53 protein-coding genes (1 of these 53 running past the window's edge) are annotated in these 57,671 nt (G+C 58.1%); 14 read left to right on the top strand and 39 right to left on the bottom strand.

Translation table 11 applies throughout. The features are described 5' to 3' along the window. Positions 1-321 precede the first annotated feature (321 nt). Both ACFPLB_RS12600 and ACFPLB_RS12605 read right to left on the bottom strand, forming a co-directional pair. Entirely contained in the window at positions 322-2,253 is a 1,932-nt protein-coding gene (locus ACFPLB_RS12600) for a DUF2207 domain-containing protein (protein WP_378230134.1), read from the bottom strand. Positions 2,254-2,273: 20 nt separating this feature from the next. After that, positions 2,274-2,822, bottom strand: a complete 549-nt coding sequence (locus ACFPLB_RS12605) for a LemA family protein (protein WP_378230268.1) — start codon at positions 2,820-2,822, stop codon at positions 2,274-2,276. Positions 2,823-3,143: 321 nt separating this feature from the next. Here ACFPLB_RS12605 and ppk2 point away from each other — a divergent pair, with 321 nt between their 5' ends. Then, positions 3,144-3,920, top strand: coding sequence for a polyphosphate kinase 2 (gene ppk2, locus ACFPLB_RS12610; RefSeq protein ID WP_378230136.1), 777 nt, complete (start codon positions 3,144-3,146; stop codon positions 3,918-3,920). A 151-nt stretch (positions 3,921-4,071) separates the two neighbouring features. Here the strand turns inward: ppk2 and ACFPLB_RS12615 are convergent, their stop codons facing one another. Continuing rightward, on the bottom strand, positions 4,072-6,102 hold the full coding sequence (locus tag ACFPLB_RS12615; RefSeq protein WP_378230138.1) for a TRAP transporter permease: 2,031 nt from the start codon (positions 6,100-6,102) through the stop codon (positions 4,072-4,074). Between the two features lie 96 nt (positions 6,103-6,198). Further along, entirely contained in the window at positions 6,199-7,218 is a 1,020-nt protein-coding gene (locus ACFPLB_RS12620) for a TAXI family TRAP transporter solute-binding subunit (RefSeq protein WP_378230140.1), read from the bottom strand. Positions 7,219-8,012: 794 nt separating this feature from the next. Here ACFPLB_RS12620 and ACFPLB_RS12625 point away from each other — a divergent pair. Further along, a complete protein-coding gene (locus tag ACFPLB_RS12625; RefSeq protein ID WP_378230142.1) occupies positions 8,013-9,389 on the top strand; it encodes an integrase arm-type DNA-binding domain-containing protein in 1,377 nt (458 codons plus the stop codon). Between the two features lie 193 nt (positions 9,390-9,582). Continuing rightward, positions 9,583-10,182 (top strand): hypothetical protein, encoded by a 600-nt coding sequence (locus tag ACFPLB_RS12630; protein WP_378230144.1) that lies wholly within the window; start codon positions 9,583-9,585, stop codon positions 10,180-10,182. 81 nt (positions 10,183-10,263) lie between these two features. Here ACFPLB_RS12630 and ACFPLB_RS12635 read toward each other — a convergent pair whose 3' ends face one another. From ACFPLB_RS12635 to ACFPLB_RS12655, 5 genes are all read right to left on the bottom strand, one after another. Further along, the gene (locus tag ACFPLB_RS12635; protein ID WP_378230270.1) at positions 10,264-11,190 is read right to left on the bottom strand and encodes a transporter substrate-binding domain-containing protein; all 927 of its coding nucleotides are present in this window, start codon (positions 11,188-11,190) and stop codon (positions 10,264-10,266) included. Between the two features lie 248 nt (positions 11,191-11,438). Further along, complete coding sequence (locus ACFPLB_RS12640) at positions 11,439-13,328, bottom strand: M60 family metallopeptidase (protein WP_378230146.1); 1,890 nt, start codon at positions 13,326-13,328, stop codon at positions 11,439-11,441. A gap of 185 nt (positions 13,329-13,513) precedes the next feature. Beyond that, positions 13,514-15,433 (bottom strand): bactofilin family protein, encoded by a 1,920-nt coding sequence (locus ACFPLB_RS12645; protein ID WP_378230148.1) that lies wholly within the window; start codon positions 15,431-15,433, stop codon positions 13,514-13,516. Positions 15,434-15,621: 188 nt separating this feature from the next. After that, a complete protein-coding gene (locus ACFPLB_RS12650) occupies positions 15,622-16,734 on the bottom strand; it encodes a hypothetical protein (RefSeq protein WP_378230150.1) in 1,113 nt (370 codons plus the stop codon). Between the two features lie 89 nt (positions 16,735-16,823). Next, entirely contained in the window at positions 16,824-17,195 is a 372-nt protein-coding gene (locus tag ACFPLB_RS12655; protein WP_244523276.1) for a hypothetical protein, read from the bottom strand. Positions 17,196-17,584: 389 nt separating this feature from the next. Between ACFPLB_RS12655 and ACFPLB_RS12660 the strand changes: the two genes are divergently transcribed. From ACFPLB_RS12660 to ACFPLB_RS12700, 9 genes are all read left to right on the top strand, one after another. Beyond that, on the top strand, positions 17,585-18,019 hold the full coding sequence (locus ACFPLB_RS12660; protein WP_378230152.1) for a hypothetical protein: 435 nt from the start codon (positions 17,585-17,587) through the stop codon (positions 18,017-18,019). 36 nt (positions 18,020-18,055) lie between these two features. Then, positions 18,056-18,667 carry a DUF3011 domain-containing protein gene (locus tag ACFPLB_RS12665; protein WP_378230155.1) on the top strand — a complete coding sequence of 204 codons (612 nt, stop codon included), beginning with the start codon at positions 18,056-18,058 and terminating at the stop codon, positions 18,665-18,667. A gap of 45 nt (positions 18,668-18,712) precedes the next feature. Further along, complete coding sequence (locus ACFPLB_RS12670) at positions 18,713-19,240, top strand: hypothetical protein (RefSeq protein WP_378230157.1); 528 nt, start codon at positions 18,713-18,715, stop codon at positions 19,238-19,240. A gap of 170 nt (positions 19,241-19,410) precedes the next feature. After that, on the top strand, positions 19,411-21,036 hold the full coding sequence (locus tag ACFPLB_RS12675) for a hypothetical protein (RefSeq protein ID WP_378230159.1): 1,626 nt from the start codon (positions 19,411-19,413) through the stop codon (positions 21,034-21,036). Positions 21,037-21,066: 30 nt separating this feature from the next. Next, the gene (locus tag ACFPLB_RS12680; protein ID WP_378230161.1) at positions 21,067-21,960 is read left to right on the top strand and encodes an IS481 family transposase; all 894 of its coding nucleotides are present in this window, start codon (positions 21,067-21,069) and stop codon (positions 21,958-21,960) included. A gap of 42 nt (positions 21,961-22,002) precedes the next feature. Next, entirely contained in the window at positions 22,003-22,383 is a 381-nt protein-coding gene (locus ACFPLB_RS12685; RefSeq protein ID WP_378230163.1) for an autotransporter outer membrane beta-barrel domain-containing protein, read from the top strand. A gap of 390 nt (positions 22,384-22,773) precedes the next feature. After that, positions 22,774-23,499, top strand: a complete 726-nt coding sequence (locus ACFPLB_RS12690; RefSeq protein WP_378230165.1) for a helix-turn-helix domain-containing protein — start codon at positions 22,774-22,776, stop codon at positions 23,497-23,499. A 242-nt stretch (positions 23,500-23,741) separates the two neighbouring features. Beyond that, positions 23,742-24,113 carry a DUF4087 domain-containing protein gene (locus ACFPLB_RS12695; RefSeq protein ID WP_378230167.1) on the top strand — a complete coding sequence of 124 codons (372 nt, stop codon included), beginning with the start codon at positions 23,742-23,744 and terminating at the stop codon, positions 24,111-24,113. Between the two features lie 71 nt (positions 24,114-24,184). Beyond that, positions 24,185-25,153 (top strand): LysR family transcriptional regulator, encoded by a 969-nt coding sequence (locus tag ACFPLB_RS12700; RefSeq protein WP_378230169.1) that lies wholly within the window; start codon positions 24,185-24,187, stop codon positions 25,151-25,153. On the opposite strand, the gene ACFPLB_RS12705 is transcribed toward ACFPLB_RS12700, so the two are convergent. The 29 genes from ACFPLB_RS12705 to ACFPLB_RS12845 form a co-directional block, all read right to left on the bottom strand. Next, a complete protein-coding gene (locus ACFPLB_RS12705) occupies positions 25,147-25,434 on the bottom strand; it encodes a DUF2274 domain-containing protein (RefSeq protein WP_378230171.1) in 288 nt (95 codons plus the stop codon). The genes ACFPLB_RS12700 and ACFPLB_RS12705 overlap by 7 nt on opposite strands. Then, entirely contained in the window at positions 25,434-26,576 is a 1,143-nt protein-coding gene (locus ACFPLB_RS12710; protein ID WP_378230272.1) for a TraB/TrbI/VirB10 family type IV secretion system protein, read from the bottom strand. Before ACFPLB_RS12710 ends, ACFPLB_RS12705 begins: the two co-directional genes overlap by 1 nt. 29 nt (positions 26,577-26,605) lie before the next feature. Beyond that, positions 26,606-27,631, bottom strand: coding sequence for a P-type conjugative transfer protein TrbG (trbG, locus tag ACFPLB_RS12715; protein WP_378230173.1), 1,026 nt, complete (start codon positions 27,629-27,631; stop codon positions 26,606-26,608). Then, positions 27,628-28,317, bottom strand: a complete 690-nt coding sequence (gene trbF / locus ACFPLB_RS12720) for a conjugal transfer protein TrbF (protein WP_378230175.1) — start codon at positions 28,315-28,317, stop codon at positions 27,628-27,630. The genes trbG and trbF overlap by 4 nt, the downstream gene beginning before the upstream one ends. After that, positions 28,314-29,672: a P-type conjugative transfer protein TrbL gene (gene trbL, locus ACFPLB_RS12725; protein WP_378230177.1), complete on the bottom strand. Its 1,359-nt coding sequence runs from the start codon at positions 29,670-29,672 to the stop codon at positions 28,314-28,316. The genes trbF and trbL overlap by 4 nt, the downstream gene beginning before the upstream one ends. A gap of 3 nt (positions 29,673-29,675) precedes the next feature. Further along, positions 29,676-29,963 carry a putative entry exclusion protein TrbK-alt gene (gene trbK-alt / locus ACFPLB_RS12730; protein ID WP_378230274.1) on the bottom strand — a complete coding sequence of 96 codons (288 nt, stop codon included), beginning with the start codon at positions 29,961-29,963 and terminating at the stop codon, positions 29,676-29,678. Between the two features lie 20 nt (positions 29,964-29,983). Continuing rightward, positions 29,984-30,760 (bottom strand): P-type conjugative transfer protein TrbJ, encoded by a 777-nt coding sequence (gene trbJ, locus ACFPLB_RS12735; RefSeq protein ID WP_378230180.1) that lies wholly within the window; start codon positions 30,758-30,760, stop codon positions 29,984-29,986. Next, positions 30,757-33,261 carry a conjugal transfer protein TrbE gene (gene trbE / locus ACFPLB_RS12740; protein ID WP_378230182.1) on the bottom strand — a complete coding sequence of 835 codons (2,505 nt, stop codon included), beginning with the start codon at positions 33,259-33,261 and terminating at the stop codon, positions 30,757-30,759. Before trbE ends, trbJ begins: the two co-directional genes overlap by 4 nt. A 10-nt stretch (positions 33,262-33,271) precedes the next feature. Next, positions 33,272-33,553 (bottom strand): VirB3 family type IV secretion system protein, encoded by a 282-nt coding sequence (locus ACFPLB_RS12745; RefSeq protein WP_378230184.1) that lies wholly within the window; start codon positions 33,551-33,553, stop codon positions 33,272-33,274. Further along, positions 33,553-33,882, bottom strand: coding sequence for a TrbC/VirB2 family type IV secretion system protein (locus tag ACFPLB_RS12750; protein WP_378230186.1), 330 nt, complete (start codon positions 33,880-33,882; stop codon positions 33,553-33,555). Before ACFPLB_RS12750 ends, ACFPLB_RS12745 begins: the two co-directional genes overlap by 1 nt. Next, complete coding sequence (gene trbB / locus ACFPLB_RS12755) at positions 33,879-34,877, bottom strand: P-type conjugative transfer ATPase TrbB (RefSeq protein ID WP_378230188.1); 999 nt, start codon at positions 34,875-34,877, stop codon at positions 33,879-33,881. Before trbB ends, ACFPLB_RS12750 begins: the two co-directional genes overlap by 4 nt. Positions 34,878-35,451: 574 nt before the next feature. Next, positions 35,452-37,347 (bottom strand): AAA family ATPase, encoded by a 1,896-nt coding sequence (locus ACFPLB_RS12760; RefSeq protein ID WP_378230190.1) that lies wholly within the window; start codon positions 37,345-37,347, stop codon positions 35,452-35,454. Continuing rightward, complete coding sequence (locus ACFPLB_RS12765) at positions 37,344-37,859, bottom strand: ABC-three component system middle component 5 (RefSeq protein WP_378230192.1); 516 nt, start codon at positions 37,857-37,859, stop codon at positions 37,344-37,346. Before ACFPLB_RS12765 ends, ACFPLB_RS12760 begins: the two co-directional genes overlap by 4 nt. Continuing rightward, positions 37,852-39,141: an ABC-three component system protein gene (locus ACFPLB_RS12770; protein ID WP_378230194.1), complete on the bottom strand. Its 1,290-nt coding sequence runs from the start codon at positions 39,139-39,141 to the stop codon at positions 37,852-37,854. Before ACFPLB_RS12770 ends, ACFPLB_RS12765 begins: the two co-directional genes overlap by 8 nt. Positions 39,142-39,770: 629 nt before the next feature. Next, positions 39,771-40,196, bottom strand: coding sequence for a ribbon-helix-helix protein, CopG family (locus ACFPLB_RS12775; RefSeq protein WP_378230196.1), 426 nt, complete (start codon positions 40,194-40,196; stop codon positions 39,771-39,773). A gap of 9 nt (positions 40,197-40,205) precedes the next feature. Then, positions 40,206-42,206: a conjugal transfer protein TraG gene (locus ACFPLB_RS12780; RefSeq protein WP_378230199.1), complete on the bottom strand. Its 2,001-nt coding sequence runs from the start codon at positions 42,204-42,206 to the stop codon at positions 40,206-40,208. Positions 42,207-42,221: 15 nt separating this feature from the next. Further along, positions 42,222-44,009, bottom strand: coding sequence for a relaxase/mobilization nuclease domain-containing protein (locus ACFPLB_RS12785; protein WP_378230202.1), 1,788 nt, complete (start codon positions 44,007-44,009; stop codon positions 42,222-42,224). Between the two features lie 247 nt (positions 44,010-44,256). After that, positions 44,257-45,024 carry a lytic transglycosylase domain-containing protein gene (locus ACFPLB_RS12790; protein ID WP_378230204.1) on the bottom strand — a complete coding sequence of 256 codons (768 nt, stop codon included), beginning with the start codon at positions 45,022-45,024 and terminating at the stop codon, positions 44,257-44,259. Beyond that, positions 45,021-45,365: a DUF736 domain-containing protein gene (locus tag ACFPLB_RS12795; protein ID WP_378230206.1), complete on the bottom strand. Its 345-nt coding sequence runs from the start codon at positions 45,363-45,365 to the stop codon at positions 45,021-45,023. The genes ACFPLB_RS12790 and ACFPLB_RS12795 overlap by 4 nt, the downstream gene beginning before the upstream one ends. A 34-nt stretch (positions 45,366-45,399) precedes the next feature. After that, positions 45,400-45,960, bottom strand: coding sequence for a S26 family signal peptidase (locus tag ACFPLB_RS12800; RefSeq protein ID WP_378230207.1), 561 nt, complete (start codon positions 45,958-45,960; stop codon positions 45,400-45,402). Beyond that, positions 45,957-46,475, bottom strand: a complete 519-nt coding sequence (locus ACFPLB_RS12805) for a DUF2840 domain-containing protein (RefSeq protein WP_378230209.1) — start codon at positions 46,473-46,475, stop codon at positions 45,957-45,959. Before ACFPLB_RS12805 ends, ACFPLB_RS12800 begins: the two co-directional genes overlap by 4 nt. Beyond that, complete coding sequence (locus tag ACFPLB_RS12810; protein WP_378230211.1) at positions 46,472-47,662, bottom strand: replication initiator protein A; 1,191 nt, start codon at positions 47,660-47,662, stop codon at positions 46,472-46,474. Before ACFPLB_RS12810 ends, ACFPLB_RS12805 begins: the two co-directional genes overlap by 4 nt. Positions 47,663-47,675: 13 nt before the next feature. Further along, the gene (locus tag ACFPLB_RS12815; protein WP_378230276.1) at positions 47,676-47,957 is read right to left on the bottom strand and encodes a helix-turn-helix transcriptional regulator; all 282 of its coding nucleotides are present in this window, start codon (positions 47,955-47,957) and stop codon (positions 47,676-47,678) included. Between the two features lie 134 nt (positions 47,958-48,091). Then, the gene (locus tag ACFPLB_RS12820) at positions 48,092-48,592 is read right to left on the bottom strand and encodes a DUF2285 domain-containing protein (RefSeq protein WP_378230213.1); all 501 of its coding nucleotides are present in this window, start codon (positions 48,590-48,592) and stop codon (positions 48,092-48,094) included. A gap of 46 nt (positions 48,593-48,638) precedes the next feature. Continuing rightward, on the bottom strand, positions 48,639-48,863 hold the full coding sequence (locus ACFPLB_RS12825) for a transcriptional regulator domain-containing protein (RefSeq protein WP_378230215.1): 225 nt from the start codon (positions 48,861-48,863) through the stop codon (positions 48,639-48,641). Positions 48,864-48,982: 119 nt separating this feature from the next. Next, positions 48,983-49,246: a DUF2285 domain-containing protein gene (locus ACFPLB_RS12830; protein WP_378230217.1), complete on the bottom strand. Its 264-nt coding sequence runs from the start codon at positions 49,244-49,246 to the stop codon at positions 48,983-48,985. 128 nt (positions 49,247-49,374) lie between these two features. Continuing rightward, entirely contained in the window at positions 49,375-49,623 is a 249-nt protein-coding gene (locus ACFPLB_RS12835; RefSeq protein ID WP_378230219.1) for a helix-turn-helix domain-containing protein, read from the bottom strand. 292 nt (positions 49,624-49,915) lie between these two features. Then, positions 49,916-50,317, bottom strand: a complete 402-nt coding sequence (locus ACFPLB_RS12840; RefSeq protein ID WP_378230221.1) for a single-stranded DNA-binding protein — start codon at positions 50,315-50,317, stop codon at positions 49,916-49,918. Positions 50,318-50,973: 656 nt separating this feature from the next. Continuing rightward, positions 50,974-51,834, bottom strand: coding sequence for a DMT family transporter (locus ACFPLB_RS12845; protein ID WP_378230223.1), 861 nt, complete (start codon positions 51,832-51,834; stop codon positions 50,974-50,976). A 160-nt stretch (positions 51,835-51,994) separates the two neighbouring features. Here ACFPLB_RS12845 and ACFPLB_RS12850 point away from each other — a divergent pair, with 160 nt between their 5' ends. Beyond that, complete coding sequence (locus ACFPLB_RS12850; protein WP_378230278.1) at positions 51,995-53,377, top strand: aminotransferase-like domain-containing protein; 1,383 nt, start codon at positions 51,995-51,997, stop codon at positions 53,375-53,377. 259 nt (positions 53,378-53,636) lie between these two features. Here the strand turns inward: ACFPLB_RS12850 and ACFPLB_RS12855 are convergent, their stop codons facing one another. Continuing rightward, positions 53,637-53,792 carry a hypothetical protein gene (locus ACFPLB_RS12855; protein WP_378230225.1) on the bottom strand — a complete coding sequence of 52 codons (156 nt, stop codon included), beginning with the start codon at positions 53,790-53,792 and terminating at the stop codon, positions 53,637-53,639. A gap of 309 nt (positions 53,793-54,101) precedes the next feature. On the opposite strand from ACFPLB_RS12855, the gene ACFPLB_RS12860 reads away from it, so the two are divergent. Then, on the top strand, positions 54,102-57,671 hold the 5' portion of the coding sequence (locus tag ACFPLB_RS12860) for a hypothetical protein (RefSeq protein WP_378230227.1). Its footprint extends 795 nt past the window's final position; the window shows 3,570 of its 4,365 coding nt (coding positions 1-3,570); it begins with the start codon at positions 54,102-54,104; its stop codon lies beyond the right edge, outside the window.

The raw sequence follows: 57,671 nt of genomic DNA on the forward strand, positions 1-57,671 counted from the left end.
TCAAACATGGGTCAAATCTCAGTGGAAAAATCCCCCAATCCCGGGTCAGATCTCAGCGGAAATCAACAGTCCACTCCTTACCGCCTGGCATGTCGTGCGATTAACAGTATGAAGAAACGATTCTGCGACTGTCAGTGTGGCTATTTCGTGAAACATCACCAATTTTGCTGAAGCCATAGTTCGTCTCCTTTGGTGCAGTAAATGCTATCAAAGGAGCGGCATCAAACCGCGACAGGTCCCCATTCTGGAAGCATGCTGTGTTTCAAGCCTCTTGATGCTCTGTTCTGCTGCGCTGCGTGTGCTTTTTGTCTGTCCTGAAGGTCACCAGCCGCCGCCGCCGCCGCCGCCGCCACCGCCGCCTGAAAAACCACCACCGCTGCCGCCGGAGAAGCCGGACGATGAGCTTTTCGGGGTCGGCAACGAGGCAGTGAAGCTGGTTGACAGGGAACTCGCCATATTGCCGAGGTTGGAGCCGACTTTGCCGGGGCTGAAATCGGCGCCATGATACCAGCTCGGTCCGGCATAGGCGGCCGCGCCCGCCGCAAGCGCGGTCGCCAGCCATGCGTCAAACGTGCGTGACCACGGCTTTTCAACCCCCAGGGCAACCGCATAGGGCAGCAGCGTCTCGAAATGCTGCGGCGACATCTCAGGCGCACCTTGCATGTTCATCCGGTCCTTCTCGGCAAGCGTCAGATATTGCTTGAGACCGGCGATCTCAGCCGAACGCTTCTGGCCGATCGGGGTTGGTGCGCCCATGATGAAGAAGAAGACGATATTGGCTATCGCCAGCGCCACGACAACCGCAAGCACGCGCGGATCGAATTCGATTTGCATCAGCATGGCGAGAAAACCACCCACACTGCTCAGGCAAATGAAACCAGCAAAGGCCGTGACGATGACTGCCCATATCCGTGCGCCGAGCGACCGGGCCCTGCGAAACCGGCGTCCCACATTGACTGCAAGGAGGGCAATGACCGTCGAGGGAATTGCAGCACCGATGATCGCTGCGATTGTCTCCGGGGTGAAATTTCCTATTGCAATGACGAACAAAAGCACGGCCACCGACATCAAGATGCCGCCTGCAAGGTAGATCCGGTTGGCATGGTAGAACTTGTTGCGGTGTTCCTTTTCCATCGCCTGCCGGAATGTGTGGCCAACCGCCTGCACCGTCACACCATTTGCCTTGTTGACGGTAAGCGTATCTCCCTCGCTGGGCAGGGCGCTGAGAATGGCGCGTTCTCCTGCGCCCAGGTCAGCGGGCATGCCCTGATTGCCCTTGCGACGGATCGTCATGGTTTTCTTCGGCTGGTCCAGTTCCAGATGTCCCTTGACCGCAAGATTGATCATTGCAGCAGAAAAGGCGTCCCAGCCCACGCCACGGAAACCGCGTTTCTCGATGTAATTTGCAAGGGCTGGCGAAATGCCTTCCGGCGGGGTCCAGCGTGGCACCATGAGCTCCGCAGGCGGATCACGTCCGACGCGACGCCAGGCCCAGAGGTAGAAGGCAAGCACGATCGCCAGTCCACCACTGCCAATGATCCAGCCAAGATTGTCGTGCCACCAGTCGGCCCTGCGTTCGGCTGCAGAAAGGGGGGCGACCATATTTTTTGGAAATGCGACAACCGCCGTCAGCCCTTCGCGCGGGCCAAGCACCCGTGTTGCCTCGATGAATATGCGATTGCCACCATCCCGTCGCTCGGCCCGTGCTGCCTGCTCGGTCGATCCGTAACGGCCCGTATAGTAGGTGATGTCTGTCGCACGACCGCTTGCCGGCAGCCTGATCTCGGCGCTCGATTTCAGAATCGGAAAGTCCCAGCCATTGCCGGTGACATTCCAGTAGAGTTCGTCATGATCGTCGAAATAGCGGATCTGCCGCGTTGTCTCATAGGTGATCTCGTAGCTGTGCAGCCCGTGTGGCAGGAGCGTCGCTGCATGGCCGATCCGGATGCGCAGGACACCGGAATCGCGCTCGAGCGTATAGTTTTCATGTTTACCATCACGCATAACCGACTGGACATCCAGCTTTACTTCGCGTGTACGACCGGTCTCATCTTCATAACGCAGCGGAATGTCACGAAAGATGCCGCGCGAAATCTGCCGGCCTTCGACATTGACGGCAATGGTTTCTGTCACCGTCAATGTCGCATCAGGGGCAACCTCGACGAGCGCGTGAAAATTGCGGATTTCCTCAGCCGCCAGCGCGTATCCAGACAGGCCGAAAACCAGCAGGACGGCAATGACAAATCGTGCCATGGACCTCATCTGAAGGGCCTTCAGTTGAACGACACCTTCGGCACGGCGCGGTCCTGTGCATTCTCGATCTCGAAATATTCGGCCTGGCTAAAGCTGAACATATTGGCGATCAGGTTGGAAGGAAAACTTTCGACCTTGACGTTCAGATCGCGCGCTGCTCCGTTATAGTAGCGCCGCGCCATCTGGATTTCGCTTTCGAGTGTCTCAAGCGAACCCTGCAACTGCATGAAGTTCTCATTGGCCTTGAGGTCGGGATAGGCTTCCGCAACCGCAAAAAGCCTGCCCAGCGCTTGCCCAAGCATGCCTTCCACCTGCGCACGTCCGGCGACATCATCTCTGGGCAAGCTTTGCGCACGCGTGCGCAGCACGGTCACTTCCTCCAGTGCGGCACGTTCGTGCTGGGCGTATCCCTTGACAGTCTCGATCAGGTTGGGGATCAGGTCAGCACGCCGCTTCAACTGCACATCAATGCCCGACCAGGCTTCGCGCATCATTTGGCGAGCCTTCACGAGGCCGTTATAGGCAACAACCACATATCCAGCGATCACCAAAAGAATGATAAGCAGGATCGTCCCGAAACCGAAATCCACGATCAAGTTCCCCCTCTCCTGAAAAACCTGAAGTGTCGCGTATCTGTCAGGCGCCAAAGTGTAAGCTGCAGGTGTTTTTAGGACATTTCTTTGTGCGACTATAGCTTTTTGTGATGCATCTCGTAAAGCGCCTTGCCGTTGAAAGGCTCCGTGCGGCTTGGAAAAATTGTAGAATTTCTCCCAGGCAACGGAGATTTTATCGAAAAGAGTAAGATAATCTTCTCTTTTTCTCAAAACAGGTTGCACTTGATTGTAAAGCACGATGCGATTGCAACTGAACAAAACGAGCGGAGCGCAATCATGGATAAAATGAAAAAGAAGGAATACGAGAAACTGCTCGAGCCCTTGCAACTGGAGTTAAACAATGTCGCGCGGTGGTTGAGCAAGACCGGCAAGCGAATGATGGTGCTGCTTGAGGGGCGCGACACAGCCGGAAAGGGCGGTGTCATCAATACAATCAGCGAGCGGTTGAACCCTCGCCAGGTGCATACGGTAGCATTGCCCAAGCCGACCGAGCGCGAAGCAACGCAGTGGTATTTTCAGCGCTATGTGGCTCACTTGCCAGCGGCAGGAGAACTCGTGCTGTTTGACCGCAGCTGGTACAATCGCGCTGGCGTCGAGAAGGTCATGGGGTACTGTTCTGACGCTGAATATCATGAGTTCCTCGCACAGGCGCCGCTGTTTGAGAAGTTGCTTGTGGATGATGGTATCCTGCTCTTCAAATATTGGCTGGCGGTCGATCAGAAATATCAGGAGGAGCGCTTTGCCGAACGGGCTCAGGATCCTCTGAAGCGCTGGAAGCTTTCACCGGTGGATCTGGAATCGCGTAATCTTTATGAGGACTATGGTCGCGCCCGCGATGCGATGTTCCATGCCACCCACACGCCTCATGCTCCCTGGTATATGGTCGAATTCAATGACCAGCGCCGCGGCAGGCTCAACCTGATCCGACACCTGCTTGATCTGGTGCCAGACTATAAATTGCCGGATGAGGCGCTGGAATTGCCCTCTCTGACAGGCAAGCCATCGAAGGAACGCTATGATGGACCCGTCAAGCCGGTTACGGACCATTATTAATAGGTCCTGACTCTAACGACTATCCCTTCCTAGAGCATTTTGTGTGACGTCAGATGGGCTCCATCTGTACTCACAAAATGCTCTAGCCAGCAGGTGGCAGGGCTGCTGGCGGCCACGGGCAAAACACGGCCTTTCCGAAACAGGTCGTGTTTTACGCCGGTTCGGCCAGAGCCTCGCGCTTCTTCAGCAAAGGCCGCAATGCGATCGGCAGGAAAATCAGCGTGCCGACAATCGTGCTGGTCAGTTCTGGTGCGACAAGCAGGAATGCGGCAAAGGCCAGCAAAATCCTTTCCCACCACCACAACCGATCTGCGAGATAATCGGAAAACGCCGCCGACAAGGCGGTGATCCCTAAAACGCAGCCATAGGTCGATAGCAGGAACTCATAGAGCGAGAAGTTCTCGACCATGATGAGCATGGAGGGCGAGAATACGAATACGAACGGCACCAGCGCCTTGCCCATGGAAAGGCGGAAGGCGGTGTTGCCGGTCGTGAATGGATTGGAATTGGCAATGCCTGCGGTGGCATAGGCGCAAAGGGCGACCGGCGGCGTGATGTCGGCCAGAATGCCATAATAGAAGACGAAGAAGTGAGCGACGATCGGCTCGACGCCGAGCAGCGCCAGAATTGGCGCGGCCACCGTCACCATGATGAGATAGTTGGCCGTGGTCGGCACGCCGGTTCCCATGACGATGCAGACCACGCCGGTCAGGATCAGCGTCATCATCAAGGTCAGTGCAGCCGTTCCCATCAGCCCGAAGGGAATGAAGGGTGCGATGCTGGCGGCCCAGCCGGAAGCGGTCGAGGTGACCATGAAGGCGACCTTGAAGGAAACCCCGGTCAGGGTGACGACGCCGATGATGATGCCGACGGTGGCGGCCGCCGCGCCGACGGCCAGCGCATATTTCGCACCCATGACGAAGCCTTCAAACACGTCTGAGATGGTCAGCCGGTTGCGCGGATTGAGCAGGCCGACGACGATGCACAGCGTGATGCCCCAGAAGGCCGCCAGATAGGGCGTATAGCCGTTCATCAGTACGCCAAGCAGCACGAAGAGCGGAAACAGCGTTGGCCAGTCGCGCTTCAGCACTTTCCAGATTTGCGGCATCTCGTCCCTGGTCAGGCCGCGCAGGCCGCGGCGCTTGGCCTCGAAATGCACCTGCATCAACACGCCGAAGAAATGCATGAAAGCCGGCACAAAGGCGGCAATCATGATGTGGGTATAGGGAATGCCGAGAAACTCGATCATCAGGAAGGCGGCAGCGCCCATGATCGGCGGGGTGATCTGGCCACCGGTGGAGGCGGCGGCCTCGACGGCGGCGGCGAAATGGCGCTTGTAGCCGATGCGGATCATCGCCGGGATTGTCAGTGCGCCGGTTGTCACCGCATTGGCGATGGACGAGCCGGTGATGGTGCCCAGAAGCGCCGAGGAGACGACCGCCACCTTGGCCGGCCCGCCAGCATAGCGCCCGGCAAGCGAGGTGGCCATGTCGATGAAGAGCTGGCCGAGCCCCATGCGGGTGGCGAGCACGCCAAACAGCACGAAATGGAAAACATAGGTTGCGATCACGCCGACCGGCAGACCGTATATGCCCTGACTGGTGAGGTAGAGATGGTTGACGACGGAGGACCAGGACGCACCCGGATGAACCAGCACGCCCGGCGCATAACGGCCAAGCAGCGCATAAAGCATAACGATGACGGCAATTACCGGCAGTGGCCAGCCCATTGAGCGGCGCGTTGCCTCCAGCAGCACGACGATCAGCAGCGTGCCCATGATGAGGTCGATCGAAAGCGGATTGCCGACGCGAAAGGCGAGGTCGTGGAAAATCCACGGCACATAAAGCGTGGTGACCGCCGCCGCCGCCATCAGCAGCCAGTCATAGACGGGTATTCCGGCCGGCCGCCACCATGACGAGGCATAAAGCTTCGTGTCACCGCGCCTTGCCGAAAAGACCAGGAAGATCAGCCCCAGCACGAAGGCCATATGGATGCCGCGATGGGTGACCTCGCGCAGCAATCCAAAACCGGCGGTGTAATAGTGAAAGGCCGATAGCGAAAACAGCAAACTCGCAGACAGCCAGCCAGCCAGCGGCCCCAGCGGACGGAACCGGATTTCGGGGTCGAACTTTTCTTCAAGTTCGCGCGCCTGTTGCTCGTCGAGCGTCGTCGCCTCGGTCATCGCCGTATCCGCCCTGTGCTATGGTGTGTATTCATAGGCAAGCAAAAGGCAGGACCGGCGCATGGTCGCCGGTCCTGCCGCTAAAGCACTGGCGGACTATTCGCCGACAGGAACGTCAAGGCCGGCTTCACGATAGAAGCGCTCGGCCCCCGGATGCAGCGGCACGCCGACACCGTCGAGCGCCGTCTCCAGACGGATTTCCTTGCCCTTGGAATGCCCGGCGTCGAGCAATGCGCGGCTGCTGTCGTTCCACAGCGCCTTGGTGATCTGGTAAACCAGTTCTTCATCCTGGCTGGCCCCCGTCACCCATTGGGCGCCGACGGCGAGCGTCTGGACATCGTCGGCAACGCCTTCATAGGTGCCACCCGGCACCGTGTTGATGGCGAAGAAGCCATATTCCTTGACCACGGTGTCGGCTTCTGTACCGGCGATCGGCACCAGCTTGATGGCGCGGCTGGTGGCAAGCTCGGCGATGGCACCCGCAGGGAAGCCGCCGACGAAGAAGAAGGCGTCCATATTGCCGTCGCGCATCAGGTCGGCGGCTTGGTTGGGTTTCAGATATTCAGGCTCGATATCGGCCTCGGTAAGACCATAGGCGGCCAGAATCAACCGCGCATCGACCAGCGTGCCGGAGCCCGGCTCGTCGAGCGAGACCTTCTTGCCCTTCAGATCCGCGACGCCATTGATGCCGGAATCGGCGCGGGCGACGATATGGATGCTTTCAGGATAGAGATTTGCGATGGTGCGCAGTTCCTCGATGGCGGGCTTGTCCTCGAAGACGCCGGTGCCGGTATAGGCCCAATAGGCGACGTCGGATTGCGAGAAGCCGGATTCGATCGAACCACCGGCAATGCCGTTGATATTGGCGACCGAGCCGTTGGAGGCCAGCGCCGTGGCGACGAGACCGGGCGCGCCGCAACTGCCGCCTTCCTCGCAGGGTCGCGAGCCGGGCGGGTTGGAAATGGCGTTGGCGAGCAGGCCGCCAATCGGGAAATAGGTTCCGGCAGTGCCACCGGTGGCGATGCGGAAGAAGCTCATCTCCTGCGCGCCAACCATGGTCGCGCCACACGCAATCAACGCCGCCGCCGCCAATCCGACAAATCTTTTCATATTCATAAAATCCCCTGATTTACCGTTTTTATCATTTTGATTACTTTCCATCGTAGAATGCTGCGCGCCTATTCTCAAGCCCTTTGGGGAGGTTCAAGCCAGCTGGTGTGGAAATCGAGCAGATGACGAAAAATTCCAACATCTCGATCGCCACTATGTCGCGGCTACGCATTGCAGGAGGATGACATCACCGTGCCAGAATCATTCTGCGACCGCGTGCTGGGTAAGCCACCACCAGCGATGGCGGCAGTACCAGCTATTATGGTTACCCAAAGGCGCGACCGAACTAAACGATCTAATCGAGCACAAGCGCATGTCGTTTGCGCTCGGCAACATCTTCAAAGCCTGCTACCTTCTTGGCGAGAAGGACGCCGCCAGCCGTATGTATGACCTGAATATGATCATCTTTTTACGGAGCGGCTGAAGGCTGTGGAGCAGAACAGGGCGGCATAATTGCTGCCCAACCAGCCCTATCTACGAGAACAACGCGGCAACAAATTCTGCAAAATAACTGCAAAATGCCAACCACGGCACATTTCGTTAGGCCAAAATATCCAATGAAATCAACCGTGAAATGGCGCGCCCGAAAGGATTCGAACCTCTGACCCCCAGATTCGTAGTTCAATTTTATCTGTTCGCTGTAATATCCAGCTGCCCTCCTAACTTCGTATGTACAAAAATAGTTTATTGAAAATCAAATAATTATCGTATAATTAAGTGCCGCATCGAACCTATCCCTCCAGATCGTTCGATTTGCCAAAACCGTTTCAAAAACCGTTTCAAAATATGGGACTGAAGCTATGGCGACGCTCCGTATCCAACTCAATGATAAAACAATCGGCCGCCTCCCGGCACCCGATAAGGGGCGCTATATTGTCCGCGACACTGAACTCAAGGGCTTCTTTCTCCTGGTGGGCATCAAGAAAAAAACATTCATGATTCAGGGCGATCTTCGAGAGCAAGGCAAGCGCGCTTCTACTTTGCGACTGGCGATTGGGGATACAGCCGAACTCTCTACGCGTGCCGCGCGTGCAATCGCAAAGGAGTATCTCGTCCAAATCAGTCGCGGACTGCATCCTAAGTCCGACGAACGCGTGACCAAGGCATCGACGATCGCTGACCTGAAAACAGAAGAGGTTACGGGAAAGTCGGCTGGAATCACGCTGCGGGAGGCATGGGCGCGCTATCGACTTGCCATGGAGCGCAAGAACCGAAGCGAGCGTACAATCGAAAGCTATCGCGATCATGTGGAAAGGGTATTTGAAGATTGGTTGGATACGCCCCTAATCCAACTCGGTGAAGACCCCGCTCAGCTTGCCACCAAGCACGACGCCATCTCCGAAAATAACGGCCCTTATATCGCGAATGGAAGTATGCGAACATTTCGCGCAATCTACAATCATGCTCGTAAGACCAATCGTGATCTCCCCGCTGATAATCCGGTGGACAGTGTGGATTGGAATCATGAGAAGCGCCGGGACAGCGGCATGGGCCTAGCCGACCTTAAAGCATGGTTTGTTGAAGCTGCCAGGCTCGATAATCCGATCCGCCGTGAATTCCATCTGTTCACGCTGCTCTCTGCATCTCGGCCCGCAGCCCTTAAAGAGGCACGGCTGGTCCATCTGGATCTCAAACGTCGGGTGCTTCACATTCCCCGACCGAAAGGCGGCGCAGACCGTGCCTTTGATATCCCTCTGTCTCGCCAGATGATCGCTTGTCTGATGCGGGTTATCCGTTTCGGTCGATACATCCACCCACTCGAAGCCAAGGATTACCTGTTTCCAGCCGATAGTGCTGATGGCCATCTGGTTGAGCAGAAGGAAGACAGGGAGGTGCTGTCTAAATGGGGCAACGAATTACGACAGACATATCGCACCGTGGCAACTCCTGCGGGTGTCTCTGAACTGGACGCGCGTATGCTGATGAACCATTCTGTCCCTGGCGTGAACTCCGGCTACATCACGAGGCACAAGCTACTGGAGGATCATCTTCGCACGCAGCAGCAGGCGATCAGTAATATCGTCTTCTCAACAGTTGAGGATACATTGATGAATCAATCGGAGCTTCGCAACTGGCTCGGACCCGGCTCCGTCCGTCGTTTTATTACTCGCGCTGAGGAGGAGGCTCGGAAGCGTATGTCCAAAAATGCTGCGAGTAGGCAAAGAAAGATCGCGTAACACATCCCGATCCGCCAGTAGGATTTCCGAGCGAGCATTGAACGAACTGGCTATGCGCCCTTAACCAAGCCGCCAAACTGTTTCAGCAGACGAGTCCACTTCAGTCTGGAAAACGGTAAATGGGGTTGCGACCCGGAAAAGTAATGTTGAGACATCGTTCACCGGAGCCAAGAACAGGAAGCTGCTGCTAATAATGGATGCCGACACTTTAACCCAGTCCAGCCACGAAATCTTCGTGCATATCCGCATCATCATCGGAATGATTTTGGGTCTCAGCGTGGCCCGGTTGGTGAGTGGTGCAACCCGTTTCATTCAGCACCCTGGCAAGGAAAAGATTTATCCCGTCCATTTCGCTTGGGTAATCTGCATCTTCCTGTTCATTATTCATTTCTGGTGGTTTGAATTCGCCTTGTCGCAAACCCGTGTTTGGACCTTCGCGCTTTATTTCCTGCTGATTTCCTATTCCATCGTGTTCGTCATGTTGGCCGCCATGCTGTTTCCGGATGAGATCCGAGAGTATGACGGTTTCCAGGATTACTTCAGTCAGAGGCGTGGTTGGTTCTATGCGCTGTTGCTGGCGCTTTTCGTTATCGACGTGATAGACACACTGATGAAAGGCGAAAAATATTACCATCATTATGGCATCGCCTATCCGATCCGTCAGACACTGCTGATAGCAGGTGCCGCCGGTGGACTGGCATTCCGTTCAACCCGTTATGACGCTGCCTATGCTTTCAGCGTCCTTGCGTCGCAGGTCGTCTGGATCGCAGTGCTGTTCAACGTTTTGGATTAAAGCCACTGCCTGCAAGAGCGGGAGCGGTATTTTGTTAAGCACCGCTCCAAAACGACGAGCCAGAGTATCCGCAAGGCCGACTTATTCGCTGCCGAAATAGCCTGCCCTGATTTCAGCAAGCCGCCCGCTTTCATGCAGGCCGATGATCTCGACTGAGAGCGGGCGTGTAAGCTCGCTGTCATGCGGCAGTCCGAAAGCGTATTTATCAGGCATGAAGATCGGTCCGACCACTGTCAGCCCTCGCCCTGAGTTCTTGTGCGTATAATACTCCAGCACCGGGGCATCTCCCAAAACGGCATCCACCCGACCGTTTACAAGCGCATCCGCAGCCTCATCAATATGATGGAATGGGCGCGTATTGAGACCGGCCTGTCGCGCATAATCTTCCGAAACGCTACCTGGCTGCACACCCACGATACGACCAGAAAGATCGGCCACTGAATTGATCTGGTTCGTCAGCGACAGGGCGGTCATCACGCTGGTTACCGACGAGGTAACATAGGCAAGCACCGCGATGCCGCAAACAAGCCATAGGCCCTGCCAGATCCGCCCCATCCATCCAAACAGGTTCTTGCGTGCCGGAGATTTGCCCGATGTGACCACAGACATGACAGTGTAGAAGCTTTCGGCGACACCATCGCGCCAGCGCTTCGGAAAGTCGCGGTCAAACTTGCGATCGAACAGCGTAACCAGAACAGTCGCAAGAACGATGACGAATGCAATCCACGCATAAGCCCGAAGATGGCCTGACGCGCTCAGGCCCCGCAACAGGCTTCCCGTACCTGCGCCACCATCCTTCCGCACCATCAGACGCTGCCCGGCGTCGAACCACGGATGCGTGAGATCGATACGTTCGGCGCGCTCGCGGGTGGCCGTCATATTGGTGACGGCGGTATCGATTTCGCCAGAGGCCGCCGCACTGACTAGCTCGCCGACGTTTTCATATTCGATGTAGCGGCTGGCAATCCCAAGCTGGCCGGCTACCAGTTCCCACAGGTCGATTGCCATGCCGCCGTAACTGTCGCCAGATTTTGTCACAAAGGGCGGATGCACATATATGCCGACTCTTGCTACCCTTTCGTTGTCCGGATCCCCAACCATGGCTTGCTGGGCTGAGGCTGGATTGCATCCAAGCAATGCAAACAGAGTAAAAATGCGCAGAACAGACAGGAAAAGGCGATAAGTCATCAGTCTTTTATCGATTACCTCTTTGAGAACAGTCTTTCACAGCCGGAGCCAGCATCGTGTGCTCAGTTTCATTTGCCAAGGCCTGTTCGGGACAATCCTGCCGCTACGGGCGGCAGATCAAGGTCGGCAAGGCTCTGGCGCGTGTCATCTGTCAACCTTACACCCCAGTCTGCAAAGAAACGGGTGAGATCCTGTCCGGCAATGGTGCTGGTGGCGATCACAAACGCCTGAATCTGGGCGTCCTGATCATTCAGCGTTTCAAAGCCGAGCGGGTTCTCTCGATAATAGCGATGCAACGCCGGATAGAAGCTGTCGCCGAAAGCCTCGCGCAATTGGCTGAACATCACCAGGCGGACCCAGTATTCGTCCTCGCTATCGGACTTAAGTCGCATCTGCTGCGAATCGGCGAAATCGCGTTTCTTGCGATCCAGAAAGTGCTTGGCCAGATCAAGCGGTGTCTTGCCGGTCTCCTCATCGCGTGACTTCAGCCGCGAGGGTAAGCCCTGCCGGGCTTGTGCTTCAAGGGAGTAGAGATTGACGGTGCTTTCAACTACCTCGCTCCAGGTCCAGTCGTTCTGCTGATATTTGTGACCGGTTTCATGCCAGATCGACCAGGCATGACGCAGCTTATCCAGAACGAGCAGATCGCCGACATTTTCGCCCGGCATGCCGACAAAATAGTCGGCGGCATACATGTAGATACCGTCCAGCGTCTTTGCTGAAGAGACTAGATCCTGCAAATAGTGCATTCGAAGTGGCGAAACCGCGTGCAGAGGTGATGAATTGTCCAACCCGGAAAAATTATCGTACCAGCCGATAATCTCGCCGAGAAGATCGAGGATGCTTCCCGGATCGGTGAGCTTCGAATTCTGAAATACCTTTCGCGTGACGGTAATCAGCACCTTGTCGTTCATCAGTTCGACATAGGGGGAACTGGCATATTCCGATATCATGGAACGCCATTCGTCCGGCGTGGTCTGTCCTGCAATGTACAAAGGCGTAGGGATACCGCCGCTGGTGATCTCGATCTCGACTGGCGGCAAGGCTTCGTTGTTGAAGCCGCTGTCGACATAGAGGAAATAGACCATGCCGTTTCGGGAAGCGGTAAAGCTGTTAACCCCGTCCTGCATCTGAACCAGTTGCGGTTCGCTCTGGTCTGTGGCTCCCTCATAGCTGTTCATCGGTCCGACCATGACGGTCAGTCCATCAGGGGATTGCGTTAACCCCCTGATGGTCATCGAGACCCTGTCGCCCTTGCGCACATACATACCGCTGGCCTGGTAATCCATCAGCTTCATGCGCCGCATCCGGTCGGCCTCCTGTCCGGCAGGAGGCAGGGCAATCAGACGGTAGAGCTGGTCGGTATTATCGATCTCTGAACTGTGCCAGATGGGATCGCTCGCAATTGTGCGTTCCCGTGCCGGGTAGAAGAGCCACTGACCGTTGTCACTGTTGCTGGCCTCATAGACAATGATATAGGCATCATCCGCCAATGAGGCCCCGGTCACATTAAGCGCGTTCCCGCTTTTGCCGGCTTCTACCCCATAGCTGTTAAGGTGCTTTCTGAGCCGCCAGACCGGAGCGTTGGCGGTGTGCTCTCTGGAGAGTGCAGCGCTGGTGTCACCATAATCGTTCTCCTCTCCAACCGAGAGGGCTGTGCCATATTTACGGGAATGAATCGTGTAACTGTTCGCATCGGATTTGCCGCCGGCCGGAGCGACGGTCCAGACCTGCGCATCGTCCATTTCGTCGCTGCGTACCGATTGTCCGAGATAAGTCTCGCCATCGTCATATTCGAAAGCCGTCAGCGCTTTGTGGGAGTGCTTTGCTACAATGTAGTAATCGCCCGCCGGTAGCGTTTGCGCTCGCGCTGCCGCCGAGGCTGCAATCAGCACGAGGAAGATTGTTAACGTTGAGACCCATTTGCGTACGGCATGTTGTTGCAAGTCAGTGATCATCCTGGATTGCCGGATCGAAAAATGCCGGACCGAAAAACGACAAAGCGCACGTCATGCTCCGGTGTAAAATGTCTGTGCCCGACGGTGAAGGTAGTCGGACCAGTCTTAACTGTTGCCCTCAACGCAGGTTGACAGCGCTTTTATAATTGTCGCATGCCGGATTTGTGTCTGGAGCAGTGCATCGCTCAATCCACCGCCGTTGTTTTCATGCGGGCAGCCGTACCGCCGGGCTGAACATTCACGGCCCCAACTGTACCCGTGCCAGAAAGCGTGCCCCCATCGTTGACCTTCACCGTGCCGAATACCTGTCCATCCACGATGAGCTTGCCATAAACAGACACGTCGCCGGTAAGCTGACCGGTAACATGCAATTCGGCGTCGCTTGCCACTTCCGTCAGGCCAGAAAAATCATTGTCACCTGCGATGGTCAGTTGGCCACCAACAAGCACCAGTCCGCCGCCAAGATTTTTATAATTGTCGTCATAGTCGGTGATCGAGCCACTTATTGATCCGGTCGCAGCCGTGACGATCAGTCGGTTTGCGCCCAGAATAATATCGCCACTGCCCGAGATGTCGCGAATAACGGTATCTTCGAAGGCTTTGTCGACCTCCCATTGCGCGATGTGAGCGCCCTTCTGCTCTATGTTAAAAGTTCCCTCATTGAGGATGCGTGCAGAATGTTCGATGCTGCCCGGCCCCGCCAGATGCAGATGGGCACCGTCTGCGATATGTGTCGCACCAATGTAGGAGTTCGTGCCTGTCATACGTACGTTGGCGTTTTCCTTGATCTTGAAATCGCCTTTGCCGGACAAAATTCCGGCCAATCCCACCCAGCCAGAGCTGCCGATGTCTTCACTGACTTCGTTAAGATGCAGCGTATTCGCCGTCGCGTCTGTCGAATAATCACTCGTGGTGACGAAATAGGGAGAATAGGCCGTAACCTTCTTTTCAAGGTCGTACATTACGGAATTTTCTTGGAAGAATGGAAGGCCGATCGTTACGGTGTTTCCGCTAGACTCATCTGAAAGTCGCCCAATGATGACATCATCATATTCAAGATCATTCAGCGTATCTTCAAAGCCATAAAACTTGATATCAACATTGTCTTGCTCGTACTCTGCAAGCTTGTAGCCCTTGGCCCGGAATTTGGTGAGTGTCGTGTCCGCATCCACGAGGATGAACTCTGCGGTGCCGGTATCGAACAGGATTGGGCCACGAAAATCGACGGCCCGTTTCTTCTTCCCGACCGGCACTGAGATCGTGTAGCTGTAGTTTCCGTCATGCATATTGGAAGCGTTTGCGTTTGAACTCGGAAACTGCCGCAACGAATAGTCATAATCCAACTTGCCCCATGGCATGATAGCAGTGAATTGCGCACGAAGCTGAGGGGTAAGATGCAAAGAAAGACAGGGTGCACAGCCGGGGGTATTGTTATTTCCCATATTCGAGTTGGCAGCCACGACATAGCCTGACTTGGTCTGTGTCCCGGGAGAGGCCATGTAGGTCTTGTCTTGAGAATAGTCGCCCGCCCCGAAGGTGCCATAGAAGGGCGGATGATCACTGGGCTCGCCCTTCTTCATGCGCGCACGCACATCAAGATCGGCATAGTATGCAACACCGTCATGGTTGCCGATCGGCTTGTCAGAGGTGTGGTAGTCTTTAAAGCTGTCATGCTTCTTGTTGTAGGCCCAATCGATAATGCGCCCGGCGATGTGTTTGCCTGGTATCGTTGCGATTGGTTCACTCGGATCGTCAGGATGGTAATAGGCCATGGTCTGGAACTGGATTTCCTGCATCCAGTAGCCATAGGTGCCGTCACCATAGCCATACAGACCGGGTTTGCTCCCGGGTACCGGTTGTACGCCGGATAACGTCTCATCGAACTGGCCGAGGAACATGTCGGAACCCGTGTCGAATTGGTATAGCCTCGGCCGGGCGCCGTTAATGCCGATCATGATGCCAAGAGAATCGAAATCCGTTTCATCGTCATCCGATGGGACGTGCTTGAGAGGGATCCCGACAGGCTGCTCCTGTTCAGCCGCAGCCGGAACCAGTAACCCACCAATAACCAGACTAGATACGCTACAGATCAGTATGGACGACAACCTGTCCGGTACCCAATTTGCTCCCCGGAAGTGCCGGAAAAGCGAACTGGGCTGCCGGTTCCCGCACGCCGCTGACTGCTTTGTAATTGACACCTTAACCACGATCATTCTTTCAACTGTTAATGGCATCTGGCCGATGTATCGGTGGCCTTAAAGAGGCACCTATGGGTTAGGTGCACCAATACCGCTCACTCCTCGTAGTCGTCGCCATCATCGGCAGAGTCGTAGTCATCGCTGTCGTCTACGTCGTCATCATCCGCGTCATCTGTATCGTCGTCGTCGTCGCCGCCATCATCGATGTCGTCGTCCGTGTCATCGCTGTCATCATCGGCATCGCTGTCGTCTACGTCATCATCATCCGCGTCATCTGCATCGTCGTCGTCGCCGCCATCATCGATGTCGTCGTCCGTGTCATCGCTGTCATCATCGGCATCGCTGTCGTCTACGTCGTCATCATCTGTGTCATCTGCATAGTCGTCATCGACGTGATCGTCCGTGTCATCCGTATCATCGACATCATCGGAAGACAGGTTTTCTCCAGGTTCAGGAATGTCATCGGCAGTCCGGTTCGTGCCATCGAAATTCTGCCCTGGCTCTGGCAAGCCATCGGTGCCCGTGTTGGTAATTCGATTAGTGCCGTCGAGATTTTGTCCGGGTTCAGGAATGTCATCAACAGTCCGGTTCGTGCCGTCGAAGTTCTGGCCGGGCTCCGGGACAGAGACATCGGAACGATAACTGTTATCCGTGATGCTGGTGGAGATATTGGTGTTGTACTGATTGACGATCTGGGTCCAGTTGTTCTGGGTTTCTATGCTCGTCCAGCTGTTGATATTGTTGATATTGATAGACTGGTTGAAGTTGTTGATGGTGATGTTCGTGTTGACATGGACAATGTCGGGGCCGCGCGCCACGCCAAACAAGAAATCCGTAACACTGACTGCCAATGCGCCCCACACCAGCCGATCGACATCAGCAGGCACAAGAATTGGGTGGTCGCGCACCGTGGCAAGCACGTCGCCGGGTTTGATACCCTGCCGGGCAGCAGCGCCGCGCGGCGATACTGCCAGCACATAAACGCCATGCAGCTTCGGCGGGATCTGGTAGCGGTGGCGCGACGCGTGGTTGATGGGAATAAGCACCGCTCCCAATGCCCTGGACACATAGGGCGGCGGCAGATCGAGTGTCGCTGAAAAGGCGGGAACCGTGTGCGGAATGGTCATCCCGGCTGCAAGCACCAGCTTTCCGGCAATGGTTGCGACTTTGGCTGCTGAAATAGCCGCTTTCAATCCGTTCTTACGCATGACTATCCTGTCCCGCATTGTGGCAACGCCTCCGAAAGCTCAGTATTGCGGCAGGCGCGCCAGTTTCTGTGTGGAGAGTTTCGCCGAGATCAGGCGCGGTTGAAGACGATCCCGCAATTCTTGGCTCGCGATGCTGCCTCAATCGCTTCCATCTCGCCCTTCAATTGCGCAAGTTCCGCTGTCGAGGCATTGTTGCCATGGGTGAAGAACAGCGCTGGCCAGAAAACCAGGACGCCAGCTGTGATAGCTACCTCATCCTCCAGGCGATGGCGGTTTTGTTTGCCAGCAGCAGCGTGAGCGCGGTTCGAAACAGTCCAGCCTTCGCGCACCAACTGCTCGCAGGTCAGGTTTTGGTAAAGCGCTGCTGACATATAGGTCGCCTGCACCCGATCTGCCTTTTGCGCGCAGGCGCCAAGCGTGGTGACGGCAATAGCGGCAGCAATGACCGACATGGATCTCATATAATTACTCTCTAATATCGTCAAACCTCCGCTTGTTGCCAAATAGTCTTCCTGCTTCCAAGATCAGGACGGTTGTCCGGTGCAGATAGTGATGCGTTTTTGAAAGAAGCGGTCATTATATGAAAACTGAAATGCGAACATTGGAGTCGCTGGCTATCTGAATAACCGCACGCATGTGACGTGCTGCTATGATGATAGGCTTTCAGAATACGATCTGCTTTTCACATTCCGACTATGGAATTGAGAATTCGGGCGCACAAAGGTTCCTTTGATAGCAATAGTTGCTCTAGCTATCTGTTTTCTATCTGGAAAACGAATGTGCCTGCTCTGACGTCAGCTCAGGTTGGATAGATATTCATCATCGACGCGGCTGATGCGAGGAAGTCATTATGCGAAAATCTTTTCTGGGAATAGCTGCAGCAACGTTGGTGGCGCTTGCGGCCCCGCTGCCTGTCCTCGCCAATCCCGTCGCCGAAATGAATAACACACTCGATACATTGTTCGGCGACCATACCCGCTATCACACATTCTTCGACAATTTGAAGAAAGCCGTGGCCGCAGGCGACAAGGCTGCAGTTGCAGCGATGATCGAATATCCCTTCCAGGTACGCATTGGTGGCAAATCGCTAAAAATCCGCGATGCCGCGCATTTCATTGCTGACTACGATCAAGTCATTACCGCCAAAGTAAAGCATGCCCTGCAGGGACAGACATATGAAACGCTGTTTGCCAACTGGCAGGGCGTGATGGTCGGCCAGGGGGAAATCTGGTTCTCCGGTGTGGGCGATGCCGACGTGATCAAGGTCACTGCGATCAACGACTGATCGCGTGTTTCAACGTAATCCCACCGGAGCCTATCGATGAACAGAACCCTCTGGCTTGCCGCGCCTCTTTTCGCTTTCGCCTTTCTGGAAGCCCCGGGAGCACAGGCACAATCCACTGTTGAATGCCAGTCGCGCCATCATCAGTATGGCGAATGCTGGGCCGGACCGCTGTCGAAGCCCCAACTCATTCATCAGACTTCCAGTAGCCCGTGCATCCTCAACCGCAGCTGGGGATATAATCCCAAAAGCAAGTACATTTGGGTTGCTCAGGGCTGCTCTGGCATCTTCGCCGATGTCGGTGGTTACCATCATGGTCGCGGTGACACGTTCGACACCAATGCGCGCGGCTACGACCATCATGGCCACGATATCGGCGCAGTGGCGGCTGGCGTGGTGCTAGGCGCAATTGTTGAGGGGATGACTGACGACCGCAAGCACAACAGACAGCACACGACTTCCAACTACGCTCGCAGCAGTAATTACAATGGTTGTCATGGCGTGGGCTGTCTGGTCGACAACCCCGACGAGGAGATTGATGACACACCCCAGTTCGACCAGCAGGGCGAACCCAATTTTGATGAAGAGGGTAACTATCAGGGCTGCCATGGCATGGGATGCCTCGTCGATGATCCGGATGCCGACGAATGAACTGCGTTATCAGTTCTGACAGCCGCAACGAAGGAGCATGAAAAAATGATCGGGGACCGGTTTTCCAAACTGCGGGCGCATGCGTGCACCCTTGCCAGCGGCGGTTTTCTGTCTGTAGCCGTGCTGTCGATGTTACCCGTTCCGGCACACGCAAATGACGCCAATCTTGCTTTCGGCTTCAAACTCAGGCTTTCGGAAAAAGCCGCGGCAAAACTCAAGTCTGCGCATGAAACCATAACCGTATGGGCTTCATTTTACGGCGAGCCGACACGCGAAGGCGAAAAGCACACCGATGAGTTGGGTATGGTTGACCTCGGCAAGGAAAGCTTCGAATTGCCGGGGCAGCCCGGTGTTGTACATATCACTGGCAAGAATGCCGGAGGGATGAAGCTGAAATGGGTCAAGGGACAGCCGAGCGTCAACGTCAACCTCTACACTTCCCGCAAATCCAGCGGTGAAAACCTGATCGAATGTGACCTGATCGATGGAGAGGTAAAGAAGGTGCAGGCCAAGCCAATCACGGTGAACTGCTTCCTCATCGGCGAGCATCTGGAAAGCAAAAGCTTTCCCTAGCGGATAGCTGATGCGGGCACCGCATGGCAAAGCGAAAAGCATCAAGAGAGCGGGCGATCAAACCGCTCCAGAAGTGCGGGATCGTCTTCAATCCGGGCTGATAAATGCAGCGCGAAGGCTCTAGCCTCTTCCCCAAATCAAATAATTACCAGGAACAATAGTAGGTAAAGATGCGCCACGCTCTCCATGCAAGTAAATATCTTACAACAACGGCTTTGGCATCGACCGCATTTCCTGTCTTTCTCGTCGGTGCACTCGCCAGCCTGCCGGCAGCGGCTGAAGCGCTAACGCAGAGCGCACCAAGGCAAATTCCGTTGGAAAATGTCTATCGGCCAGATCTGGATGGCAACGGCAATCCTATCCTGAACCCGGATGGATCGCGATCGATGTATTTCAGCCGTCTCGGGATATGGGTTGGGATCGGCGATGGCCAGGCCCAGCGTTTCCTTTTCGATACAGGTTCCGACCAATTCAATGCCGCAATCGGAAAGGATGCAAACACCACTGACACGCCGAGATCTGATAGAAAATTCTATGGATACAATGACGGAACAGATGGGTACGTATATAAATCCGTCGATTTCAACAAGCTGTCATATTACAGCAAGGATGGAACAAGAAAGCTTATTACAATTGACGGTGATTATCACGCGGCAAAGATATTAGATACGGTATTTACAAAAGATTCACCTGAGCTTCATGGAGAAACTCTTTCCAAAGATGCTGTTTGCGTCACGTCAGTGGACATGGATGACAAGTGCTACATGCCGGGAGAACTGAGCGCAGACAAGGTGTATTATGAATTTCATAGTGATCTGAGTGCTCATTCCAAGATTGAATCCGGGCAGCGGTTTGAAGAAGATGACACCCTTGCAGGAACTTTTGGTGCTGGGGACTTTCTATACTCCACAAGCATACCGTCCAGTCCCTTGGCGGGGATGACCAAAAGCGGGTATATCGTCGCTGCGAACGGGACCTCTGCTCATAGGGAAGGCGGCGATAGGTCTTCTGACACTCCTGGGTGCTCTCCATGTGTCCTTGTCGATTTAAACCCGCATCTTCGTGCACAGTTTAGTTCTATCATGCCGTGGTATGATCAGGACCGCGAAGGTTACGTGGATACGTTTCCGGGCAAGAATGGCGCCCCTGCCTCCACACAGTATGAAGGTGGCTACACGCTCAAAATCGATGATGGAAAAGAGACACTGGCGTTGGACCTGCCAGTACTTCTCGATACCGGAACGCCTGGTGACGGAGCCATCAAACTCGGCAGTGAGACGTTTGATGAGCTGAGAAGGCGCGGGATCATTACGGTAGCAGAGAAATCTCAACCTAGTGATCCAGACCTATTCGAGATGAGATTATTGATCGAAAGCTTGAATGGGTACCCGGTACAGCTTGATAATGTTTCTGTAACTAGAGAGGAAAATCAACCCGAGGGGAAAATTGATTTTGTTGTCGGGCTGAATTTTTTCCTGTCTCAATCGGTTGCGTATGATCTTGAGAAGAAAACAACAGCATATACGCCCTATTTTGTTAGCTCCGACAACTTTACGACTGATCAGGGGAGCCTGAGCCTTCCTCGCATCACCAAGAAAATGGGCAGCGAAAGGACCACCTCTCCCCTCGATGACCATAACAAGCCTCTTGTTGGGCATGATGGCGAGCCACTCTTCGCGACTTATGGTGCCCTCGGCATTGCCGGTGTGATTTCCGGGTCCGGTACGCTCACCCTTGATGCCTTCACCGATGTGCGCATTGTAGATATGTCGGCACTCGCGGGACATCTCCCATAAACTCCCAATTCTGGGACGAAGGAGGTGTTCATGGGCAAGGATCAACGCGAGATCGCGCGTAAGCTTCGCATTCTTCAGCACGCGGATGAGACCGGTCACGTCGCCAAGACATGTCGATACTTTGGCGTCGGTCGTAGCAGTTTCTACCGATGGCGTAAGGCCTATCTGAAACACGGTGATGCCGGTCTGGTGAATAAGCCCCCGATTCCGAAGTGGCATGCCAATCGAACGCCGAGCGAGATCGAAGAAAAAGTCCTTCATCTTCGCAGCAAGTACCACCTCGGCCCAATGCGGATCGTCTGGTATCTGGCGCGCTATCACGGCATCAAGATCTCAGACGCAACGGTCTCCCGGATGCTCAAGCGCAATGGCGTCAACCGGCTTCCACGTGGTACGCGCCTGCGAAAAGTACACACCAAGCGGTACAACAAGCAGGTTCCCGGCCACCATATCCAGATGGACGTCAAGTTCTTGACGTTCAAGGGAAAACGTGGCGAGAAGGTCCGTCGCTTCCAGTTCACCGCCATTGATGACGCAACCCGGGTGCGGGCGCTCAAGATCTACGAGAAACACACCCAGGCCAGCGCCATCGACTTTGTCGACCACGTCATCGAGAGCTTCCCGTTTCGAATTCGTGAGATCAGAACCGACAACGGCCATGAGTTCCAGGCTAAGTTCCATTGGCATGTCGAGGACCAGGGCATCCGACACGCCTACATCAGGCGTGGCACCCCGCAGCTGAACGGAAAGGTCGAACGCTCGCATCGATCGGATCAACAGGAATTCTACCAATTGCTCAGCTACAAAGGCGACGTGGATCTGCACGCGAAGCTCAATGAATGGGAACGCTTCTACAACTTCGCTAGGCCACACGGCGCATTCAACGGAAAAACGCCTTACGAGGCGCTCCGTGAAAAGCTATAATCACATGACGAGATGTCCCAAAAGCACCCGCAGCTTACACATTTGAAGACCGATAACTTTGACGAAATAGGTGGGACCGCCGCCCTGTACGGAGCTAGCCAGTCACAGGACGTTACCTTTTCCACACTTGGGTTGAGGGGGGCGACTGATATCCAAATCGGTTCCATCTCCGCCGTGGCACGTGGTGGCATTGGCTGGCGTCACGCCTTTGGCGCTGTCACGCCGCTGACGACCATGGCCTTCTCGTCCGGCACCGCCTTTGATGCCAAAGGGACGCCGATTGCCAGAGATGCTGTCCTGATCGAGGGCGGCATCGATATAAATCTGACCAAACATGCAGTCCTTGGTGTTTCTTATCAGGGACAAGCTTCTTCCAGCGCGCAAGAACACGGGTTCAATGCCAAGCTGAACGTGCGGTTTTAAGCGCACTATTTCGTTCAGATAGGTTCGTGCGACTTCGCTCAAATGCATTGGAGGAACCACGCTGGAAAACCCAACAGAGTCGGTCAAAGCAGCGTGCTCATTGACACAGGAGCGCCAGAGGATACGATACGCGCGTCTCTTCAAAGCGCAGGAATTACGTCGCCACGGGGCGCGGAACCTCCTCGCTGCCAGTCTGATCGGCGACGGAGCGCTCATGTAGGTATGCGGGAATGTTCACGGCAAGGAACGCGTGCTAGCGGGGATTGTGATAGCAGCAACCTATTCAAAGGCGTGCCCGTAGATTGGGGTCCAACATTTGAGCACCGCGGTATAGGTACGATGCTCGTACGTACGGGGCCAAACTCTCTCCGGTTTCAGGCGTCGGCGCATTTGGCAATTGTCATGCTGTCGCCGCAACCTGTTCGGGAATTGGCAGTAAGCAGTGATCGATCGCTCCGTTTTCTGGCACCTGCCGGAAGTATTGAGATTGTGCCCGCGGCGACCGACCTCTTTGCATCATGGAGGGCGCCAAAGACGAATCTGCTGACCGCAATCGATCCGACCGTCCTTTCCGAACTCGCAGGTTCAGAATTCGACCGGGTAGATTATGAACTGCATCCGCCACGCGTTGGTCTCGTTGATGAAAAGGCCAGGATGATTTCCGAGATGATTGGCTGGGAGCTTGAATCACAGGAAGCCAATGCTCTTTATCTGGATTCACTGCATATCGTCTTTGCAATGCACCTGCTTCGCAACTATTCCTCAATAGAGCAAACGTCCGCACTGATTCATCAAGGTGGATTGACGGCCAATGCATGGCGTAATGTCAATGACTACATTCATGCGAATCTTCAGTCCGATTTGTCGATATCGGAGCTGGCAAGGATAGCAAACCTTTCACAAAGCCATTTTTTACGAGCTTTCCGAAAGACAGTCGGTCAGTCGCCACATCGATACGTACTCGAATGTCGGCTGAAATCTGCCGAGCAATTGATTGTCACAACCACCAAATCGCTATCTGAAATTGCACGGCAGGTGGGTTTTTCGAGCCATAGCCATCTCAGCAGTAGCATGCGCCGCTACCGCAATCTAACGCCAAGCGAACTCAGGCGATAGATTGTTGTAGAGGCGATCCGATAATTGCTGAATTCTGGAATATCCTAAAACGACCTAATGAACTACGGATGCCCAGAAGAAATTCTGATAAAATTGCATAGTGTGACAAAACAATAGGGCATCCAAAAAAACCTGTCAGAAAATCATCTTAGTTTTAATAATGAGCCCAAAAATTACACCTGATAGGCGCACTTCAATAAGTTTTGTTTTTTAAATTATGACATTCATTCAATGTACGAAGTATGCGTACGATATTTCCCATCTGTTGCTTAACGATTTTGTTTTTCTCTTTGGCGGCGAATGCCGCTGAGCGGAGGTGCGGTTGGTATTCCAACCCCACACCCGGAAATATTTTGCTGACAGACAAGGACGGAAGCTGGTGGATTCAGATGCAGGGAAGACCGGATCCTATTGGGATCAGTAAGATTCCGGCATTTGACGAGAAGCAATTTGTAGAAACCAATGTACCAAGCTCGGGCTATGGCTACGGATGTGCGTGCATGACCGTCGTCGTGAACACCCAACAACAGCGGATCATTGAAGTGATCTCGGGTGAGACCATCCCATTACGCCGGTGCCGTGCAGATCGATTGCTGCCAAATCCCATCCGATAATCTAACATTTGAGGAGTGCCATGCGCGCCCAATATGTAAAGATGATCGAGCCTACGCCGAGGCAGCCAACAATGTCAGTAAGGGCTGCCGCCCTTTGGGAGCGCCCTGTGCGCTGGCCAGCAGAAGGGCTTCCGTTCGACATGCGGGCGTTGCGCTATGTGCTCGCGGCGGCTGAACAGACAAGCTTCTCCAGGGCGGCCAGCGCCCTCGGGGTTAAAGTTTCCAGCATCAGCCGTCATGTGCGCAATTTCGAAGACGCACTCGGTATCTCCCTGTTCGAGCGTTCCAGCTCCGGTGTCCGGCTGACGGATGCTGGCAGCAAGTTCCTCGACGACATCATCCCGGTTCTCCAGATGGCCGAGGTGGTGTTTCAGCGCGCCAGTGCCGCTGGGCGAGTCGAGGAAGGCACAGTCAGGGTCGGAATCATCACCACGCTTGCCGGCGGGTTTCTGCGTCACCTGATCGCCTCCTATCGGCGCTGCTATCCTGGCATCAAGCTCGACATTCAGGATGGCGGACGGCGCGATCACCTGCACGCGATCCGATCGCGGCAACTCGATGTCGCGTTTTTCACCGGCAATGCGTCGCTTGCCGGATGCGACGTTGAGGAATTCTGGTCAGAGCGGGTACATGTGGCGATGCCCGTCAACCATCCGTTGACTGGTGGTGAGAGGTTGGATTGGCCACAATTGCGTGATGAGCGATTCATCGTCTCGACCATGGAGCCAGGGCCAGAGGTGCATGACTACATCGTACGCCGTGTGGCTGATTACAGCACTTACCCTGATGTTTCCTACCTGCATGTCACCGAGGAAACGCTGATGCATATGGTGGCGATCGGAGAGGGTGTCACGCTGGTCTCGGAAGGCTGGACCAGCATGGCGCATGCCGACCTTGCATTGCGCCCACTGACAGCGGCAGAGGACATCGTCCCCTTTAGCGCCGTATGGTCGCCGGCAAGCGACAATCCAGCTTTGCGGCGCTTCCTGAGTTTTGCGCGGGAGTTGGCGACTAGCCAGCGAAGCAACCGCCCTCAATGATCGGCGTCGGTTGCGTTCGATTGCCCTGTTCCGCTCGGTTGACCGGTGGGCGTGGAGCGTGATTTCCCGGCGGCTTTAGCCTTACGGCTGCGCCATCCTCGATCCGATTGTAGAAAGGATTCCAGCATGTGCGGGATTAGCGTAGAGGCTTCGACCTCGCCATAGAGGCGACCATATGCGGCAGCGTAGAGGTCGAGTTCCTCCTTCAGCGGTTCTGGCAGTGATACGGTGACCCGCACCGTGCCGAGCTTTGGTAACGGACCAAGTTTGAGGTTGGTCATCAATAGGCTCCATATGGTTCGAGGATCAAATCTCGGGCGACGATCACGCGCATCGGGAAACCCGGCCGAATGGTCAGGGTGGGCGCGACCTGCAACTGGCGCTGGACAATCTGCTGTCCCGCCTGATTGATGGTGTCCTGCGCCCCGTCACGGATGGCGCGGATCAGGCGATCCTCATCGCTTGTCGCCAGTTCGGCTCCGACGGCGAGAAGCGTTGAGAGGCCAGCCGCCTTCATCAGGTCCCACCAGTGGTAGTCGATTCCATCTTCAAGCCCTGCATAGCCGGAGACGTCGGTACCCGGCTGGCGTTCCAGCACGATCGAGCGACCGTTCGGGAAGATCAGTCGGTTCCAGACCAGGAGCACTCGCCTTTGCCCGAAGGTCACGCCAGCGTCGTATTCTCCAATGACGCGGGTTCCCTGTGGGATGAGCAGTAACGCGCCAGTGGGGGAATCATAGACGTTCTGCGTGACCTGGGCAGTGATCTGGCCCGGCAGATCGGACCGGATACCGGTAATGATTGCGGCAGGAATCACGGAACCTGCCTGGAGGATATAAGGTGATGCCGGCGCCATAATCCGATCTTGGGCAACGGTGCGGCGATCTACGTCGGCGTTGAGGAAGGTCAGGTGCCGGTCCTGCGTTCCTGCTGCTGCCAAGCCCGGTACGCCCATAGTAGATGGTATCGAAGGTGCGCCTGCGCTTTGGCCTGGCCTGATCTGGAAGAATATCTGGCTTGTTCGGGCGGCTTCGAGTTCGGCAAGCCGTCGTTGCTCCTCGGGATCGGTTGCGGGCATTGGCATCGGGGTGGCCGGGATTGGTTGGCCTTCCTCGCGTGCCCGCAGCACCGGCCCACCGAGATCACCGGGCAATGGCGGGCCGAGGACCGGGACGTCACCGTAACTGCCCGGCAGGCCCTGCAAGCCATCGGCAGTCTGGCGGCGATCGGTGCTCACCAGCTCTTCGGGTGGACCGCCACGATCCACGACCTGAAGCGCATAGATCAGTGCCCCGCCAATGCCGATCCCCGCGACCAAGCCTGCCCCCATAAGCACCTTGCGCGAGATGCGCGTAACGCGCGGCACTTCAGTGCGCAGGCGCATTGAACCCGCAGGACCTTCGGTTGCTCCCACCAGTTCCATCTCTCCTTCCTTTTGGTGACCATCGTTGCTCATGACGGCGTTCCTTTGGGGCCTCCGGTTTGCCTGATCGTCACGCTCGCCGTCTGGCCGGGCTGTATGCGCACGATTCTGACGGTCTGCTGGCGTTTGCCCGAGCCGAGCCGCAATTCCGCGACACCGAAAAGGCGGTCGACGATAAGCACGTTCTGGTAGATGCGGCTGTTGACGATCTCAGGTTTGCCGTCCGATCCGATGACGAAGAGCGGCGGCATCTCGCCCTGGATGATCCCGCGCGGAAAGACGACATAGACCCGGCGCCCATCGTCGAAGACGGCGATCGGTCGCCAGGGTGGGTTGTCGCCAGAAAGGCCGTAGCGATGGTTTCGAGCTGTCTCTACCGGAATGATCGGCGCAGCAGGCGCGGTTACGCGCTGCGTTGCTGGTGGCGTGGGATAGGCCCATGCGACGGCGGGCATCCAGGTTTCATCGCGGGCACGCAGCTCGATCAGATAGGTACGACGATTGGTGGTAATGATGAGGTTGGTCGATATGTCGGCACGCGTGGGCTTGACCAGCACATGAACGCGTCGCGTTGCACCGGAACCGCTCTCGGTGTCGCCAATAATCCAGCGCGCGGTGTCGCCGGCAGCGATTGGTCCGGCGCCAGCAAGGCTCTCGCCAGGTTCGAGCCCGATGGTCGTGATCTGCCCGACGGCGGCATAGACCTGATAGAGCGCGCCTTCGCTCCAGGGATAAATCTGGATGGCGTTGAAATAGCCTTCGCGGCGCGGCTCGACCCGCGCTGCTGCATTGGCATTGCCAACCCTGGTCTCCGGTGTGGCAGCCGCTGCACCACCGCGGGCCACTGTCCATGCAGGCGGCGTATGGATTGGCCGCGGTGTGTCGTCGGTGACGGCAGCCCGCACGACTGGCAGAGGCGGCACATTGTCATCGTAGCTGAACTGCGGTGTACGGTTGGTTGCACAGCCAGCAAGCGCAGTTGCAGCCAGCAGGACAACCGCCGGTGCAGGTTTACGGAAAGCCGGATATCCGGCTTTGGCGGGACTGCGGATCATTGGCTCATCTCCCGCGACCAGGAAATCGCATTGATGTAGATTCCAAGGGGATTGGCGCGCAGGCGCTCGGCGGTGCGCGGCTGTTGAAGGGCGATCGTGAGGATTGCGGTCCAGCGTTCAATGGTGGCGAGTTGGCCGTTCTCAAAGTGTTGCTCTGTCCAGGCAATACGGAAGCTGTCTGGCGATGCCCGGATCACGCTGGAAACTTCCACTGAGATCTGCTCGCGGCCTACGCGCGTGAATGGATCATTCGCACGGGCATGGTCGTTGAGCGCGACGGCCCCTCGGTCGGTGGTGAACTCATAGGCTCGCAGCCAGTTCTGACGAACGATGATTGGATCGGATGGCAGACCGCGAACCTGTTCGATGAAACGGGCAAGGTGCCATGCGACCTGCGGGTCGGTTGGTCGATAGTCGGCAACAGCGGATTCAACGGTGCGGGCTTCGCCGTGGCGGTCAATTTCGACCACCCAGGGGACCACGGTACCGCGGGCCGATTGCCAGACCAGTGCCGAGGCGAAACCGCCCGAAAGGATCAGGCAGCCGAAGGCCATGAGCCTCCAGTTGCGTGCCTGGACGCGGGCAGAACCGATACGTTCGTCCCAGACCTGAGCCGCTTTCTGATAGGGTGTTACAGGTTCCGGCATTTTGCCGTAATGGGTTGTGGGTCGTTTGAAAATGTTCATGTGCGGTCGCTTTCGGAAACACTGATGGAGGATCCGCCGCCATGACTGTCGCCCGACCGGACGGCGTGGGCAGCAGCTGTGACGCCGTGGCTCATGGACTGACTGTGGCGCATGCGCTGCGCCCAGGCCGGTGGGGCGTCGGTAGGCATTGAGCTGGCAGGCGTTGCAGCGGCGGCGCCACCAATTGTTCCCATTGACGAGCTGCCGCCCGTCGCCTCGAACCCGGCTTTGACGCCAGCACTGTGACTGGATGTGAGGTTGTCGGTGGCGCGGGATGCTGCGCGTTTCAGGGGTGAAACAGCGGCAGTGACGCCAGCCTTCGCCACACCACCGAGGCCTGCCGCGACGCCTGAGACACCGGGCTCGCCCATGGAAGAAAGCGTATAGGCGGAAGATGCTGCGCCAGCAGCAGATGCCCCGCCGCGTGCCAGAGCAGCCCCGCCTGAGAGGGCGGCACCGCCACCACGGGCCGCCAGCATGGTCGCACCACCTGCTGCCACTGCTGCGCCGCCGACGGCGAGGCCGGTCCCGATCGCGGCACCGGCACTGAGTTGCGGCCCGCCGGAGACGAGCCCCGTCGCGATGCCAGGACCGAAAATGCCGAGGCCAAGAAGAGAAAGGGCGGCAAGGACGACGGCCATTGCATCATCGATCGTCGGGGTGGCATCGCCGAAGCCCGCAGTGAACTGGCCGAACAGCGTCGAGCCGATGCCTATGATGACGGCCAACACCAGAACCTTGATACCCGAGGAGACCACATTGCCGAGGACACGCTCAGCCATAAAAGCGGTCTTGCCGAACAGGCCGAAGGGGATCAGCACGAAACCGGCAAGCGTCGTCAGCTTGAATTCGATCAGGGTAACGAAGAGCTGGATCGCCAGAATGAAGAAGGCGAGAATGACCAGCGCCCAGGCGAAGAACAGGCAAAGGATTTGCACGAGGTTCTCGAAGACGGCGATCCACCCCATGAGGTCGGAAATGGATTCGAGGAGCGGCCGCCCGGCATCGAGACCGATCTGGGCCACGCGACCGGGGCGCAGAAGATCGGCGGTGGAGAAACCCGTGCCGGACGCCATAAGGCCGAGGCCGGCGAAACTCTCGAAGACGATGCGTGCAAGGTTGTTCCAATTGGAAATGATGTAAGCAAAGACGCCGACAAACAGCGTCTTCTTCACCAGACGTGCAATGATGTCGTCATCGGTTCCCCAGGCCCAGAACAGGGCAGCAAGGGTCACGTCGATGACGATCAATGTGGTGGCGATGAAGGCAACCTCGCCACCGAGCAGGCCAAAGCCGGAATCGATATAGGAGGTGAAGATGCCGAGGAAATTGTCGATTACGCCAGTGCCGCCCATAACTTACCGTCCTTCGTTGACGGTGGGCGCTGCTGGTGCTGGTGATCGGCCGAGAAAGCGGTTGCGTGTCTCGGCCCAGACAGCGAGACAGGCCGCGTCATTGGCAGCGGCTTCGCCGAGTTCCTGACATCGGCGCTGTTCGATCCGGAGGGGATCGGTCAACGGTTGAACTACCGGAACGGCCATAGCTGGGCCGGTCTTTTCCTCACGGGTGATGTCGATGATCGCTGCCGTGATGGCGACGGCGACGAACACGATGGCCGCGATCTGGGCCAGCACCTTGCCTTCCATCATCTCGCCCTCCCGACCCGTCAGTTGTTGAACATCTGTGCACCGCCGGGCTGATAGCCGGAGCCGGGTGCCAGAAAACGTTCACGCTGGATACGGCCCTGTTCGGCAGCCGTGGCGCGCTCAGCTTCGACCAGCGCTTCTGCCCTGCCATTGGCAGAGTTGACGGCGATGAGATCGGAAACCTGCTGGGACAAAAGCCCGAGGATCTGGTTGCCGGCCTGAGTGGCTTGCAGCGCTCCGGTGGCGCCTTGGCTCTCGCCGATCAGCGTGGCCATCTCAGTGCGATTACTATCAATATTGCCAACCACACCGGCCTGAACGCGCATCGCATCCTGCAGACCGCCAACGGTATTTTCCCAGCGGCTCCGGGCATCGGTGATCAGCTGTGCATTTGTCGAGGATACGGACAGGTTGCCGTAATCCTGCTGGAACAGCTGGTCGATCGACTGAACATCAAAAGCAATGTTTTGCGCTTGCGACAGCAATTGCTGGGTGCGTTGGACGTTTTGCTGGAGTACCTGAAGCGAAGAGTGCGGCAGGCTCGCCAGATTGCGGGCCTGGTTGATGAGCATTTGCGCCTCGTTCTGGAGCGAGGTGATCTGGTTGTTGATTTGCTCAAGGGTCCGCGCTGCCGTCAGAAGGTTTTCGGCATGATTGGTTGGATCGTAAACGATCCGTCCAAAACCGAAGAGGGCGTGGGCTGGCGTGATGAAGACCGGTGAGATTGCCAGCGGCGTGGAGAGTGCCAGGGCGAGCAGCGAAGTGCCCGCGAGACGTACAAGGCGGTGTTGGGTCATGGAATGATCTCCTTTGGATCGGGGTGCTCGGGGACGCTGATATCCAGGGCTGGCTCTTCAGGTTCCGGCGCGGATTCGACATTGGTGAGGTTGGGGATGAGGTCGGCTGCCCAATCGAGGCCGCGTGCGCGCAGCCACGCCTCGAGAAAGCCGTCCTGGCCATGTTCGGTGAGGATTTCAGCGATCAACGCCTGGTCTGACTTGGATGATGCGGCACAGAGTGCCAGCCCGATCTCGGACAGACCCAACTCGAACAGCCTGTTGCCGCTTCGGCTCTGACAGTAGTAATCCCGTTTGGGGATCGCCCGCGCGATGATCTCGATCTGCCGGTCATTCAGGCCAAACCGTCTGTAGATAGCTGTAATTTGTGGTTCGACGGCGCGGTCGTTGGGCAGCAGCAATCGCGTCGGACAGCTCTCGATGATCGCCGGTGCAATCGAGCTTTTTTCCAGTTGGGCCAGTGATTGCGTGGCAAAGACCACGCTTGCGTTCTTCTTCCTGAGCGTTACCAGCCACTCGGCCAATTGCTTGGAGAAGGCCGGATCACCGAGCGCCAACCAACCTTCGTCGATGATGATCATCGTCGGACTTCCGTCGAGGCGGTCGGCGATACGATGGAACAGATAGGCGAGGACGGCAGGTGCAGCGCCTGTATCGAGCAGTCCCTCGGTCTCAAATGCCACAACCGATGCGTTGCCGAGACTTTCTGCCTCAGCGTCAAGCAGACGACCATAGGGGCCGCCGATACAATAGGGCTGGATTGCGAGTTTGAGATCGTTGGATTGAAGTAGCACCGACAGGCCGGTGATCGTGCGTTCTTCGACAGGCGCAGAAGCCAGTGAGGTCAGTGCTGTCCAGATATGCTCCTTGGTTTCGGGTGTGATGTTCACACCTTCTCGCGAAAGGATGGCGACGATCCAGTCGGCCGCCCAGGCGCGGTCCTGCGTCTGCTCGATGCGGGCGAGAGGTTGAAGCGAGACCGATGTCTCCGCACTTTCGGTCAGCCGCCCGCCGAGATCGTGCCAGTCGCCGCCCATGGCAAGCGTTGCGGCTCTGATCGAACCTCCGAAATCGAACGCGAAGATTTGAGATCCCGGATAACGACGGAATTGCAGCGCCATGAGGGAGAGCAGCACGCTCTTGCCGGCACCGGTCGGGCCGATCATGAGCGTGTGGCCCACATCTCCAACATGAAGAGAGAGCCGGAAAGGGGTCGATCCTTCGGTCCTGCCATAAAGCAGCGGGGGTGCGCCGAAATGATCATCCCTTTCCGGCCCCGCCCATACGGCGGACGAAGGGACCGTATGAGCAAGGTTGAGCGTCGAAATCGGAGGTTGACGCACATTGGCGTAGGCATGGCCCGGCAGCGAGCCAAGCCAGGCGTCGACGGCATTGACCGTCTCGATCATGACGCTGAAGTCACGGGACTGGATCACCTTTTCGACCAGCCGCAGCTTTTCATCGGCGCGGCGGGCGTCCTCGTCCCAGACAGTGACGGTCGCGGTGACATAGGCGATGCCAGCGATGTCTGCGCCCAGTTCCTGTAGCGCCAGATCTGCGTCAGTGGCTTTATTGGCCGCGTCGGTATCGACGAGCGCCGATTGCTCGTTCGTCATCACCTCTTTCAGGATGGCGGCAATGCTTTTGCGTTTCGCAAACCATTGGCGCCGAATTTTGGTGAGCAACCGGGTTGCATCCGTCTTGTCCATCAGGATAGCGCGTGTTGACCAGCGATAGGGAAAGGCCAGCCGGTTGAGATCGTCGAGTAGGCCCGGCATGGTGACGCTCGGAAACCCTGTAATCGTGAGAACACGCAGATGATCAGAACCAAGGCGCGGTTCGAGCCCGCCGGTCAGCGGCTCGTTGGCGAGCAGCGCGTCGAGATATATCGGTGTTTCAGGCACGCGGACGCGATGCCGTTTGGTTGAGACCGTCGAATGAAGATAGGTCAGTGTTTCACTATCAGTGAGCCAGTGACACTCCGGCATAAAGCCATCCATCAGAGCGAGCACTCGGTCGGTGCGGTCGACGAAGCCGCGGACCAATTCCCAGGGATTGACGCCGGATGTTTCACGGCCCTCGTAAAGCCAACTTTCCGCACGGGCTGCATCTTCAGCAGGCGGTAACCACAGGATGGTCAGATAGTAATCCGAGATGAAGTGACTGCCTGCCTCCTCGAAGTCAGCCTTGCGCTCGGCATCGACCAGCGCTGAGGCTGGGTCAGGAAAGAGATCATCTGGATATGTCGCCGCTTCCGACCTTTGCGCTTCGACGAAGATGGCCCAGCCGGAGCCAAGGCGGCGGAAGGCATTGTTGAGGCGCGCGGCAACGCCGACCAGCTCTGCTGCGACGGCAGAGTCGAGATCCGGTCCGCGAAACCTGGCACTCCGCTGAAAGCTGCCATCCTTGTTCAGCACTACGCCCTGACTGACCTGAGCCACCCAAGGCAGGTAGTCGGCTAGGCGGGTGGACCTGCGGCGATATTCTGCGAGGTTCATCATGCTGGACGCCTCACACCGCTAGATGGCCGGGAACGCGCAGATGTCGGCGCGTGACTTCCATGAAGAGCGGATCTCGTTTGGCTGCCCAGACAGCGGCAAGATGGCCAACAGCCCAGATAAGGATGCCGGCGAGCCAAAGCTGGAGGCCAAGGCCTACCGCACCGGCGAGTGTGCCATTGAGGATTGCCACCGAGCGTGGTGCGCCACCCAACAGGATAGGTTCGCTCAGCGCCCGGTGAACCGGGGCGGTGAACCCCGGCACGGCGTCGAGCTGTTCGAGGACGGCGGCCATCAGATCAGCACCCCACCGCCGAACGAGAAGAACGAAAGGAAGAAGGAACTGGCGGCGAAGGCGATAGAAATACCGAAGACGATCTGGATCAGGCGGCGAAATCCGCCGCCGGTGTCGCCGAAAGCCAACGTCAGTCCGGTGACGATGATAATGATCACGGCCACGATCTTGGCCACTGGTCCTTCGATACTTTCGAGGATTGACTGGAGTGGAGCCTCCCAGGGCATCGATGAACCGGAAGCAAAAGCTGGTGAGGTTTGCAGCGCAACCCAGGTGAAGGCGGCAGCGGTTGCGATATGGCGGTGGATGCGGAAGGCGCGGCGGATCATACAGAATCTCCTGTTTGGTCGATGTTGGTTGAGTGCTGAAGGGCGGGAGAAAGCCGGTAATCACCGTTCGGACCGAGGCCTTCGACGCGGGCGAGTTCGACGAGGCGACGTGCTGTTCCGCGACCGGAGAGGACGGCAACAATGTCAATTGTCTCGGCGATCATCGCGCGGGGAACGGTGACGACGGCCTCCTGGATGAGTTGCTCCAGACGGCGCAGTGCGCCGATGGCTGAACCTGCATGGATCGTTCCGACACCACCGGGATGGCCGGTACCCCAGGCCTTAAGAAGGTCGAGTGCTTCCGGGCCGCGCACCTCTCCAATCGGGATTCGGTCGGGCCGCAATCGCAGAGAGGAGCGTACTAGGTCCGAAAGTGTTGCCACACCATCCTTGGTCCGCATGGCGACGAGGTTTGGCGCGGCGCATTGCAGCTCACGTGTGTCCTCGATGATGACGACGCGATCCTGCGTCCTGGCGACCTCCGCCAGAAGGGCGTTGGTGAGCGTGGTCTTGCCAGTACTGGTGCCGCCTGCCACGAGTATGTTGGCGCGAGCAGAGACGGCTTTGCGCAGTGCGGCAGCCTGGGATCCAGCCATAATTCCACTCGCGACGTAATCGTCGAGCGTGAACACTGCGACAGCCGGTTTGCGGATAGCGAAAGTGGGTGCAGCAACAACTGGCGGAAGCAGGCCCTCAAAGCGTTCGCCCGTGTCCGGCAACTCGGCCGAGACGCGCGGGGCGCGGGCATGGACTTCGGCCCCGACATGGTGGGCAACGAGGCGAATGATGCGCTCGCCGTCTTCCGGAGACAGTTGCTTGCCGGTGTCTTCAAGTCCCTCGGCGAGGCGGTCCACCCAGAGGCGACCATCAGGATTCAGCATCACCTCGACAATGGCGGGATCGTGCAGCAGCTCCGATATGGCAGGTCCGAGCGCGGTACGGAGCATGCGCGCGCCACGATCCATCGTTACCTGTTTGCGATTGTTTCCTGCCATATCTTCCCCGTTTCCGGGGAAGAAGCGAAAGCGCGTCCCGGATGGGGATGACTAAGAGAATGGCAAAACGTGTCAGTTCAACAAGTTTCGGTTGTCGTAGTAGTGTAGGATAAAAATACAGGAGAACGGCGGAGTGGCAGCGCTCCAGATTTGTGTCGGGACCGAATCATTCGCAACTGAATTATTCAATCGTTGCTTGCAACAGGCCAAGGATCCGAGAATGCGACTGTCTACATCAACTGCCGCTATCGGGCGGATTCCTGCCCGACCGCTTCTGGGTGGCGGAACAGGAAAAGCGGCCAAAGAAACTGTTAGAGGCAGCTATCGCCCGCGCAGGATGCTCGGGCCTTAAATGCATCACCGCTTATACAGTAAATGGCGGGACGTTCGAAAAGGCACGCGACATGACGAACCATTCCTATACGCGCACCACCCAACCCTATGACTGGCAGAATGAAGGGGTCACGCTCGATGAAGTCGAGCGGTTGCCCGAATGCCATGCTGGCCGATCCTCCTCAAATAATCAAAACGTCGGTGCCATGAATAGTCTGGCCTCCATAAACCGTGAAGCGCATCAGTTAAGCGAGCGCGCGGCACGCGTATACCGCTTGCCAACGATCATTGGGCTGCCGTCGAGTTCAGGTGCAATTTTCGAGGTGGTGAAGATTATTTGATGTGGAACCTTGGTGTTGGACGAAAGTTCGACGATCAATCTTTGGAAATTCCAGGACCGCTCCTCCACCATACCCTTATCTTCCACATTGTCGAACAGCATCCAGCGAGGAAGTTTGAAATCCTTGTCGAGCAGAGAGCTGGCGAGTAGCCCCAACGCGAAACTGTTCTTCAAGATGACCAAGCCGCTGGCGCTTCCGCCGCGGTTCTTCTCGCCGTTGATCGCGATCCAGTCGTCTGCGAAAGAAAATGAGACATGCTGAACATCGCCGAAATCGCTATGCTCTTCCAGATCTCGGTCCAACAAGAGCTTGATCTGATTGGATACCAGCGTGTTGGCTAGCAGCTTGCGCTTGTTCTGGGCACGCTGGATTGCTTCGATGTCGCCTTTCAGCCTTGTGATACGTGTGTTGAGATCCTCTTTGTCGTCTGAAGCCTTCGCAATACGTTTGGACAACTCAAGCCGTTTCTGTAGACCTACGAGCTGGCTATCCAGAAAGCCGACCTTTCGACTCAATTCAGCGATGGCGGTCTCTCGTCCGGTCACCGCACCCGTTTGGTCGAGTTCGACAGCTGATACGGCTCTGCGCAGCGCTTGCTTTCCGACACGCAACTCCCCTCGCTTGGCATTCAGATCAAGGGCCCGCTCAGCTTGAAGCGTCTCCGACTCCTTCAGCTGCATCTCGAGATCGAGGCGCACGGCCAGAGTGCGTGAATCCTCCTCACCGTCAGTGCGCTTGGTATCACAGAGTTCGCAATGCCCTATCGTTTTAGGATGCACCTTGGCGAAGCATGAGGGGCAAAACTCGAAAGACAAATGCCCGAGTGCGGCGAACGTGATAGTCGCATCGTCGAAGTCCGCAATGGACTGCTTCAGGTGCTTAATGAACTCTTCCGAGTCGGCGATCTCGTATTCGAGGGTCTCGATCTCACTCTCCAACGTCGCGACCGTGCGGCGAGCCTGCCCATACTCCCTCGCGTTGCGCGACCGGATCGCTTTGACCCTCTCCTGATCTACCACATCGTCCGTCGCGGCCGTGAGCGCGTCGATCGACGCGAGGAGACCGGCTCTCTCCTCGTTCATCTGGGCCATGGCCGCGTTGATATGCTCGACGAGAATGTTCTCGCCATAGCCCGAAGCGATCGCGACAAGGCTTTTAAAGGTCGTGACTGCTTCCTTATACTTCTGCTCAGTTGCCCTCAGTGCGATCTGCTTGTCGAACAGATCATACCCGCCGATACCAAGAAGTAGATCCCCGATCACCTGCCTAGTTTGCCACGTATCGAAGTTCTCGACCCGGAAGATGCGTTGCACCGGGGTGAGCTGGTCCACGTAGAGCAGTCTCAGTATCTGATGCATTGTGATGTTGCTGGCCCCATCGCTAATTGATTCGGGCAGCCCAATCGCTTTAAACAGAACCTGGCTGAAACTGTAGCCGTGCTCGGGGCGGCGATAGGGTAGATGCTGCCAGCTCTCCGTAGGGGACGAAAGTGCGTCCTTCATCGCACCGAAAAAGATCGACATCGGGCGAATCGCATCCGTCGAGATGTCGCGCTTCAAAGTAAGCACGCCCGCAGGCGTAAGAACCTGCAAATAGACGCTTTCGGCGCGAGACGCCGACTCCTTCCACTCCCGAAGGTCGCCGCCCAGTCCAAAGAAGATGAACTCAGCGAGGGATGACTTGCCCGATCCGTTCGATCCGTGAATGATATTCACGCCGGGATGAAATGGCTCGTCGTAGAGGACATTTGCGCCGCGTGTGACCAGCATGCGTTCGATCTGGAGTGAGGAGTTCATATCACTGGACCCCTCGATGGAAGGCCAGCGCGACGGACAAGCCCATCAATACCTGACAAGGGTAAGGCACCCAAATCATCGACAAGAAAATGAAGCAAAGGCTTTTCCTGCTCGTTTTGCGACGCTGCGTGTTCGACGAGGTTCGCCGGTGCCTGTGCATGATCAAGCTTGGCATTTCGCTCAAGCAGGTCCTCGCGGCGAAGAATGCCGAGACCCGCGAGGCGCTTCAAAGCTGTCAGTTGATAGAGTTGCAGATCCTGCCACACGGAGGCAGTCCCCGGCAGCTTTACGAACGACTTTGCAGGAGGCTCTATCCGCAAGCCCCGCAGCTTTTCCCGAAGACCAGAAGTCAGCGTCAAGCGATGTAACAGAGGTGGATACATGAGATACATGTCAAGGATTCTAAGCTGTTCGAGCGGTATTGATCCGTCCTTCGCCTGGAGCAGGCGGATCATCCGAAAGATGCAATGGTAGGGGTCACGGCCAGCGTACCAAACGCGGTAACTAGACATTGTCCCACGCCAAGTGACAATTGCCCGCCAGATAGTACAGTGCGCCGTCAACCAGCGTTGCCGTCACCGCATCTGATCCCGTCTCAAGTACAACACAGGGTGAGATGACCTCATTCTGGATGATCCCGTCGATAGCCTGTGCACATGCGCCTTCGGCGATCGCGCGCGGAACGTGCCGGCTGAAGCGACTTTCAACTTCGGACATGACGCGGGTATACCGTGTGACCGCCGAGGCTTGGGCGATGTGTCGTCGAAGAGCCATGTTGAACCGCTCCTTTTTCCGTTTCGCATCTCGAACAGCGTATGCCCGGCCCGCGTCGACAAGCTTCTGTTCGAGATTTCGGCGATCATCCTCCGATGCTGTTGTGAAATACTCGAAATCCCGGGCGATGTCTGCCGGCACACCTTCCATAGTGTGCGTCGGCCCGCTCTCGTCGGCAACTCCTGCGTGGGTGCTTTCATCCGGTTCGCCCTGGACTTTATCCTCGGCGCTGTTTGACGGCGGCGCAAAAGCCTTCAAGAGGCTCCGTATCATCCCGCAGACTGACTTAAAGACCGGCGCATTCTGGGTTTCCGGCTTGCAAATGTTGAAATGGTTGGTCTGGACAGGAATAGGCTCACAGCCAAGCACGCCGGGGTTAGCCGTCACTTTGTCAACGATCAAGACTCCGGCAATCTTCTCGGTTTCATAGTAGGCGCGCACATGGATCTTCTGCGTGTTTGCCCTGGTACGAAAGAAATCATTGAGATCGAAGAGGTTGTCGTCACCATGGACAAGCTGCTTTGACTGCTTGCTCAAAAAACGGCGCAGAAGTTGATCGAGCGATGAGGCGAGTGCCGAGCCTTGGTGCGGCGTGCCAAGGAATGCGATACCTACGACCGACCGTCCGAGCTCGACATACTCCGGATTGACGGACTCCGTGCAGCGACGCAGCATCTGTTTGACGACTAGACCTCCAAGGCTGTGGCATACAAAAAGGGTCCGTGTCGCCGTAGCTTCCCGGTTCGTCAGTGCATCTGCAAGGGCCAGCGCGATGTCGTGCAGTGAAGCGCCATCGCCAGTGAGAAAACCGGCAAGCTTCTGTGAATCGTATCCAAAGCTCGACACGCTACAGTTCGGAAATTTCTCGGCAAGCCAGCGTGGCCAGAAGCTTTTCGGATCTACCTGCCATGTGTCGAACTGGTCGCCGCCGAGGCCATGAACAAAGACAATATCGAGCACTGGGGCAGTCGGCGATGCTGAATCGCCTTCAGCGAAGATTTCGATGATTCCCTCAGACATTCCCCACCCCATTTTCTAGGGCCATACCACTATCTTAGCTCGCATCGCGCGCGCAAGACACGAAGCACCTCGCTCACCAAAAACTTCAAATATCCAAGTGATATAACTCCACGAAGATTTCCGAGCGCAAGTAAAACAGTTTTGCGATCGCAGGTATGGACTACGACGCACCACGATCTCATTCCGTCTGATCTCGCAATATTTGCCCTCGAAGCGGACAGGCAGCTTGCAGCAACAGCTCCGCCGTCTAGCGGAACTGAACGAACGGCAGGTTCCCGGTCGGTGGTGGAAGCATTCCGAACGGCGGTAATGAGGGTCGTAGCGGCCATTGCAGATGGATGATTATATTGGAAATTGAACCTGCTTGCTCTTGGTCCAATCCTGGATCCACAATTGGGCAAGCTTTTCGCTGCGGTAGGTGCCGAAATAGATTTTGTGCGCGACCACGGACGATGCGGCGAGTGAACTGCCTTCGCTGACCTCAACCCCTGTGATGTCGAAGCGGAATTCCTTCAGTAATCGGACGGGCACGAACTGCCTGACTGCAAGATGTTGGCGATATGGGGTATGGTTGTTCCCTGCATTTACGATGAAGTGTAGATGATTATTGCAACACTTTCGTAAGTCGCTCAGGTGTTTGAGCCGTCAGTGTTTTGGGCAATGTCGTCCGGAATTTCATCGAGAAAGCTGTTGCCCTGCTGAAGCCGCATGCCGAGTGTCTCCACGAAGCCCTCGAACCGCTCCTTCCCCTTCACCTGGGCGGTTGCGTGAGCGTCGGAGGGAAGCGGCGGAGTGATGGTCAGCCAGTGGCGGATGAAGAGCGCCAGCGTGTCTGCGGTCAGTCGCAGATCGCGTTCCAGCCGGGCCGTCTGGCGTGACAGGCGATCGAGCCTGCGGGTGAAGGCGGCTTCACGCATGTCCTGGGCGTCTGGCGACAGAAATGAGGCGACAGCAGCTTCGACGACGGCCGAGCGCGACAGCTTGCGGCGATCAGCAAGATCATTGAGCTTTCCGAGCAAGTCGGGTGGCAGGGTCAGGCATAGGCGTGCGCGCATGGTCTTTCCTCACATATCGATGCTGTCACTGGGGTCCATGGAGACTTGTCGGGCGACACCGCGCATCTGTCGGCGCATGGCTTGTCGCTGCCGGGCGATGTCCTGCTGATCATCGCCGAGTAGATGGCGGAACTCGTTTTCGGGCTCCGGCTCCTTCTTTTCGTGGGCGATTTCAACATGCTGGGGCAGTTCTGGTTCGCGACGCAGGCTGGAATTGGCCTTGTCTTCTTTCCCGTTCCGGGCTTCCTCAGACTCGGCGAGCAGAGCGGCGTCGGGTTTGATCGGCTTGAGGCTCGACCAGCTATCCGACCGTGCAGGGACCGTCATTGTTGTGGGATCGGGAGGAGGCAGGATGCGTTCAGTCAGACGCAGATCGGTAAAGTAACGCGCTTTTTTTGCCCGTATTGGCGCTGCGCCTGCCAACATGACGATCTCGTCATCCGACGGTAGCTGCATGATCTCGCCGGGGGTAAGAAGCTGGCGGGCGGTTTCGGAGCGCGATACCATGATGTGCCCGAGCCAGGGCGCCAGGCGACTGCCGGCATAATTCTGCATCGCTTTCATCTCGGTCGCGGTGCCAAGGGCATCGGACACACGCTTGGCGGTGCGTTCGTCATTGGTCGCGAAGCTGACTCTGACATGGCAATTATCGAGGATGGCGTTGTTCTGGCCATAGGCTTTCTCGATCTGGTTGAGGGATTGGGCAATCAGGAAGCTTTTGATCCCATAGCCTGCGAGAAACGCCAGCGAAGACTCGAAGAAATCCAGCCGCCCGAGCGCCGGAAACTCGTCGAGCAACATCAACACGCGATGTTGACGGTCGCTGGCGTGAAGGTCTTCGGTCAATCGGCGCCCGATCTGGTTGAGTACAAGGCGGATAAGCGGCTTGGTGCGGGAGATGTCTGAGGGTGGCACCACGAGGTAGAGGGTCGTGGGTTTGGGAGCCGCGATGAGATCGGCGATGCGCCAGTCGCAGCGAGAGGTGACGGCCGCAACCACCGGATCCCGGTAGAGGCCAAGAAAGCTCATGGCGGTTGAAAGAACGCCCGAGCGTTCGTTGTCGCTTTTGTTGAGCAGTTCGCGTGCTGTGGAGGCGACCACTGGATGCGGCCCAGCTTCGCCGAGATGTCTTGTCGTCATCATACCGTCGAGCGTGGCTTCGATCGTGCGGCGCGGATCGGACAAAAAGGCGGCAACGCCGGCCAATGTCTTGTCGGTCTCAGCATAAAGGACATGAAGGATTGCGCCGACCAGAAGCGAATGGGAGGTCTTCTCCCAATGATTGCGCTTTTCCAGGGATCCCTCGGGATCGACCAGCACGTCGGCTACGTTCTGGACGTCGCGCACTTCCCACTCACCGCGGCGCACCTCAAGCAAAGGGTTATAAGCAGCGGAGCTCGCATTGGTGGGATCGAAGAGAAGCACGCGCCCATGCCTTGCTCGATAGCCCGCTGTAAGCTGCCAGTTTTCTCCCTTGATGTCATGGACGATCGCTGAACCCGGCCAGGTCAGAAGTGAAGGGACGACGAGTCCGATACCTTTGCCCGATCGCGTCGGTGCGAAACACAGGACATGCTCCGGCCCGTCATGGCGCAGATACTCGCCTTCGTAACGGCCGAGAACGACACCATCGGGACCGAGCAGACCGGCCTTCTCGATTTCCGCTTTCTCTGCCCAGCGGGCCGAGCCATAGGTGTCGATGTCGGACGCCTCGCGGGCACGCATCACGGACATGGTGATAGCCACTGCGATGGAGAGGAAGCCGCCCGAGGCGGCGACGATTCCGCCCTCGGCGAAGATGCGCGGCGCATAAGCTTCATAGAAATACCACCACCAGAACAGGGCTGGCGGGTAATAGACCGGCCAGCCGATGATTTCGAACCAGGCCGGGCCGAGCTGCGGCTGGAAGCCGAGCCGGAAGGCAACCCATTGCGTACCACCCCAGACCGAGACGAGCACGATCAGGAAGACGATACTGATCTGGCCCCAGAGGATTTTCGTGCCGGACATTGCGGGTTCCTTTCGTCAGAGGCCGAGGTCGCGCTTGCGCCCCAGTGACCAATCGATGCTGCCACCGCTCCTGGTGACGCCAGAGATGTGTTGACCAAGCTTGTGTTCGATCTCGCGGGACCAGGGCACGAGTTGGAAACCACGCCCGCCATCGGGGCTAATTCCCTCGATCACGGCGAAGCGACCGGAGGAGAGCGCAAGCTGGCGGCGATAGGTACCAGAGACATGTTCCCCGGCCTGAGGTTTCAGATGCGCCATGCCGGTTCCGGTCGCGAGTTCCGTGCCTACGGCATCGAGTTCACGCCGGCGCAGGGTATTGAGCAGATTGCGCTGCAGGACGATGCGCTGGCTTTCCCGCCGGGCGAGCCCTTCATCTGCGAGATGTTCGGCCCGCGCGTCCATCGCCTCGCGGACCTCGCGGCCGAAACCACCTGTGCCGAGCGGCATGGGTTCGCGCTCGACCAACCTGTGATCGAGCCAAGTCGCCCCCTGCGCGGCGATCTGGCTCTTAAGGTCGAGGTCGGAACGATTGGCGAGAATGATGGTGGGCCGTGGATCGTCCGGCCCGCCAAAGCGGCGAACCTCAACGATGCCGCCGATGGGCGGCGCATTCTCGAACGCCTCTATACCGCGCAGCCGGACGTGATGGGCACGGCCGTCCGTGCCGTCGATCACAGCATAGGCTTGGCCGCTCAGCTCGTCATGGAGACCTTTGTCGACCAGCCTGCCGATGATGGGCGGTCCACCCCTGCCGGCGTCAATCGTGAAATCGGTGACACCTCGCTCCTCGCCGAGTCCTGCAAAGGCTTTGTGCATGGTCTTGATGATGTCGCCACGCTGGCCGAGTTCGCGCAGGGTCCGTTCCGCACCGGGTTCAACAAACCATTCCCCGATGCCTGCATCGGCGGCGAGCCCAAGCTTTTCGAGATGTCGCAGGCGCGCAACCAGCAGTCGGCGGAGTTCAGGATCGTCCGGTCCCTTCGCCTCGGGTCTCAGGTCGATATAGCCCAGCTCATTGGCCTGACGCGCGATCTCTCGATCGAGCCGCGTCCAGCGTTCGGCATCGACCTCACGGGTAAGGCTGGATCGGATCTCGTGTTCGGGTTTGGGGCCGAGTTCGGCATCGACAAGTTCTTCGGCTCGGCCGCGCAAACCATGGCTGATATAGTCGCGCGAGATGACAAGATCGGCGCCAGTTTCATCGATACCGCGTATAATGAGATGTACATGCGGGTTGTCGGTGTTCCAGTGATCGACGGCGACCCAATCGAGGCGCGTGCCAAGATCGGCCTCCATCTGCCTGACCAGATCGCGGGTAAAGGCACGCAGGTCGCCCATGTCGGCGGCGTCTTCGGGGGAGATGATAAAGCGGAAATGATGCCTGTCGTCCTGGCAGCGATCGGCGAAGGCGAGATCGTCGGTGTTGTCGGCCCCAGCGTCGAACATGACGCCTGCTTCGCCGTCACGACTAACGCCCTCGCGCTTCAGATAGGACAGATGTGCCGAGATCGGTGCGGAGCGGAAAGCACGGCCTTGGTGACGGGCAATACGCGCCTTGGCGACAACACGACGATGTGAGCCGAAGAGCCGGTTTCTGGAGATAACGTTGCGGCCGCGCCCGAAGGTCGAGCGGCCGGGTGCACCGCCGCCACGCCGCAGTTTGGCAGTCGCCCCGCTGCCGGTCGCATTGCTTGCTCGTTTGGCGGCGCGCAGCACCTGGCTGATGAAGGGTTTGGCCCGTTGGGCGCGTGTCGATCGTGGCCTGCCAGGGCGGATGCGGAACTCGTTGTCGTTATCGCTCATGCGCGCCTCCCGAGGGACGAGGCGGGGCCGCCCATACAAGCTGCCTTTGATTTTGCTGACAAAATTGCCCATGCGTATGCACGACCGACCGCCATATGCGCAAAATACCAAGCCATTCCAATGGCTTGACAGTGGTTTGCGCAGGCGCTTTTACCTTGCCGTATTCCAGTCGCCGTGCCCCTTTCGGCGGGCGACCCTTCCTTTCCTTTCCGGCACTCCGCCAAAGCACGAAATCCTGCGAGAGTGGTCATGGCGCACCCGCAGAAGCTGAGCGCACGGCAAACAACACCTCGCCCGAGGATGGCGCAAGCGGATTGGGCGACACGAGAGGTGCAGCAGAAGCTGCGTTCGCGCTGCCGTCTTTCTGCCGTGTCGGTGCAGATTCAGCGCTACGAGGAACCGAAACGAAGAGCGGTGCATCGCGCCAATCAGTGACGCTCGGTGAACCAGCGAATGTGCTGGGCGCGAGCGGATCGCCGCCGAGAAGAGGAACTAGCGCGGCGACATAGGCGCGCGTCTCGGCTGGCAGTTCCCGACCGGATTCCAGGTATTCGTCGTAGCGTCGGGGGCCGCTATTGTAGGCCGCGAGCATGGCGCCGACATTGCCGTAGCGATCCCACATGGCGCGCAGATAGGCGGTGCCTGCGTGGATGTTGTCGCGTGGCAGGAATGGATCGTCTCCAAGATGATGGACGTCCCGCAATTCTGCCCAGGTATCGGGCATGACTTGCATCAGTCCGAGCGCGCCAGCTGAGGAAACAGCGAGAGGATCGCCGTCGCTTTCGACGACAAGGACGGCACGTACCCAGGTTTCAGGTATGCCGTAACGCTGTGCGGCCTCGGCAATATCGGCGTCATAGGAGAAGTCGATCTGCTGCCCCGTAACCTGCACCGTCTCGGCCAGAATGGCTGGCGCCGGTGCAAAGCCGCAGGCGAGGCCGGAAAGAAGAAGCAGGAAGGTAGGGCGTCGAACGGCGGGAGACCGTCCAACGCCTGCAGGATGTTGAGCCTTCACTTGTCGGCTCCTTCGGACCGCTTGGTCCGCTGGTCGTTGGTGTGCAGACTCCAGGCGGTATCGTCATTGTCGCCATCGCGGAACAGATTGGCGCGCAGCCAACCAAACAGCGGGCTGTAAATCTCGACAGAGACGAACTCGCCGGCCTTTTCGCCGACATGTGACCAACCCGCGCCGATGTCGCGGCCGTCTTCGCCACCGAGCAGGATGCGGTAGGCGGGCGCGTTCTCGGCCTCTGAAGGTTTGGCCGGGACGAAGGTGAGTGGCGCGTCGATACCAAGCCCCTCGAAGCGCCCGGTGAAGCCCGTTTCCGTGCGGGTGAAACTGCCAAGATCAGCCATGATTTTGTCTCCTGTGGTTGATGGTTGGGGGTGCTCACGGCTCCAGGGCCGGATCGGTAAAGCGCCAGCGAAAGTGGCCGTCGCCGTATTCGTCGGTGTAGAGCGGTGTCACGCGGGCGGTGATCGAAGCGCGCGGGAGCGGCCCGAAATACCGACCGTCGAGGCTGTCGGCCGCATCCCAGTTCATCAGGAAGACTTCGTCGTCGCCGAGCGTGCGACAGCCCTGCCATTGCGGCAGGTCGCGCCCGAAGCTGTCGCTTGGCTGCGCATCACCATAGGCGTGATCATAGGCAATCACGGTCGTACTCCGACGGCAGACCTCGGTGCCGGGCAGCGCCAGCACACGCTTGATGAGCGGCACGCCACGCGGCAGGTAACCGCGCGCGTCGAGGAAGACGGCGAGGTCGTCGGGCGGCAGCACTGCGACCAGATCCCCGACATTGATCTCGTCGACCGGGTGCACGGAATAGAGGCCGACCGGCACACTGGCCGAAGCGTTAAAGATCAGACGTGGCGCATGGCTGGTAAGGGCGGGTACGACAACCAGCGATGCGCCGCAGAGCATGGTCAGTAGTATGTAGCGGCGCGGGATCATGGCAGGATGCTCCGGCGCGAAAGCCAGGCATCGTGCTGTTCGCGGGTATAGAGGCGAGCGTCGGTGGAGGCGGTCAGGCGATTGTGAACATGCCGCCAATAGGCGGGCGCAGCATCGGCAGCATTGATGCCGAGCGCCTCGATCACGTCAATGATCTGAAGCACACGCTCGACCTTCGGCCAACCGTTGAGCTTCAGAAGAAGATCGCCGCCGGGGCGGACGAAAGGCAGCGTCTGGAACGGCTCGCCGCGACTGATTGTCCGCAGGATGTCGATACGGGAAACGACGGTGCCGTAATCGTTGGATGCCCAGCGGACGAAGGCAAAGACACTGTTCGGAGCAAAGCCGACGACACGGTTGCGCTGATTGATCGCATGTTTGTAGATCGTGCGGCCGAAGCGGATGCGGTGCTCGATCCGGCCTTCTTCCCAGGTCAGATGGACGAGTGTGGTGAAGGGCGGCGCATCATCAGGAAGCGCGTGGCCGCCCATGCGGCCCTGCTCAAAGCCTTTCATGGCGTCTCTCCTTCGGTCGGGGGAAATTCGCGATCGAGGGGAAGCCCGGGCGTGGTCGATGCAACATCCTGCGTGTCAGGATTCCGGGGTGATTTGGGGCCGTCGGGTGAAGTTCGCGAGCTTGTTTTCTCTGCCAAACTGAGGTTGTCAGCAGTGTCGCGGATGGGGTTTTCCACATCGCGCGCGCGCTCTTCAATGTTAGATTTATTGTTAGACTCTAAGTTAAGAGCGCGAAACGTCGTTTCAGGCCAAAGCGTTAGCTGGTGCTTTTGCGTGAGATCTCCCGAAGGGGTTGCGTGCGATCTCCCGAAGCCCTTTGCGTGTGATCTCCCGAAGGTTTCCACAGCCTTATCCACAGGGTCTGTCGATGAAAGAGCAGGCAAGATGCGCAGCATTTCGCGACGACCATTGCGCTCGATGCCGAGGCGGTAACCTGGAAGCGGCTGCCGAGCCGCGATGCGGCGAAGCTGGAGCGCGAAGTCTGAGGGACGCGCGAGGCTGCCTGATTTTTCGTGCAGATGGTGGAGGTCGAAAAGCCAGCCCTGTGGCTGCCGGCCGGCATGTTTGCGGGCAACACGGTAAAGCCAGCGTTCGATGCCACCTTTGAGCCGGAAATAGGTCGGGTCGATGGCGAGGACCAATGAACGGTCGATGACGCCGCGGTAGAACCAGTCGGGCAGGACGAGTTCCATACCCTCGACGCGGCCGTCACGGCGGGTAAGTTCTTCCCATTCGTTCACCCAGGAGAACTGGTGTCGGCGCCAGTGTTCGCCATTGCGGATGGTGGTACGGATCGAGGTCGATTGCAGGCGCGTAAGCGCCGCTTTCAGGAGCTTGTAGTCGCTGGCTCCAGTTTCCCGGCCTATCGCTGTGAGCAGGTGATAGGGCGTGAAACGCAGGAAGCGGGAAGTCTTGAGGTCGAGATTTTCTGCCTCGACGATCTGCCCCGCCGCCCAGATCAGGATGTCTGCATCCCAGATGGTAGCCATGCCGTGTTCGGGGACTGCAAAGACCTCGACCCGCACACCGCTGGTTTCATAGAGGATCGGCACGGTTCGCCGAGATTTTGCCAGGGAAAAGAAGGGACGTTCCATCAGATCTCTCTGGTCGCGAGGGCTGGCGTCGCCGGCAGCGATCACGAAAGGATCAAGGCGGGCGCGTTCGGAACTGGGAAGACGGCGGGACATGCGCAGTGCTGCCTCAGCGGATCGGGCGGCCGGACGACGCATGATGTTGCCGATTGCTAGGAAGGGCGGGAAGTACACTGCCACGTGGATCGGAGGTCGAGGCAACGGTTCCACGCTCGGCCCAGGCTTCGAGTTCGTCGATCGCATAGACCACGCGGCCCCCGAGTTTGCGAAACAGCGGCCCGGTTCCATAGGTCCGGTGCTTTTCCAGTGTGCGTGGGGAAAGGCCGAGGAACGTCGCGGCTTCCTTCGTGCGCAGAAAGCGTGGCGTCAGGAGAGTGGGTTTGGCGTACATGGATGCCTCCGTGGCTCTGGGGGATGCCACTCAGGACGAGTGGCGGTCAGGGGCCACAGTGTCGAAGCAAGTACGCAAAGAGAGTGGGGGAATTGATGGGGTGTCGAAATTCCCCACCCTGACCCCGGAAGTGATCAGCGGCGTCGGCGGAAGCGAAGGAGGTGGAGATAGCCCCCTGCGATCATGGCGGAGCCGTCCCGGATGAGATCGCGGACGACATCACGCAGCGGTGCGTTTTGCCATTGTTCTGCTGCGACCCGATCGGCGCCGAACAATATCTGCGCGATCTCGCGCTGGCTGGCCTTGTGCTGGCGAGCGTCAGCCACGCGCAGCATTGTCTTGAGACGCCGTCGCTGTTGGGTGGTCATGCGCTGATCGGGAGGAACGCGGTAGCCGAAAAGATAGCGCAAAAGACGGTCGAGCGCAGCCAAACGGTCCAGCCCGTCGCGGTCGAGAGGGATAATGGCAGTTAGAGGGGTATCCGGTTTTATGGATGCGCTTGCGACCAGATGCAGGCTTGGCGCTATTTCCCGCAGCAGCAGGTGAAGCTCGCCGGGGGCAACGCGCAATTCTCTGGCGAGGAAGGCGCGCAGGGTAACACTACCCTCTCCGGGCGCAACGAGGCTGCCCGCCAACCGCAGAACCGCGGTGTTGGCAGTTTCGCTCCAGAAGACAGATTGGTCAGTCGCAGAGAGGCAGGGTTGGGCTGCGAAATCGAAGCCCCCAGCGTCGTTCCATTTTTTCAGGCAGTGGATTTTCGAGGCGATCTTTCCGATGCAGATCTCGAAAGTCGGTCTGATAATCGCGATTACGCCTTAAGCATTCCCATGCCAGATCATCGACGCTCGCATGATCCATAAAATCATAGGCCGAGTCGGATCGCCAATGCGACGTGTCGGGTTTCATGTTACTCCTCCAGCACCTACGACTAACACACGTCAAAGGGGAAGATGATCCGGTTGTCTCATGTGTTGGGGAAGTGCCCGCCGCCGCAAAGCGCTTTCGCCCACCGGCAATGCGGTGGTTCAGTTTGGACGGCCGAGGCGGAGAATCTTGTAGCCATGCTCGGTCATCCAGCGGGCGCGGGCCAGGTGACTTGAGTGAACCCTTCGGGCGCGCTCGGGTTCAGCGCAGGGGTCGATGCCGAACAGGATTTCCACGGCCTCTTTCCAATCGGCACCGTCGGCCTCGGCATCAAGCAACCGACAATACAACTTCACATGCGCCCGGTCGTAGTCTGTGAGCAGATCGCCATCGGGCGCTTCATCATGAAAGGATTGCGTCGCCACTGCGTCTTTCCTTCCATTGGGCTGGACTATGAAATGGCGGACACCTTATCGCAAAGATGTGATGGGTAAATGTGGATTCGCCGGTAAGGATACGAGTGGAACATACTCGTGACATGGCGGAAAGCATGTCAGCGGCGGGCCTTTGCATGCGATACATCCATCATCACTCCGATGTGAGGGCCGGAATTGATGAAGACGATGCCTGCCGCTTCAAGGGTTCTGCGAACCCTGTCGGATGTGCTTTCATAGACGCGCTCGTCATTGACCGACTCCATGCGCTTGAGCGCGGTCAGCGAAATGGCGGCCTTGTCGGCGAGCATTTCCTGTGTCCAGCCCAGCAATGCGCGCGCGGCCCGTGTTTGGTGAGCGGTAATCATACATGATCACCTCCCACCGGCACTGATCAGCGCGCCAGAACTACGGCTATAATAGTCGTAGTTGGCAAGAATATCGAGCTATAATCGGCTTCCAGGCACTTGGTTCTGGCGCAAAAGGGACGCAGTGATTCGAGAACCTGCTAACGGTAAAGGCATGCCTGATGGCGTTGTTTGGGGGTTGAGCGGCTAAAAGCGGCCGCGACCATGTAGGCGGGTACTTCCATGCGCGCGGCGATGCGCTGTGAGCATGGGAAACCCGGCGGCTTACACCGCCGGGCCCAGGGCTTCCCACTCAGAACGGGATGTCATTGTCATCGATGAACTTGCCTTCGTCGTTCTCGGTCTGCTTGGCCCGGCTCAGGAAATCGACGGTCTCGGCGATGATCTCGCAGCCGTAGCGGTCAACGCCTGCCGTATCAGTCCATTTCGTGTAGTGGAGGCGGCCGCGCACCAGAAGCCTCATTCCCTTCTCGCAATGCTCCTGGACCGTTTTGCCGAGACCATTGAAGCAGGTGATGCGGTGCCACTCGGTGTCCTGCACCCGATAGCCGTTTTCGTCGCGGACCACGCGGCCTTCCGAGTAGCGGGGACGAGAGGTGGCCAGAGTGAAGCGGGTGATGCCGGTGCCACCCTGGGTGGTGATCGTTTCGGGGGCTTGACCGATGTTGCCGGCGAGGATGACGATGTTCTGCATTGTAAGTCTCCGTTGCTTCTCGGAGGGACCATCCCTCCGACGAGACCCGGCCAAGGCCGTCGAGAGACTCCTGCAACTGCCGCCACCGGCGTCAGCTTGCCCCTAAGGCCCGGAGTGGTGCGGGCAGGCGCGTCTCGCGCCAACACGGTCCGGAGCCGCGGGGGTTGCTGGTGGAAACCGAACGGACTTAGGGGATCAGTCAGGCGGAGGGAATGGCGCTTTCGAGTGCTCTTTGGAGACGCACGCAGAACAGGCAAGCCATCAGGCACCAGCATGGTGTTCCTTTGAAATCGATAGCGCAGAGAATAGGCTCTCAAATTGCTTTCCGGCCACCGCTGCCTTTCCCGCTAGAAGGCTGTGGGGTGCGGCTTTAAGAATGAAAATGATGTCAGGTGCAGGACGCAGCTTAGCGTCGGATGTGTCGAACAGTTCGAGGCGCGGGCCAACAGCACTGTGAGAATTTGCAATGAAGATACGCGCGGCTGTCTTCGTGAAACCGCAAGTGCCGATTGACTGACATTGATCGCCGGACTGTGCTGGGATGTCACCGACGACAGGTTTTCCATGGCCTTGCAGATTGACGCATCATGGAAGATCAACATTACAACCCTCTTCTTTATGATGACACGCAATGTCCTATATGCCGCAGTCATTATTCAGGCGAAACGTTTGGCTCCTGCCACACATGCGACGACGACCACGGTGGATGCGATCATGGTCCATGCAATGGGTTCGCCTAGAAAGATTGCAGTCAGCAGAAAGCCGAAGAAAGGTTGCAGGAGTTGTAACTGTCCGACCCCGGCGATGCCGCCCAGCGCAAGACCACGATACCAGAAGATAAAGCCCACCAGCATGCTGAAAACCGAGACATAGGCGAGGCCGATCCAGGCGGGGGCACCGATGGTCGTCCACGTATCGGGCAAGGTGAACAGGGCGATCGCTGCCATGATCGGAAGTGACAACAGCAATGCCCAGGAAATGACTCGCCAACCACCTAGCCGTCGAGAAAGCGTTGCTCCTTCGGCGTAGCCGAGACCACACACCAAAATTGCGGCAACCATCAGCAGGTCGCCGATCAGCGTGCCACCATCGCTGCCGTAAAGGGCAAAACCCGCCACCGCCACCGCGCCGATGACGGAGAAAATCCAGAACGGGGCATGCGGTCGCTCGCCTCCGCGCAGCACGCCGAAGATGGCCGTTGCGAGCGGCAACATCCCGACAAACACGATCGAGTGCGCTGCACTAATATGCTGAAGGGCAAATGCGGTCAGCAGCGGATAGCCGACGACGCCACCGATCGCCACCACTGCCAGCGAAAAGAGATCCCGGCGCTCGGGCCAAGTCTGACGCAGCGCGAACAGGAAAGCCATCGCCAGCAATGCGGCAATCACCGCGCGGGCGGAGGTGAGAAACATTGGCGACAAATCCGCTACGGCAACGCGCGTGGCCGGCAGCGATCCGCTGAATATGATGACACCCAGGAGGCCACTGCCCCAACCCGCGCTTGTTCGTTCCATATGTCCTCACTTTCCTGATGCATCGCAATAGCGGTTTGCATCTGGCCTCGACAGAAACAGTGAGATACAATTCTCATTATTTGTATGGGTAGGGTAACCAATACAATTGGAGACAGCATTGAGCGTGGGCGACGACAAGATGACGCGGACAGAAACCTTGATGAACACCGTCCGCACCAAAATCGCCAACAGGGCACTCAATGCCGGAGACCGCTTGCCCTCGGTTCGCCGGTTCGCCTCAACCATGGGCGTCTCGCCGTCCACCGTGGTTGAGGCTTACGATAGGCTGGAGGCAGAAGGGATCATCCGCGCGCGGCGCGGCTCCGGCTTTTATGTGACGGGCGCTGATCTGCCGCCGATGGCCCTAACTGAAATGGGGCCGGTGCGCGAACGCGACGTCGACCCGTTCTGGGTTTCTCGACAATCGCTTGATGCCGACCCATCCGCCCTCAAGCCGGGCTGTGGTTGGCTGCCAGCGGACTGGATGCCGAATGCTGCATTGCGCAAGGGATTGAGAGCGCTTGGTCGAGCGGACAACACATTGCTGTCCGATTATGGCAGCACGCGCGGTTCATTGGCCTTGCGCCGTCTGCTGCTCGGCCGATTAGCGGAGGAAGGGATTACGGCGACGGCGGATCAGATCATGCTGACCGGATCGGGAACGCAGGCCATCGACCTGATCTGCCGTCTGCTGTTGCGCCCCGGCGACACCGTGTTGGTCGACGATCCCTGCTATTTCAATTTCCAGACATTGTTGCGTGCCCATCAGGTCAGGATCGTTGGCATTCCATTCACACCCACCGGTCCAGACGCGTCGGCTTTCGAGCAAGCGCTGATTGAACAAAATCCCCGCATCTACATCACCAATTCGGCTCTTCATAACCCCACCGGTGCAAGCCTCTCGCCGCAAACGGCATATCGTGTACTGAGCGCCGCTGCGGCTCATCGGCTGACGATCGTGGAAGACGATATTTTCGCTGATTTCGAGCCGGCGCTATCGCCGCGTCTCGCCATCCTCGACGGCCTCGATCGCGTCATCAGGATCGGCAGCTTCTCCAAAACGCTCTCGGCTTCGGTTCGATGTGGTTATATTGCCGCTCGGCCGGACTGGATCGAAGGGCTCGTTGATCTGCAAATCGCAACCAATTTCGGCGGCCCCAGCCCGATCGCGAGCGAACTGGTCGCGAGCGTCCTGGCCGGCGGAACCTATCGCAAGCATATGGATGAGATACGCCAACGTCTGGCGAGGGCCAGAAAGGAGGCAATCGCGCGACTGGAGCCACTTGGACTTGTTCCCTGGACCATTCCGCGCGGCGGGTTTTACCTTTGGTGCCGCTTGCCCGTCGGGTATGACTCCACGCTCATCGCGCGACGCTGCATGGAAGAAAATGTCATTCTTGCGCCGGGAAACGTGTTCAGCGTCTCGCAGTCCGCAGCGTCGTTCATCCGCTTCAATGTCGCGCAACTCAATGACGAGCGGGTATTCTCGGTCCTCAAACGGGCGATGAAAACTGCTGAACGATCTAGGTCTGCTGGCTTGTGAGCATTCTACATCTGAGCAATGCAGATGCGGAAGGTCCGTTTCCAAGTCTCATTGGTGTTGCAGCGATCGTCCATAATGGGGCCGTATGCGGACGGTCTGGTTTCGACAAGCACTGGCGGTAAGCTGCCATTCCAGTTCGCACCATAGGCGAACTTTGTATCGTCAACTCACGACCCCGTTGCGGCAGTTCAGGATGGTTTTCCCACCGCCGAAACCTGCCGTTCGTTCCGGACCACTCGAGGGGCAGAGCTGGATCACGCTAGGTGCCTGGCCGCTTTAGATTGCCAACGCCGAAGCGCACATTCGTGCTGGCGAAGCGAACCGCTTCGGCGGCAGCGCGAGCGCACAGATGACGACCGGCTTCCCCGAGTCCCGCGCCTGGATGGCGCAGAAGGCGTTCCAAGGTGTCGCTCAAGACCGGGTCCGGGGTAGGTGCCACGGGTGTCGCTGAGGCGGTGCGGCAGGCGGCCACCAACCCTACCTTGTCTTCCTTATCAACGCCGGCGGTTACCAAGCGGCCGGTCGCAAGGAGACCTCACCGGACGACGGCGGAGTTGTTGCTTCGCTGACTGCGCCACTTTGGAGATCGTTAGACGACCGCTGGGCGACTTGAATGATTTTGCCCCTGATTGGTTCGATAATGGGATGCGCCAAAGGCGCTCCGTCCGTATGTTGTCGGCACATCGAGAGCCGACTAGTAGCGATGCTGACAGGGGGGACACGAGTGTTTGACGATTTTGGTGAGTTCGTTCAGCTGGACCGGACCTTCCACGACCTCGCCGTGAGAGAGGAGGAAGGCAAGGATGCCGAGCTGTTCCGGCTGATGCTCCGCGACAAGCCCACGCAGTGGTCCGACCTGCTGGAGGAATCGCGCGTCGTCCTTCTTTCCGAGGCGGGATCGGGAAAGACCGAAGAGATCCGGCACGTCTGCCGCGACCTCCGGCTGTGCGGGAAATACGCCTTCTTCCTACGCATCGAGCACTTAGCACAGGATTTTGATGCATCCTTCGAGGAGGGAACGCCCGAGGAATTCGATAAATGGGTCACGTCCGGTCAAGACGGCTGGCTCCTTCTCGATTCCGTCGACGAAGCCAGGCTGAAGGACCCCAAGGACTTCGAGCGCGCGATCAGGATGATCGGCCGCAAACTGCGCGGCGTGCTGCAGCGCGCGCGCATCGTGATCACGAGCAGGGGCGAGGCCTGGCGGCCGAAGACCGATCTCCTCCTCTGCGAGACGCACCTGCCATGGACTCCACCGACAATCGCGCCCGAAGTCGACCAAGATTCGGACGAAGCCTTCATGACCAGCCACGGCGATAGCTCCCATCGACGAAAGTCCATCTTCCGCATGGTCGCGCTCCAAGATCTGGCTGGCGATCAGGTCGAACACTTCGCAAGGGCCAAGGGCGTCACCGACATAGCCGCTTTCAGAAAGGCGCTGGACCGGGCAGAAGCGTGGGTGTTCACCACCCGTCCGCTCGATCTTGCCGAGACTGTCGAGTTCTGGCTTGCGAACGACCGCGTCGGTTCGCGTCTCGAACTGCTGCGCGCCAGCATCGACAAGCGCCTGGACGAGCGCGACCAGGACCGCGCGGATGCCAATCCGATCTCAAAGGAGCGTATCCGCGAGGGTGCGCGTCTCGTCGCTGCTGCCTCGACCCTATCGAAAGCGCCGGCGGTCCGCGTCCCCGACGGCCAGAAGAACGATCGTGGGCTCGATATCAAGCAGGTGCTCACCGACTGGGACGATGCCGACTGCCGCACGCTTCTCACCAGGCCGATCTTCGATGAGGGCATCTACGGTACGGTGCGGTTTCACCACCGGTCGGTTCGGGAGTTCCTAACTGCCGAGTGGCTCCATTCGCTTCTCGTCGACGAAGGATCGCGCGTACGCGTCGAGAACCTGTTCTTCCGACGGCAGTACGGCGTCGAGGTCGTCGTCCCGACAATGCGGCCGATCCTGCCGTGGTTAGCGATTTTGGATCAAAGGATTCTCGACAGCGTCATGCGCCTCGCCCCCGAGGTCCTGTTCGAAGGGGGCGACCCCACCCACCTGCCACTGGAGGTGCGGATCCAGATTCTGCGGGAGTCCTGCGAGCAACTGGCCCAACCTGCCCATGGCCGCAGCATCACCGAATACTCGGCCGTACAGCGTTTCACGAATCCGGATCTCGCCGACGTGATCCGCGAACTCCTAGAAAAGCATAAGGACGATGACGACATCGTCTGGTTCCTGCTGCGGATGGTCCACCAGGGCGAGATCACGACGCTCGCGGACAAGGCAAAGCACTACGCCCTAACCTCTCGATCGAAATACACGCGCATCGCCGCCATCCGGGCCGTGATCGAGGTGGGCTGCCCGCAGGACGCTGCCGAGGTCCGCAAGGCGTTCGTTGCCGAAGCGCCACCGCTCCGGCGGAGCTGGCTGGGCGAGCTTCTCGAAGGACTCGGCCGGACGCCGACCGACGTGGAATGGCTTCTCTCCGCCCTAGCGCTCGCGGCGCCCAAGGAGCAATTCGAAATCGATCCGCTCTCCAACGCGCTCGCCGGTTACGTGGCGGCGCTACCGCCAGCCCTGCTTCCAGCACTCCTCGATGGGGTTGGCAAGCTGTTGAGCCGAACGCCCGTCATCGAGAAGCGCCACTGCGAGATCTCCAAGCGATACAGTTGGCTCGGTCCGACCGCCGGCCAGATCCTCGCGCGGATGATCCGGGGTCAAGACCCAGCGATGCTGAAAAAGTTGCCTCTGTCGATCTTGCGAAAACTCCCGATTGCTGAGGACTACCGGAGCGGCGTGTTCGAGGAGGTCCGCAACGAGCTGCCGCAATTAGTCCCCGGGTGGCCCCGACTCAATCAAGCACTGTTCTGGAACTGCATAGCCGAGGAGCGGGCGCGCCAGAAGCGCAAGAACGGCGAACGCCTGACCGACTACTGGCAAGTGTCGATCTTCGGCGCCTACTGGGCCTTCAACGGCTCCGACTTCGACTACATGATCGAGCAGATTGGCGGTCGCCCGCTCAAGGACGACAAGCTCGTGGCGCTCACGCTCGCGGTTTCCCTCTATCAGCAGAACAACCGTCCGCGTGCATGGCGGGAACGCCTCAAGACGGCGTCGGCGATCGATCCCGAAGTCGAGAGCGAGCTCGTGAGGCTGCTTAACCCACCGAAGGACGCCGCCGGCAAGTTCAAGCGACGGCAGGCCGCTTGGAAGCGCCGATCCGACAGGGAGGCTGCGGAGCAGGACAAGGCAAATGGGCGGGCCAAGAAAATCCTGGCGAGCCGCGTTGCTACAATCCGTGACTTCGGCAAGCCAGGCAAGGTCTCCAACGACCAGTACTATCTCCACGAGCAGATGCGGAGTGACGATAGCCAGCATAACTGGTGGACCGACGGGAACTGGCGTTCTCTGATCGTGACTTTTGGCGAGGACGTCGCGCGCGCGTTTCGTGACGGTGCCGTCGGCTACTGGCGCCAGAATACGCCGCAGCTACGCTCGGAAGGCGCGGTCGCCAACACGACGCCGTTCACGACGATCTTCGGGCTCACCGGCCTCTCCATCGAGTCCCGGGAGACTGACGGCTGGCCGTCGGCCCTGAACGCGACCGAGGCGGAGATCGCGACCCGATACGCCCTGCAGGAGCTGAACGGCTTCCCGCCTTGGCTGCCCCAGCTACACACGGCGTTCCCGTCCCAAGTCCTCGACGTCATCGTCAGGGAGATCAGGCACGAACTCTCGACCGAGACGCCCGAGGGCGAGAGTCACTACGTACTCTACGACATCAGTTGGCACGGCGACTGGATATGGGACCAGATCGCGCCGGCGCTGTTGCCCGAGCTAAGCGGCAAGCGGGTCAACACCAGGAATCTCGGTTACCTCCTAGCCATCATCAATCGCTCCTCTGTCGACGACGGGACCGTCGCCGCGATCGCGTCGGGGAAGGCCAACGCAACGCGCAACCTCACCTTCTCTCCGATCTGGTTCGCGACCTGGGTTGGCGTCGATCCCGATGCGGCGATCCCCGCGCTCGCGGCTCGCTTCGCCAGCATGGAGGATCCTGCCGAGCAGACCAAGCTGGCTCTCGCCTTCGTCGTCGCCCTTCTCGGCGGCCGTTCGCAGGAGGGCCGCGCGCGGCAGGCCTTCCGAACCGTCGAGCACATGAAGTCGCTTTACCTGCTGATGGCTCGATACATCCGTCAGGAGGACGACATTCAGCGCGCCGGCGCAGGCGTCTACTCGCCTGGCCTGCGTGACGACGCCCAGGACGCGCGAGACGCGCTGATCGCCTTCATTCGC

Source organism: Aquamicrobium segne (genome assembly GCF_042656785.1).
GTDB lineage: Bacteria > Pseudomonadota > Alphaproteobacteria > Rhizobiales > Rhizobiaceae > Mesorhizobium > Mesorhizobium segne.

What these genes read in the sequence shown, in the direction of transcription:
- ACFPLB_RS12655 (WP_244523276.1), bottom strand. Translation starts at nt 17,195, where the DNA reads ATGAGATCCATGTCGGTCATTGCTGCCGCTATTGCCGTCACCACGCTT.
- ACFPLB_RS12695 (WP_378230167.1), top strand. Translation starts at nt 23,742, where the DNA reads ATGCGTACGATATTTCCCATCTGTTGCTTAACGATTTTGTTTTTCTCT.
- ACFPLB_RS12670 (WP_378230157.1), top strand. Translation starts at nt 18,713, where the DNA reads ATGATCGGGGACCGGTTTTCCAAACTGCGGGCGCATGCGTGCACCCTT.
- trbE (WP_378230182.1), bottom strand. Translation starts at nt 33,261, where the DNA reads ATGATGAACCTCGCAGAATATCGCCGCAGGTCCACCCGCCTAGCCGAC.
- ACFPLB_RS12745 (WP_378230184.1), bottom strand. Translation starts at nt 33,553, where the DNA reads ATGGCCGCCGTCCTCGAACAGCTCGACGCCGTGCCGGGGTTCACCGCC.
- ACFPLB_RS12620 (WP_378230140.1), bottom strand. Translation starts at nt 7,218, where the DNA reads ATGAATATGAAAAGATTTGTCGGATTGGCGGCGGCGGCGTTGATTGCG.
- ACFPLB_RS12795 (WP_378230206.1), bottom strand. Translation starts at nt 45,365, where the DNA reads ATGGCTGATCTTGGCAGTTTCACCCGCACGGAAACGGGCTTCACCGGG.
- ACFPLB_RS12760 (WP_378230190.1), bottom strand. Translation starts at nt 37,347, where the DNA reads ATGAACTCCTCACTCCAGATCGAACGCATGCTGGTCACACGCGGCGCA.
- ACFPLB_RS12785 (WP_378230202.1), bottom strand. Translation starts at nt 44,009, where the DNA reads ATGAGCGATAACGACAACGAGTTCCGCATCCGCCCTGGCAGGCCACGA.
- trbL (WP_378230177.1), bottom strand. Translation starts at nt 29,672, where the DNA reads ATGGGCGGCACTGGCGTAATCGACAATTTCCTCGGCATCTTCACCTCC.
- ACFPLB_RS12805 (WP_378230209.1), bottom strand. Translation starts at nt 46,475, where the DNA reads ATGAAAGGCTTTGAGCAGGGCCGCATGGGCGGCCACGCGCTTCCTGAT.
- ACFPLB_RS12660 (WP_378230152.1), top strand. Translation starts at nt 17,585, where the DNA reads ATGCGAAAATCTTTTCTGGGAATAGCTGCAGCAACGTTGGTGGCGCTT.
- ACFPLB_RS12640 (WP_378230146.1), bottom strand. Translation starts at nt 13,328, where the DNA reads ATGATCACTGACTTGCAACAACATGCCGTACGCAAATGGGTCTCAACG.
- ACFPLB_RS12700 (WP_378230169.1), top strand. Translation starts at nt 24,185, where the DNA reads ATGTCAGTAAGGGCTGCCGCCCTTTGGGAGCGCCCTGTGCGCTGGCCA.
- ACFPLB_RS12635 (WP_378230270.1), bottom strand. Translation starts at nt 11,190, where the DNA reads ATGGCAATCGACCTGTGGGAACTGGTAGCCGGCCAGCTTGGGATTGCC.
- ppk2 (WP_378230136.1), top strand. Translation starts at nt 3,144, where the DNA reads ATGGATAAAATGAAAAAGAAGGAATACGAGAAACTGCTCGAGCCCTTG.
- ACFPLB_RS12750 (WP_378230186.1), bottom strand. Translation starts at nt 33,882, where the DNA reads ATGATCCGCCGCGCCTTCCGCATCCACCGCCATATCGCAACCGCTGCC.
- ACFPLB_RS12840 (WP_378230221.1), bottom strand. Translation starts at nt 50,317, where the DNA reads ATGCAGAACATCGTCATCCTCGCCGGCAACATCGGTCAAGCCCCCGAA.
- ACFPLB_RS12665 (WP_378230155.1), top strand. Translation starts at nt 18,056, where the DNA reads ATGAACAGAACCCTCTGGCTTGCCGCGCCTCTTTTCGCTTTCGCCTTT.
- ACFPLB_RS12710 (WP_378230272.1), bottom strand. Translation starts at nt 26,576, where the DNA reads ATGGAACTGGTGGGAGCAACCGAAGGTCCTGCGGGTTCAATGCGCCTG.
- ACFPLB_RS12615 (WP_378230138.1), bottom strand. Translation starts at nt 6,102, where the DNA reads ATGACCGAGGCGACGACGCTCGACGAGCAACAGGCGCGCGAACTTGAA.
- trbG (WP_378230173.1), bottom strand. Translation starts at nt 27,631, where the DNA reads ATGATCCGCAGTCCCGCCAAAGCCGGATATCCGGCTTTCCGTAAACCT.
- ACFPLB_RS12765 (WP_378230192.1), bottom strand. Translation starts at nt 37,859, where the DNA reads ATGTCTAGTTACCGCGTTTGGTACGCTGGCCGTGACCCCTACCATTGC.
- ACFPLB_RS12800 (WP_378230207.1), bottom strand. Translation starts at nt 45,960, where the DNA reads ATGATCCCGCGCCGCTACATACTACTGACCATGCTCTGCGGCGCATCG.
- trbB (WP_378230188.1), bottom strand. Translation starts at nt 34,877, where the DNA reads ATGGCAGGAAACAATCGCAAACAGGTAACGATGGATCGTGGCGCGCGC.
- ACFPLB_RS12775 (WP_378230196.1), bottom strand. Translation starts at nt 40,196, where the DNA reads ATGCGCGCACGCCTATGCCTGACCCTGCCACCCGACTTGCTCGGAAAG.
- ACFPLB_RS12630 (WP_378230144.1), top strand. Translation starts at nt 9,583, where the DNA reads ATGGATGCCGACACTTTAACCCAGTCCAGCCACGAAATCTTCGTGCAT.
- ACFPLB_RS12825 (WP_378230215.1), bottom strand. Translation starts at nt 48,863, where the DNA reads ATGAAACCCGACACGTCGCATTGGCGATCCGACTCGGCCTATGATTTT.
- ACFPLB_RS12835 (WP_378230219.1), bottom strand. Translation starts at nt 49,623, where the DNA reads ATGATTACCGCTCACCAAACACGGGCCGCGCGCGCATTGCTGGGCTGG.
- ACFPLB_RS12770 (WP_378230194.1), bottom strand. Translation starts at nt 39,141, where the DNA reads ATGTCTGAGGGAATCATCGAAATCTTCGCTGAAGGCGATTCAGCATCG.
- ACFPLB_RS12810 (WP_378230211.1), bottom strand. Translation starts at nt 47,662, where the DNA reads ATGTCCCGCCGTCTTCCCAGTTCCGAACGCGCCCGCCTTGATCCTTTC.
- ACFPLB_RS12780 (WP_378230199.1), bottom strand. Translation starts at nt 42,206, where the DNA reads ATGTCCGGCACGAAAATCCTCTGGGGCCAGATCAGTATCGTCTTCCTG.
- ACFPLB_RS12600 (WP_378230134.1), bottom strand. Translation starts at nt 2,253, where the DNA reads ATGGCACGATTTGTCATTGCCGTCCTGCTGGTTTTCGGCCTGTCTGGA.
- ACFPLB_RS12845 (WP_378230223.1), bottom strand. Translation starts at nt 51,834, where the DNA reads ATGGAACGAACAAGCGCGGGTTGGGGCAGTGGCCTCCTGGGTGTCATC.
- ACFPLB_RS12850 (WP_378230278.1), top strand. Translation starts at nt 51,995, where the DNA reads ATGAACACCGTCCGCACCAAAATCGCCAACAGGGCACTCAATGCCGGA.
- ACFPLB_RS12650 (WP_378230150.1), bottom strand. Translation starts at nt 16,734, where the DNA reads ATGCGTAAGAACGGATTGAAAGCGGCTATTTCAGCAGCCAAAGTCGCA.
- ACFPLB_RS12705 (WP_378230171.1), bottom strand. Translation starts at nt 25,434, where the DNA reads ATGACCAACCTCAAACTTGGTCCGTTACCAAAGCTCGGCACGGTGCGG.
- trbF (WP_378230175.1), bottom strand. Translation starts at nt 28,317, where the DNA reads ATGAACATTTTCAAACGACCCACAACCCATTACGGCAAAATGCCGGAA.
- ACFPLB_RS12625 (WP_378230142.1), top strand. Translation starts at nt 8,013, where the DNA reads ATGGCGACGCTCCGTATCCAACTCAATGATAAAACAATCGGCCGCCTC.
- ACFPLB_RS12675 (WP_378230159.1), top strand. Translation starts at nt 19,411, where the DNA reads ATGCGCCACGCTCTCCATGCAAGTAAATATCTTACAACAACGGCTTTG.
- ACFPLB_RS12680 (WP_378230161.1), top strand. Translation starts at nt 21,067, where the DNA reads ATGGGCAAGGATCAACGCGAGATCGCGCGTAAGCTTCGCATTCTTCAG.
- trbK-alt (WP_378230274.1), bottom strand. Translation starts at nt 29,963, where the DNA reads ATGGAAGGCAAGGTGCTGGCCCAGATCGCGGCCATCGTGTTCGTCGCC.
- ACFPLB_RS12815 (WP_378230276.1), bottom strand. Translation starts at nt 47,957, where the DNA reads ATGTACGCCAAACCCACTCTCCTGACGCCACGCTTTCTGCGCACGAAG.
- trbJ (WP_378230180.1), bottom strand. Translation starts at nt 30,760, where the DNA reads ATGACCCAACACCGCCTTGTACGTCTCGCGGGCACTTCGCTGCTCGCC.